The sequence below is a fragment of the Veillonella atypica KON genome, assembly GCF_002959915.1.
GTDB classification, from domain to species: domain Bacteria; phylum Bacillota; class Negativicutes; order Veillonellales; family Veillonellaceae; genus Veillonella; species Veillonella atypica.
Genome location: NZ_PPDE01000001.1, coordinates 1 through 57,671, shown reverse-complemented (window position 1 = coordinate 57,671; position 57,671 = coordinate 1). Strand labels below are relative to the sequence as shown.

55 protein-coding genes and 1 tRNA gene (1 of these 56 running past the window's edge) are annotated in these 57,671 nt (G+C 39.6%); 11 read left to right on the top strand and 45 right to left on the bottom strand.

Annotated elements, in window-relative coordinates; genetic code table 11:
• The 4 genes in view from yqeC to VAHSUH02_RS00270 are tightly spaced (at most 33 nt apart) and all read right to left on the bottom strand, a layout consistent with a single transcriptional unit that may run on beyond the window.
• Positions 1 to 587, bottom strand: the 5' portion of a protein-coding gene (gene yqeC, locus VAHSUH02_RS00285) for a selenium cofactor biosynthesis protein YqeC (protein WP_005382104.1). 172 nt of this gene lie to the left of the window's left edge; the window shows 587 of its 759 coding nt (coding positions 1-587); its start codon is at positions 585 to 587; the stop codon falls past the left edge of the window.
• A 33-nt stretch (positions 588 to 620) separates the two neighbouring features.
• Positions 621 to 2,912 carry a xanthine dehydrogenase family protein molybdopterin-binding subunit gene (locus tag VAHSUH02_RS00280; protein ID WP_005382103.1) on the bottom strand — a complete coding sequence of 764 codons (2,292 nt, stop codon included), beginning with the start codon at positions 2,910 to 2,912 and terminating at the stop codon, positions 621 to 623.
• A complete protein-coding gene (locus tag VAHSUH02_RS00275) occupies positions 2,912 to 3,364 on the bottom strand; it encodes a (2Fe-2S)-binding protein (RefSeq protein WP_005375431.1) in 453 nt (150 codons plus the stop codon). The genes VAHSUH02_RS00280 and VAHSUH02_RS00275 overlap by 1 nt, the downstream gene beginning before the upstream one ends.
• Entirely contained in the window at positions 3,364 to 4,146 is a 783-nt protein-coding gene (locus VAHSUH02_RS00270; RefSeq protein WP_005382101.1) for an FAD binding domain-containing protein, read from the bottom strand. Before VAHSUH02_RS00270 ends, VAHSUH02_RS00275 begins: the two co-directional genes overlap by 1 nt.
• Positions 4,147 to 4,274: 128 nt before the next feature.
• Between VAHSUH02_RS00270 and VAHSUH02_RS00265 the strand changes: the two genes are divergently transcribed.
• Complete coding sequence (locus VAHSUH02_RS00265) at positions 4,275 to 5,153, top strand: epoxyqueuosine reductase (protein WP_005382099.1); 879 nt, start codon at positions 4,275 to 4,277, stop codon at positions 5,151 to 5,153.
• A 9-nt stretch (positions 5,154 to 5,162) separates the two neighbouring features.
• On the opposite strand, the gene yfbR is transcribed toward VAHSUH02_RS00265, so the two are convergent.
• The 3 genes from yfbR to VAHSUH02_RS00250 all read right to left on the bottom strand — a co-directional run bounded on the left by yfbR (position 5,163) and on the right by VAHSUH02_RS00250 (position 7,638).
• On the bottom strand, positions 5,163 to 5,750 hold the full coding sequence (gene yfbR / locus VAHSUH02_RS00260) for a 5'-deoxynucleotidase (RefSeq protein WP_005375498.1): 588 nt from the start codon (positions 5,748 to 5,750) through the stop codon (positions 5,163 to 5,165).
• Between the two features lie 76 nt (positions 5,751 to 5,826).
• On the bottom strand, positions 5,827 to 6,681 hold the full coding sequence (locus tag VAHSUH02_RS00255; RefSeq protein ID WP_005382089.1) for a D-alanyl-D-alanine carboxypeptidase family protein: 855 nt from the start codon (positions 6,679 to 6,681) through the stop codon (positions 5,827 to 5,829).
• 45 nt (positions 6,682 to 6,726) lie between these two features.
• On the bottom strand, positions 6,727 to 7,638 hold the full coding sequence (locus VAHSUH02_RS00250; protein ID WP_005382083.1) for a mechanosensitive ion channel family protein: 912 nt from the start codon (positions 7,636 to 7,638) through the stop codon (positions 6,727 to 6,729).
• Positions 7,639 to 7,810: 172 nt separating this feature from the next.
• On the opposite strand from VAHSUH02_RS00250, the gene VAHSUH02_RS00245 reads away from it, so the two are divergent.
• Positions 7,811 to 8,587, top strand: a complete 777-nt coding sequence (locus tag VAHSUH02_RS00245; RefSeq protein WP_005382082.1) for an adenosylcobinamide amidohydrolase — start codon at positions 7,811 to 7,813, stop codon at positions 8,585 to 8,587.
• An 84-nt stretch (positions 8,588 to 8,671) separates the two neighbouring features.
• Here the strand turns inward: VAHSUH02_RS00245 and VAHSUH02_RS00240 are convergent, their stop codons facing one another.
• The 3 genes from VAHSUH02_RS00240 to VAHSUH02_RS00230 are packed head-to-tail and all read right to left on the bottom strand — an operon-like array spanning position 8,672 to position 11,898.
• Entirely contained in the window at positions 8,672 to 9,649 is a 978-nt protein-coding gene (locus VAHSUH02_RS00240) for an asparaginase (RefSeq protein ID WP_005382081.1), read from the bottom strand.
• Between the two features lie 18 nt (positions 9,650 to 9,667).
• Positions 9,668 to 10,438: an NAD(+) synthase gene (nadE, locus tag VAHSUH02_RS00235; RefSeq protein WP_005382080.1), complete on the bottom strand. Its 771-nt coding sequence runs from the start codon at positions 10,436 to 10,438 to the stop codon at positions 9,668 to 9,670.
• 8 nt (positions 10,439 to 10,446) lie between these two features.
• On the bottom strand, positions 10,447 to 11,898 hold the full coding sequence (locus VAHSUH02_RS00230) for a nicotinate phosphoribosyltransferase (RefSeq protein ID WP_005382079.1): 1,452 nt from the start codon (positions 11,896 to 11,898) through the stop codon (positions 10,447 to 10,449).
• 231 nt (positions 11,899 to 12,129) lie between these two features.
• Between VAHSUH02_RS00230 and VAHSUH02_RS00225 the strand changes: the two genes are divergently transcribed.
• From VAHSUH02_RS00225 to VAHSUH02_RS00210, 4 genes are all read left to right on the top strand, one after another.
• Positions 12,130 to 13,578, top strand: a complete 1,449-nt coding sequence (locus VAHSUH02_RS00225; protein WP_005382074.1) for an aminoacyl-histidine dipeptidase — start codon at positions 12,130 to 12,132, stop codon at positions 13,576 to 13,578.
• A 265-nt stretch (positions 13,579 to 13,843) separates the two neighbouring features.
• Positions 13,844 to 14,809 carry a CobW family GTP-binding protein gene (locus tag VAHSUH02_RS00220; RefSeq protein ID WP_005382066.1) on the top strand — a complete coding sequence of 322 codons (966 nt, stop codon included), beginning with the start codon at positions 13,844 to 13,846 and terminating at the stop codon, positions 14,807 to 14,809.
• Positions 14,806 to 16,332 carry a permease gene (locus VAHSUH02_RS00215; protein ID WP_005382063.1) on the top strand — a complete coding sequence of 509 codons (1,527 nt, stop codon included), beginning with the start codon at positions 14,806 to 14,808 and terminating at the stop codon, positions 16,330 to 16,332. The genes VAHSUH02_RS00220 and VAHSUH02_RS00215 overlap by 4 nt, the downstream gene beginning before the upstream one ends.
• 12 nt (positions 16,333 to 16,344) lie before the next feature.
• Positions 16,345 to 17,118, top strand: coding sequence for a TIGR03943 family putative permease subunit (locus tag VAHSUH02_RS00210; RefSeq protein ID WP_005382061.1), 774 nt, complete (start codon positions 16,345 to 16,347; stop codon positions 17,116 to 17,118).
• 55 nt (positions 17,119 to 17,173) lie between these two features.
• Here the strand turns inward: VAHSUH02_RS00210 and VAHSUH02_RS00205 are convergent, their stop codons facing one another.
• Positions 17,174 to 17,731, bottom strand: a complete 558-nt coding sequence (locus VAHSUH02_RS00205) for a biotin transporter BioY (RefSeq protein ID WP_005375383.1) — start codon at positions 17,729 to 17,731, stop codon at positions 17,174 to 17,176.
• Between the two features lie 319 nt (positions 17,732 to 18,050).
• On the opposite strand from VAHSUH02_RS00205, the gene VAHSUH02_RS00200 reads away from it, so the two are divergent.
• A complete protein-coding gene (locus tag VAHSUH02_RS00200; protein WP_038148409.1) occupies positions 18,051 to 18,644 on the top strand; it encodes a PepSY domain-containing protein in 594 nt (197 codons plus the stop codon).
• 309 nt (positions 18,645 to 18,953) lie between these two features.
• On the opposite strand, the gene VAHSUH02_RS00195 is transcribed toward VAHSUH02_RS00200, so the two are convergent.
• The 4 genes from VAHSUH02_RS00195 to VAHSUH02_RS00180 form a co-directional block, all read right to left on the bottom strand.
• Entirely contained in the window at positions 18,954 to 20,225 is a 1,272-nt protein-coding gene (locus VAHSUH02_RS00195; protein ID WP_038148408.1) for an O-acetylhomoserine aminocarboxypropyltransferase/cysteine synthase family protein, read from the bottom strand.
• A gap of 352 nt (positions 20,226 to 20,577) precedes the next feature.
• Positions 20,578 to 21,537: a homoserine O-acetyltransferase MetA gene (gene metA, locus VAHSUH02_RS00190; RefSeq protein WP_005381637.1), complete on the bottom strand. Its 960-nt coding sequence runs from the start codon at positions 21,535 to 21,537 to the stop codon at positions 20,578 to 20,580.
• Positions 21,538 to 21,548: 11 nt separating this feature from the next.
• Entirely contained in the window at positions 21,549 to 22,733 is a 1,185-nt protein-coding gene (locus VAHSUH02_RS00185; protein WP_005382052.1) for a MalY/PatB family protein, read from the bottom strand.
• Between the two features lie 12 nt (positions 22,734 to 22,745).
• Positions 22,746 to 23,879 (bottom strand): trans-sulfuration enzyme family protein, encoded by a 1,134-nt coding sequence (locus VAHSUH02_RS00180; protein WP_005382050.1) that lies wholly within the window; start codon positions 23,877 to 23,879, stop codon positions 22,746 to 22,748.
• A gap of 433 nt (positions 23,880 to 24,312) precedes the next feature.
• Here VAHSUH02_RS00180 and VAHSUH02_RS00170 point away from each other — a divergent pair, with 433 nt between their 5' ends.
• The 3 genes from VAHSUH02_RS00170 (at position 24,313) to VAHSUH02_RS00160 (ending at position 27,232) form a co-directional block, all read left to right on the top strand.
• The gene (locus tag VAHSUH02_RS00170) at positions 24,313 to 25,326 is read left to right on the top strand and encodes a FecCD family ABC transporter permease (protein ID WP_005382046.1); all 1,014 of its coding nucleotides are present in this window, start codon (positions 24,313 to 24,315) and stop codon (positions 25,324 to 25,326) included.
• A 48-nt stretch (positions 25,327 to 25,374) separates the two neighbouring features.
• Positions 25,375 to 26,121 (top strand): ABC transporter ATP-binding protein, encoded by a 747-nt coding sequence (locus tag VAHSUH02_RS00165; RefSeq protein ID WP_005381608.1) that lies wholly within the window; start codon positions 25,375 to 25,377, stop codon positions 26,119 to 26,121.
• A gap of 109 nt (positions 26,122 to 26,230) precedes the next feature.
• Positions 26,231 to 27,232, top strand: a complete 1,002-nt coding sequence (locus VAHSUH02_RS00160) for an ABC transporter substrate-binding protein (protein WP_005382027.1) — start codon at positions 26,231 to 26,233, stop codon at positions 27,230 to 27,232.
• A gap of 84 nt (positions 27,233 to 27,316) precedes the next feature.
• Here VAHSUH02_RS00160 and VAHSUH02_RS00155 read toward each other — a convergent pair whose 3' ends face one another.
• The 11 genes from VAHSUH02_RS00155 to relB form a co-directional block, all read right to left on the bottom strand.
• Complete coding sequence (locus VAHSUH02_RS00155) at positions 27,317 to 27,943, bottom strand: DUF805 domain-containing protein (protein ID WP_038148407.1); 627 nt, start codon at positions 27,941 to 27,943, stop codon at positions 27,317 to 27,319.
• Between the two features lie 179 nt (positions 27,944 to 28,122).
• Positions 28,123 to 28,698 carry a DUF805 domain-containing protein gene (locus tag VAHSUH02_RS00150; protein WP_005382023.1) on the bottom strand — a complete coding sequence of 192 codons (576 nt, stop codon included), beginning with the start codon at positions 28,696 to 28,698 and terminating at the stop codon, positions 28,123 to 28,125.
• 9 nt (positions 28,699 to 28,707) lie between these two features.
• Positions 28,708 to 29,691, bottom strand: a complete 984-nt coding sequence (locus tag VAHSUH02_RS00145) for a DUF805 domain-containing protein (protein WP_005382021.1) — start codon at positions 29,689 to 29,691, stop codon at positions 28,708 to 28,710.
• A gap of 36 nt (positions 29,692 to 29,727) precedes the next feature.
• Positions 29,728 to 30,519 carry a tryptophan synthase subunit alpha gene (gene trpA / locus VAHSUH02_RS00140; protein WP_005382019.1) on the bottom strand — a complete coding sequence of 264 codons (792 nt, stop codon included), beginning with the start codon at positions 30,517 to 30,519 and terminating at the stop codon, positions 29,728 to 29,730.
• Positions 30,512 to 31,705: a tryptophan synthase subunit beta gene (gene trpB, locus VAHSUH02_RS00135; protein ID WP_005382017.1), complete on the bottom strand. Its 1,194-nt coding sequence runs from the start codon at positions 31,703 to 31,705 to the stop codon at positions 30,512 to 30,514. The genes trpA and trpB overlap by 8 nt, the downstream gene beginning before the upstream one ends.
• A 5-nt stretch (positions 31,706 to 31,710) precedes the next feature.
• Complete coding sequence (trpCF, locus tag VAHSUH02_RS00130; RefSeq protein ID WP_005382016.1) at positions 31,711 to 33,141, bottom strand: bifunctional indole-3-glycerol-phosphate synthase TrpC/phosphoribosylanthranilate isomerase TrpF; 1,431 nt, start codon at positions 33,139 to 33,141, stop codon at positions 31,711 to 31,713.
• A 3-nt stretch (positions 33,142 to 33,144) separates the two neighbouring features.
• Positions 33,145 to 34,155, bottom strand: a complete 1,011-nt coding sequence (gene trpD / locus VAHSUH02_RS00125) for an anthranilate phosphoribosyltransferase (RefSeq protein ID WP_005381999.1) — start codon at positions 34,153 to 34,155, stop codon at positions 33,145 to 33,147.
• 507 nt (positions 34,156 to 34,662) lie between these two features.
• Complete coding sequence (locus VAHSUH02_RS00120) at positions 34,663 to 35,229, bottom strand: anthranilate synthase component II (RefSeq protein ID WP_005381624.1); 567 nt, start codon at positions 35,227 to 35,229, stop codon at positions 34,663 to 34,665.
• Positions 35,229 to 36,698 (bottom strand): anthranilate synthase component I family protein, encoded by a 1,470-nt coding sequence (locus tag VAHSUH02_RS00115; RefSeq protein ID WP_038148406.1) that lies wholly within the window; start codon positions 36,696 to 36,698, stop codon positions 35,229 to 35,231. The genes VAHSUH02_RS00120 and VAHSUH02_RS00115 overlap by 1 nt, the downstream gene beginning before the upstream one ends.
• Positions 36,699 to 37,122: 424 nt before the next feature.
• Positions 37,123 to 37,386 (bottom strand): type II toxin-antitoxin system RelE family toxin, encoded by a 264-nt coding sequence (locus VAHSUH02_RS00110; protein WP_005381996.1) that lies wholly within the window; start codon positions 37,384 to 37,386, stop codon positions 37,123 to 37,125.
• 3 nt (positions 37,387 to 37,389) lie between these two features.
• A complete protein-coding gene (relB, locus tag VAHSUH02_RS00105) occupies positions 37,390 to 37,614 on the bottom strand; it encodes a type II toxin-antitoxin system RelB family antitoxin (RefSeq protein ID WP_005375493.1) in 225 nt (74 codons plus the stop codon).
• Between the two features lie 182 nt (positions 37,615 to 37,796).
• Here relB and VAHSUH02_RS00100 point away from each other — a divergent pair, with 182 nt between their 5' ends.
• Positions 37,797 to 38,975, top strand: coding sequence for an MFS transporter (locus tag VAHSUH02_RS00100; protein ID WP_005381995.1), 1,179 nt, complete (start codon positions 37,797 to 37,799; stop codon positions 38,973 to 38,975).
• 139 nt (positions 38,976 to 39,114) lie between these two features.
• Here the strand turns inward: VAHSUH02_RS00100 and dcuC are convergent, their stop codons facing one another.
• From dcuC to VAHSUH02_RS00005, 19 genes are all read right to left on the bottom strand, one after another.
• A complete protein-coding gene (gene dcuC, locus VAHSUH02_RS00095) occupies positions 39,115 to 40,368 on the bottom strand; it encodes a C4-dicarboxylate transporter DcuC (protein WP_005381994.1) in 1,254 nt (417 codons plus the stop codon).
• Between the two features lie 96 nt (positions 40,369 to 40,464).
• On the bottom strand, positions 40,465 to 41,709 hold the full coding sequence (locus VAHSUH02_RS00090) for a M20 family metallo-hydrolase (protein ID WP_005381993.1): 1,245 nt from the start codon (positions 41,707 to 41,709) through the stop codon (positions 40,465 to 40,467).
• A 128-nt stretch (positions 41,710 to 41,837) separates the two neighbouring features.
• Positions 41,838 to 43,133, bottom strand: coding sequence for an amidohydrolase (locus VAHSUH02_RS00085; protein WP_005381992.1), 1,296 nt, complete (start codon positions 43,131 to 43,133; stop codon positions 41,838 to 41,840).
• 206 nt (positions 43,134 to 43,339) lie between these two features.
• Positions 43,340 to 44,281 carry a DMT family transporter gene (locus VAHSUH02_RS00080; RefSeq protein WP_005381991.1) on the bottom strand — a complete coding sequence of 314 codons (942 nt, stop codon included), beginning with the start codon at positions 44,279 to 44,281 and terminating at the stop codon, positions 43,340 to 43,342.
• Positions 44,282 to 44,326: 45 nt separating this feature from the next.
• On the bottom strand, positions 44,327 to 45,232 hold the full coding sequence (locus VAHSUH02_RS00075; protein WP_005381990.1) for a DMT family transporter: 906 nt from the start codon (positions 45,230 to 45,232) through the stop codon (positions 44,327 to 44,329).
• 1 nt (position 45,233) lies between these two features.
• Positions 45,234 to 45,710, bottom strand: a complete 477-nt coding sequence (locus tag VAHSUH02_RS00070; protein WP_005381989.1) for a NanQ anomerase/TabA/YiaL family protein — start codon at positions 45,708 to 45,710, stop codon at positions 45,234 to 45,236.
• Between the two features lie 291 nt (positions 45,711 to 46,001).
• Positions 46,002 to 48,068, bottom strand: coding sequence for an elongation factor G (fusA, locus tag VAHSUH02_RS00065; protein WP_005375430.1), 2,067 nt, complete (start codon positions 48,066 to 48,068; stop codon positions 46,002 to 46,004).
• Positions 48,069 to 48,191: 123 nt separating this feature from the next.
• The gene (locus tag VAHSUH02_RS00060) at positions 48,192 to 48,857 is read right to left on the bottom strand and encodes a hypothetical protein (protein ID WP_005381988.1); all 666 of its coding nucleotides are present in this window, start codon (positions 48,855 to 48,857) and stop codon (positions 48,192 to 48,194) included.
• A gap of 121 nt (positions 48,858 to 48,978) precedes the next feature.
• Complete coding sequence (gene hydE / locus VAHSUH02_RS00055) at positions 48,979 to 50,115, bottom strand: [FeFe] hydrogenase H-cluster radical SAM maturase HydE (protein WP_005381981.1); 1,137 nt, start codon at positions 50,113 to 50,115, stop codon at positions 48,979 to 48,981.
• A complete protein-coding gene (locus VAHSUH02_RS00050) occupies positions 50,102 to 50,827 on the bottom strand; it encodes a YaaA family protein (protein ID WP_005381979.1) in 726 nt (241 codons plus the stop codon). Before VAHSUH02_RS00050 ends, hydE begins: the two co-directional genes overlap by 14 nt.
• Positions 50,805 to 51,416 carry a hypothetical protein gene (locus VAHSUH02_RS00045; RefSeq protein WP_005375495.1) on the bottom strand — a complete coding sequence of 204 codons (612 nt, stop codon included), beginning with the start codon at positions 51,414 to 51,416 and terminating at the stop codon, positions 50,805 to 50,807. Before VAHSUH02_RS00045 ends, VAHSUH02_RS00050 begins: the two co-directional genes overlap by 23 nt.
• A gap of 187 nt (positions 51,417 to 51,603) precedes the next feature.
• A complete protein-coding gene (locus tag VAHSUH02_RS00040; RefSeq protein WP_005381975.1) occupies positions 51,604 to 52,863 on the bottom strand; it encodes an Nramp family divalent metal transporter in 1,260 nt (419 codons plus the stop codon).
• Positions 52,864 to 52,881: 18 nt separating this feature from the next.
• Entirely contained in the window at positions 52,882 to 53,616 is a 735-nt protein-coding gene (locus tag VAHSUH02_RS00035; RefSeq protein ID WP_038148405.1) for a hypothetical protein, read from the bottom strand.
• Positions 53,617 to 53,750: 134 nt separating this feature from the next.
• Positions 53,751 to 53,841: transfer RNA gene (locus VAHSUH02_RS00030), tRNA-Ser, on the bottom strand.
• A 50-nt stretch (positions 53,842 to 53,891) separates the two neighbouring features.
• On the bottom strand, positions 53,892 to 54,326 hold the full coding sequence (locus VAHSUH02_RS00025) for a Dps family protein (RefSeq protein ID WP_005381971.1): 435 nt from the start codon (positions 54,324 to 54,326) through the stop codon (positions 53,892 to 53,894).
• Between the two features lie 250 nt (positions 54,327 to 54,576).
• On the bottom strand, positions 54,577 to 55,188 hold the full coding sequence (epsC, locus tag VAHSUH02_RS00020; protein WP_005381969.1) for a serine O-acetyltransferase EpsC: 612 nt from the start codon (positions 55,186 to 55,188) through the stop codon (positions 54,577 to 54,579).
• Positions 55,189 to 55,416: 228 nt separating this feature from the next.
• The gene (locus VAHSUH02_RS00015; protein ID WP_005381967.1) at positions 55,417 to 56,220 is read right to left on the bottom strand and encodes a hypothetical protein; all 804 of its coding nucleotides are present in this window, start codon (positions 56,218 to 56,220) and stop codon (positions 55,417 to 55,419) included.
• Position 56,221: 1 nt separating this feature from the next.
• Positions 56,222 to 56,719: a preQ(1) synthase gene (gene queF, locus VAHSUH02_RS00010; RefSeq protein ID WP_005381965.1), complete on the bottom strand. Its 498-nt coding sequence runs from the start codon at positions 56,717 to 56,719 to the stop codon at positions 56,222 to 56,224.
• Positions 56,720 to 56,857: 138 nt separating this feature from the next.
• Positions 56,858 to 57,259, bottom strand: a complete 402-nt coding sequence (locus tag VAHSUH02_RS00005) for a hypothetical protein (RefSeq protein ID WP_005381963.1) — start codon at positions 57,257 to 57,259, stop codon at positions 56,858 to 56,860.
• Between the last annotated feature and the right edge of the window lie 412 nt (positions 57,260 to 57,671).

Sequence of the window (57,671 nt, the reverse complement as noted above, 5' to 3'; positions counted from 1 at the left end):
AATAGCCCTTGTTTATGAAGCACGATTTGAGCAAGCATATGAGGTGTTACAATGGCACCTTCTTCGCGATGTACAATGGATTGCACTAATTCTAAATTATGTACATGATCTTCATCAAGGGATGCGCCCAACATTTGAAGGTTCACCACCCCTATAGTCGTCTTTGTTTGACTTGGGATAACAGGTTCCGTATGTTTTGGTGCCTTAAGCCATTTCTCTTTGGCTCCATCCGCTTCAACAACGATTTGCCAGTTTGGATGTAACGCACTAAGGCCATCTATGCTTTCACAATCTACAGCATCAACCTTAGTTCGTGTAATACCATTAAACCAGGCACCACAATAACCTTGTTGAATACGTTTTGTACAATATTCATCAACATCGTTGATATCCTTTGTATAAATAGGTTCATATTGAGCCACTTGTGATTCATACAACTGTGTTGTAGTCGTCACTACGATAGGTTGTCCTTGCAACCGACCATACTCGACTAGCTTAGATAAGACCGTTGTTTTGCCGCCAGCCCCAACCAATGCGACAATGCCAGGTTGGATAAGACGATTCCAGTACTGCGTTTGTGATGTCATAGCACGAGGCCCCCTTTAGGAATGTAGAAATGGTTATACTTTATATTTCTCGTCCATCCCCATAAATACCTTCTCTGGTGTCATAGGTAATGTACGAATATCCGCACCAACTGCATTTTTTACAGCATGTTGTATTGCGGGACAAGCTGTATTAATAACAATTTCACCGATGGATTTAACACCATATGCACCACTTTCCTCATATGATTCAACAAAGGCTGTATGTAATTCACCAATATCTTGACGTGTAGGAATTTTATAGGTCATAAAATTATTAGTTTCTAAACGACCATTACTAGAGTATCTAACGTCTTCATACAAAGCCATACCAATAGCTTGTACTGCGCCTCCTTCAACCTGTACACGCGCTAGTTTAGGATTCACAACGGTACCACAGTCTACACAATTATACATATGTAACGGTATAATTTGTCCCGTTTGTTTATCTACCTTAACTTCAGCAATAGACGCCATGAATGGTGGTGGAGAGGTGTGACTACCCCATGTTGCGAACCCCGTTAATTGTTCGGATGTAGTTCCGACTAATAGCTTAGGCGCTAATTCTTGAACGGACATTTTCTTTGTACCGTCCTTAGTCGTACCTACTAAGCCATCAAAATCAATATCTTCTGGTTTAACATCCATAAATTGCGCTAATTTATGGATTATCTTTTCTCTCAGTTCTTCAGCCGCCATTTTCGCCGCAGTACCCGTTACATAGGTCGTGCTCGATGCGTATGAACCCGGATCAAATGGTACGATATCCGTATCAGATTCGACAACCGTCATAGATTCCATAGGGCAACCAAGGGCTTCACAAGCCATTTGTGTAAGAATTGTATTAGCCCCCATCCCCATATCGGAAGAGCCCGTATACAATGTGTAGTTACCATCATCGCCAAGACGAATTTCTACGGATGCTACATCGATATTAGCAACACCGGACCCTTGTAAAGCAAGAGCCATCCCCAAACCGCCGCGATAGCGCTCATCAATGTCCCAACTATGAGGACGCTCATCCCAACGAGCCATTTCCTTAACCTTATTTACGGTTTCTTGGAATAGTCCAGAATCCATAATTTCATCAGGATCATATACTAAGCTGCGTTCACCGGCAGCAATTAGATTCTTTTGACGAAGTTCTGCTGGGTCGATTCCCATTTCATCAGCTAATCGGTTAACAGCACACTCCAACGGCCACAAAGCTTCTGTAGCGCCATAACCACGGAAGGCTCCGCCCGGCGTATGGTTCATGTAAACCCCTTCGGTGCCATAGTGTACTGCTTTTGCCTTGTTATACAATGGCACGGATTTATGTTCCCCCGCTGTGGTTGTCGTAAAGCAGTGGGTTGCATGAGCACCTGCATCGGTAATGGAGTCCATGTCAATAACTTGGATAATACCATCCTTTGTAGCACCTACGCGAATATACCATTCACGAGCATGACGTGTAGTAGAACAAGTTTGTGCTTCAGTTCTATCATATAGCAAATAACATGGCTTTTGTAATTTCCATGTTACAAATGCTGTCATCAATTCGGTACAAGCCGTTTGTTTCGATCCAAAACCACCGCCAATGCGAGGTTTAATAACGCGGATTTTAGATGCAGGAATTCCTAGTGCTCGCGCAATATGACGGCGCACATGGAACACGATTTGCGTAGAGCTAACGATGACAATACGTCCTAAATGATCAATATAGCCAAAACTTTGGAATGGTTCCATTGCAGATTGACGCGTAGCTTGGTCGAAATATGTGCCTTCTACGACATAATCGCATTTAGCGAGTTCCCCTTCAATATCACCAACACGCTTATGGTAGGATACACAAATATTGCGTTTATAGTCTTGTCCTACTGGAATGTGATTGAGAATATCATCTTCTGGATGAACTACTGTTTCATGGTCCATAGCCGTGCATAAATCAAGCACCGGTTTTTGCACCTCGTATTCAACCTTAATGAGAGGCATCGCCTTCAATGCAGTAGCTTCATCTTTAGCCACGACGAGGGCCACTTCATCACCTACATAGCGAACTACAGAATCGAGAATCAACGCATCATAGGCAGATGGCTCTGGATAGGTTTGACCTGCTAAAGTAAACCGCGTGTTCGGTACATCTTCATAGGTAAAAATAGCCTCTACACCAGGGATTAATTTAGCTTTAGATGTGTCAATAGATTTAATTTTCGCCTGTGCATGTGGACTACGCAATACCTTAATAATGAGGGCATCTTTTGGCACAAAATCCCCTGTATAAGAAGGTTTACCACTGAGTATACCCTTGGCATCGACTTTATCATAAGACTTACCAATGTGCTTCATTATAAACCTCCTTGTAGATACTTACGAACACCGCGGAGCTGCGACTCATAGCCGGTGCAACGACAGAGATTACCAATCAAGTATTCTCGGATTTCATCATCACTAGCATTAGGATTTCTACGCTTCAATGCGATAGCGCTCATCATCATACCGGTAGTACAGAAACCACATTGGTCAGCCCCTTCAGAAGCAAGACAATCTGCTAATAATGAGGCTTCTGCTTCAAGACCTTCAAGGGTCGTAATCGTATGACCGGGCGCACGAAATGTAGGATATGCACAGGATAGCGTGATTTCATCGTCGACCCAAACAGTACATAAACCACAGTTTGTCGTATCACAGCCACAGCGTACGCTATAATAGCCTAAGTTACGCAGCGTAGTTAATAGCATTTCATCCGTTGGCACATTAACGATTACATTCTTATTATTAATATTCAATACTAATTCCATTATTGTGCCACCTCCTTAACTAACCGACGAACCATGGCTTTAGCCATCTCAATACGATATTCCTTGGATGCATGAGAATTTTTTTGATACACTAATTCCTCTGATGCAATCTGTGCTGCCTCATCTAATGCATCTAATCCTTTTTCTGAAAGCAAGGCACTAGCTTTCTCAGCCAATTGTGGCGCACCTGGACGAGTCCCGATATAAACTTCATAGGCTGTATCATCACGGCGAATAGAACCGGTTAAATACGGAAAGTCACCACGAGAAATGCGCAACGCCTCAACCGCAACAGGCACTTCGCGTTTAGGGATGCGAATTTCAACTAAAATATCGCGTTCCCGATAATTCATATAATCCTTCATGGACATACGACCACCTTTATAGGTTACGATATCTGCATGAACAGCTAACAAGGCGGGAATAATATCAGAGAACCCAAATTTACTAGCCACGGAACCACCCATGGTAGCCATATTTCTAAATTGAACGCCTAAAATTTCCTTAATTCCACGCACTACGGCGCCACCACAAAATTGTTGTAACGGTTCAAACCGTTCTACATCACCTTGTGTCGCCATGGCACCAATAACAAATTCGTTATCTTCTTCACGAACATATCGTAAATCTAGTCCTGCCATATCGATTACTGCAGGCCATGTACGGCGACCTAAGCGCAGCCAACACCCACCAGCAAGCATCGGTGCCGTCTTATTTTTTACGGCCATTTCATAGGCCTCTTCCACCGTCTTCGGTTGTAATACTTTCAAAAAGGCTAACATAATCTATCCTCACAATGGTATACTAAAAACAATCATTATCTTAAGCCATTTCCTATTAGCAATGTTGCCATAAAACCTTTTATTTTTGCTTATATATATAATTGTAACAACTATTACATCGTAAATCTATGACAAACAATATAAAATTACAAGAAGTTTGCAAACAATTACATATACCCGTAGTGGGCACCACGTCATGGCCACTCCCTATAGAGGCCCGTGAAATTTTGCAGGAATCCAATCCCTGTCCATTCACAGCAGCCGACATAGACGAACGACTGATAGGCACAACAGACTTTATGCCACACAGCGCCATCGTCTGTCTATTTCCCTATCATATGCCACATGAAGGTCCTACGAATCTATCCCGTTACACGTGGGCCACTGATTACCATCTAGTGGTGACAGACTATTTACAACGCCTCGTAGATGAACTTAAAACGACTGCCCCAGATGCATCATTCTCTATCCATTGCGATACGAGTCCCTTGGCTGATCGATATATGGCGTATTTAGCAGGCCTTGGGTTCTATGGAAAAAATAAATGCTTTATCAATCCAACTTGGGGTTCTTATATCGTCATCGGTACTGTGCTCACCACATTAGAATTCGAGTCCAATACGCCTATGACCGATACGTGTATGGGCTGTAATCGGTGTATTACATCCTGCTTAGGTCAATGTCTAGATGGCAATGCATTTAATTACGCCACCTGTAAAAGCTATTTAACGCAAAAAAAAGGCGATCTCACCGATGACGAACAAGCCATCATCAGGAAATCACCCTTGTTATTCGGTTGTGATGTATGCCAAGAAGTATGCCCCCATAATAAGGACTTACCTACAACACCCATTATTGAATTTCAATCTATCGAACCTTATGTGGATATTGATGAATTAGAGTCTATGACCAATAAGGAGTTTAAGGCAAAACATGGCCATCGAGCTTTCTCATGGCGCGGTAAAAAGATATTGATACGCAATCAGGAATATATTACAAAACCTTAATACTACCTACTATATTTTATAGTAATTAAGTTTATCCAAGGACTCACTCAAGGCCGGTACATATTCTTCGATGAACATGTCCACCTCTGGCATATTTAGAGCTTTCAACTTGGCCAAAATCGTATCGTGCGCCTCCTTGAATTCATCATTGCCCGCATGTAATTCATTAACGCATTTCATATAGGCGGACAAGGTATCGGCAGCTTTCACAATCGACCATTCAGGCAATGTTTCAGCATCTACAATATACGGTTTATAAACGGATTGCAATCTTTTCGGCAATGTGCTTAACATTTTTTCTTGCGCTAAGGTTTCCACCTCGCCATACAAAGAACGAAGCTTAGGATCAAAGTATTTAATAGGCGTCGGCATATCCCCTGTAAAGATTTCACTCACCTCATGGTACATGGCAATGACGGCCACCTTGTTAATATCTAAATTTCCACCGAAATATTCATTTTTAAGAGCCGCCAAATTATGGGCTACCATGGCTACCTCAAGGCTGTGTTCTTGAATATTTTCTGTTTCCGTATTGCGCATCAAGCTCCAACGGTTAATAAAGCGCATCCGTTTTAAAAAAGCAAAAAATGAACTCATACATATCCCCCTTACAATGAAGGTCCCACCAGAAGGTAGGACCTTTTATAGTATGTATAACTAAATAGTTATGATATTAAATGACACCGCGTAATTTAAAGCCATAGTCTAGGAACTGAACAGCCTCATTCCAACGGTTGTCATCATTGAGCATCACCACAATCATAGTGTGCCCATTTCGCGTAGCCGATGCGATTAAACATTCACCAGCCGCATTTGTAAATCCGGTCTTTAAGCCATTAGCACCAGGATATTTATTACGGATAAAATGGTTTGTAGTGCGAATCGTTTCAGGTGCACGGTTTTGATAAGGCACCTTATAGTAATCATTGGCCACCTTATCGCGGAACATTTGATATTTCATCCCATAAGCTGCAATCAAAGCCAAATCTCGTGCCGTCGAATGATGACCCATTTGGGTCAATCCATGAGGGTTGAGGAATACACTGTTTTTAGCCCCCGTCTTAGCAGCTATGCGATTCATATCCTTCGCAAAATTTTCTACAGACCCACTTACGTTCTCTGCCACCACTACGGCCGCATCATTACCAGATGCTACCATCATACCTTCAAGAACACCTTCCAATGTAATTTGGTCACCCACATGTACACCGAGATTTGATTCTTCCATGCTAGTTGCATAAGGACTAATCGTTGCTAACTCATCTAATTGTGTTCCTTTTAACTCAAGTGCTGTTAATAAGGTTACCATTTTCGTAGTACTTGCCGGATGCATCCATTTATCGGGATTCTTAGCGAATAAAATCTCCTTATTATCTGCATCAATGAGTACCACGGCTTCACCAATGGTAGATGGTGGCGTAGGTGCAGCACCATGAGCAACAGTACCTAAGAGCATGGCACCTATGAAAGCTAACGCCAATATAAAACGTTGCCATACTAAGTGCCTATGCATTATTAAATCTCTCATATCAATCTCTTTCTACATATTATTAACTTGTAAATTCATGATTTATCAGATTTCTTGATTCGTGGTAGTTACTTTTTTCTTAGTTTCTTTACTTTCATCTGTAGAAGTATCTGCGTGTTGTATATATACAACACGTTGTGGATATGGAATATCTATACCATGCTTATCAAAAGCATCTTTTACATCGGACATAATACTATATCGAACCTCAAGAAACTGACTAGTTCTAACTTCTGCAAACGCAGAAATACGCACAGAGTTATCACCAAATTCAGAAATACCAATCTCCATATATTTAGCATTTAGAATACGTTTATCCTTGGCAAAAACGTCCTTTAAAATTCTAATCGCTTCATGATGATCATTGTTATAGCCAATATCAAAAACAAACGGAATCATTCGTTCAGTCATATAGGAATAATTCGTTACTGATTGAGATGTAAGAATCGAATTTGGTATGTACACCCGTTTCTGATCCTTTGTAGTGATAATGGTATTCATAAACTGTATGGATGTAACGCTACCTGTAATGTCCCCAACCTCAATATAGTGTCCAGCGCGAAATGGTTTAAATATTAAAATCAATAATCCAGATGCCAAGTTTGACATATTATTTTGTAATGCCAAGCCGATACCTAAACCAAAGGCACCAAAGGCAGCCACAAAGGATGTAGTAGGAACACCAATTTGATTAAGACAGATTAATAATAAACCTACAAGCAATACATAATTAATAATTTGAGATACAAAGCCCATTGCGGCAGTATCATAGTTGGCCCGTGTCATAACACGAACAGCAAGAGTTTTAATCCACCGAATAATATAGCGGCCTACCAAAAATATAATAAGAGCAAGCAAAATATTGCCGGCTTGGCTAAAAAACCATTCTCTTAATTTTAACAATACATTGGCATCTTTAAATAACAGCTCTGATGCGGTTGCTAAGAATTCGTACATGTATACCCCCACAATGCTTAAGGTGACTTACTCAAATCTATGGTAAACATATGATATAATTTCACATGTAAATATTATGTATTATAAACAACTTATATGAAGATAATAAAATATTATCTTTTATTATAGCTTTATATTCTATATCTAACAATGATAAACTAGGGAGTCCTATATGTCTAATAATCCATATACAGCGCCAGATGAATTAATAACGGGCGGTCATGTCACTAAAGAATTCAACTCTGTAACCGTACTCTTTGACGACATTCACTATTCCTTAAGCAGCGGTCAACTAAATGGAGGCTTTCACCATACATTAGGTGTACGTAATCAACAATTAACCTACCATATTGAAACAGAAAAAGATCTACCAGGTGGCTCTGTAGCAAACTATTTAGCTCAAGAATTTGAACATATCGATGTGCCTGTACATTTCAGCACTGCACTGTTAACCTCTGCTACTCCATCCCTTCATGCGTACACAATGGTACAAGAAAGTGATACCATCGTTGAAACCATTGTCACTGGTGGTTATAAGAAAACGGCCCATCGTGCAGGTACAGGTTATTGTTATGAAGAAAAAGATGGTGAATTCCACACTCCTGGCACAATTAATATCCTCGTATTCACCAACAAGGCCTTAACAGATAGTGCGATGGTGAAAGCCATCATGACGATTACTGAGGCTAAAACAGCAGCATTACAAGATTGGAAGGTAGAAAGTACCAAGGACCTCCCCAAATACAATACACATATAGTTCACAGTTTAGCAAAAGAAACGAATACCTCCGCTACTGGAACTGCTACAGATGGCATCATCTTAACTATCAATACAAATGGCGATGTATTAACTGATGCAGGATCCTATTCCCTATTCGGCGACACCTTAGCCAAAGCTGTATACCTAGGTGTACAACGAGCATTAGAAAATGCCATCGGTACCGAATGATTTATACAAGCAAAAGGCCCTTTGTGAATAATCACAAAGGGTCTTTTTATATCTGTCTCATCCGCATACAATCGCTTGTAAGGGTTAGTATTCTTTAAAGATTCGTTCCAAATCCTTGCAGGTACGTTCCTTTTGTAAGGCCAACATCAACAAGATACGAGCCTTTTGAGGTGACAAGCTATCACATACAAAATAGCCTGCCTCCACATCTTGGGGAACCTTAGATACTATACCACTCCCCGTTCTGGATGCGCGTACAACAGGTATTGGTAAATTGGATGTTACCTTGCGGATAGGTTCTGGTATCGTACCATGGCCTAAGCCAGCTAAGATCAAACCCGATGGGTTCGTTGCCACTATGGCAAGCCCCATAATTTCTTCGATACCTGCATAACAGGTTAAGATTTCAACACGTGGTAAGTCATCGTCCTCTGGCAAGCCAAACTCAGATTCCATCGTATGCTTACGCAACGGACACATATAGTATTGGGCTATACCATCTTGTACAATACCAAGATGACCTGCATTAGGACTACCAAAGGTTGCCACGTTAGTTGTATTCATTTTCGTTACATCACGAGCACCATCAATATAGCCATTCATAACTACCAGTACGCCCTTATTATATGATTCTGGTGTTCGAGCCACTTGTATAGCTTGCAACAAATTAATAGGGCCATCGGCACTGATAGCTCCTGCTGGACGCATCGAACCAGTTATAACGATAGGCTTATCAGTATGGACAGTAAGATGCAAAAAGTACGCAGTTTCCTCCATACTATCCGTGCCATGTGTAATAACAACACCCGCAATATCATCATTATCTACACATTTTTGTACTAATTTTGATAAACGGACCCATTGAAATAGCGTTATATCTGAACTTTCAATATTACAAAATTGATTGCACACAAAAGGTCCATAATCTCTAACGCCAGGTACAGAGGATATAATTTCTTCTAAGGGCAATACACCTGCTGTATATCCCGTCAAATCAGTATCCGAAGCACCTTGTCCCGCAATGGTACCACCAGTACCAATGATTGCAATTTTCTTAGTCATCTTATCCTCCTATAGGTATCATAATGTAGAAGGTTTAAAGGAAGGCATTAATTCAAGTTTATGCCGATTAATTCGTTGTAGATAATCAATGCGCTCCTTCGTTTGTATATCTTCAATTTCTCCGGTTCGAATATATCGATCAAGAACGGCATAGGTAAATCCTAGTTTATCCTCATCAGATTGACCACTGAGCCCATCACTAGGCGTTTTGTCTACTAAATGACGCGGAATATCCAAAAGGCGTCCAATTTGACGCACCTCTTCAACCACGAGATTCGCCAATGGACTAAAGTCACCTGCTGCATCGCCAAACTTGGTAGAGTAGCCCACATAGTCTTCAGAGCCATTACAGGTATTAGCAACACGTGCACCATGTGGTAGATTTTGACCTACCGCATATAATGTGGCCATCCGCAAACGAGGTGGGGTATTAATTTCTGCATCTCTCGCTAAATCTGTACGGCCCGTTACATTGAAAAAGCCCTCTCCTTGTACAATGGCCTCCGTTAATGCACGATAGGCATTACCAATATTCACAATCATATAGGGGATACCAAGATGCGCTACCACCTCTTTTGCATCATCTATATCGGATTGTACATCATTTGGCATAAGGACGCCTACAACGCGTTCTGCACCAAGCGCCTCCTTACAAAGAGCGGCTACTACGCTAGAATCCTTACCGCCCGAAATGCCGACTACAGCGGAACATGCAGGTCCATTTTGTTCAAAATAGTCCCGAATCCACGCCACTAATTCCTCTTTTGTTCGTTCTGGATGTGTAAGCATAGGCCCTCCTATTTTTTACGACCAATACGATTCAATAAGTCCATCTTCATATGGTAATAGTCAGGGCTCATATCTAAATAGTGACGATGTGGATTTTCAAAGCGTTGTTCTTCCGGCCAAATCTCATGAGTTAATTGTTCTTGTACATAGGCGCGTATCGATTCCAATGTTGGGGATGGTACGATTTGCTTGCCCCCTTTAATCATGAATTCCTGCATATTTTTAAATGTACAGTTTTCATAATACAATTCTCTCCACGGCTTTTCTGGATCGATATAACGATATGGTTTGTCTGTGGATGGCACTTCGCCAGGTAATGTCAATAATTCAGCAATAGCGCGACCATCTTCATTATAAACGCGATATACCTGTTTCAATCCAGGATTGGTAATCTTTTCCACAGACTCAGAAATCTTAATGCGCGGTTCCCATACGCCACCTTTTTCAACGCCTGCAATCTTGTATACAGCACCGAATACAGGATCCGTTTTCGACGTAATCAATCGTTCCCCTACACCAAAGATATCAATAGGGCCACCTTGATTTAATAAGGATGAAATCGTATATTCATCAAGGCTATTAGATGCCATGATCTTGCAATCGTTCATCCCCGCATCATCGAGCATACGACGCGCTTGCTTAGCTAAATATGCTAAGTCACCAGAATCGAGGCGGATGCCTTTTAATCGATGACCATTCGGTTCCAAAATATCCTTGGCAACCTTAATGGCATTTGGTACACCCGATTCTAATACATTATAGGTATCCACCAAGAACACAGCGCTGTCCGGATACACTTCAGCATAGGACTTGAATGCTTCATATTCAGAATCGTGGTACATAACCCAACTATGTGCCATGGTACCATTTACAGGAATCCCAAATTGTTGTCCCGCCAGAACTGTGGCAGTCCCATTGACACCGCCTATGAAAGCCGCCCGCGCACCATATACAGCAGCATCTACATTGTGAGCGCGACGAGCCCCAAAATCGGATACAATGCGCCCATCGGCGGCGCGCACGATGCGGTTCGCCTTTGTAGCAATAAGCGATTGATGATTAATCATGGTAAGCACTGCTGTTTCCACAATTTGTGCGTCGATAAGAGGTGCTACGATGGTCATAATCGGCTCATTAGGATATATGATGGTACCTTCTTTGAAGGCATATACATCACCGGTAAATTTGAAGTTGCGCAAATACTCTAAAAATTCATCACTAAATAAATGCAATGATTTAAAATACGCCATATCCTCCTCATCGAAATGAAGATTCAAAATGTATTCTAAAACTTGTTCCAATCCGCCAAAGATAGCAAATCCACCTTTGTCCGGATTGCGACGGTAAAATACGTCGAAGGCAACGCGGTCTGTATTGTCTTGTTTCGTAAAGTACCCATGAGCCATGGTCATCTCATAGAGATCCATAAGCATACTAATGTTGCGACGTTCATGTTGCATACTTTCACCATCCTATATAAATAAAAGGTATATAATACAGCGCGTTCGTTATACATTACGCATGATACTATTATAAACTATATACATCGTCTTTTCTATTCATAGTACATGTGATATAACTATATTATAGATAATAATTACTTATTAACTAATGAATAAACATGAATAATCTCATAGCAACTAAGATAATTAGAATTATATGGGATATATTTTCAGAATGAGAGGTGCCAAATGGACGCAATCGTTCAAGCAAAACGCGTATTAGAAATATTTAAGGAAATGAGCCAAATCCCACGTGGATCTGGCAATGAAAAGGGCATTAGCGATTACATTGTCAATTTTGCTCACAATTTAGGTCTCGAAGCTACACAAGATAGCGAATGGAATGTAGTCATCAAAAAACCAGCTACACCAGGCTATGAAAATCGTCCAGCCGTCATCCTTCAAGGTCATATCGATATGGTATGCGTAAAAGGTCATGATTCCAGCCATGATTTTACAAAAGATCCAATCGCCAACATCATCGAAGGTGAATGGATGCACGCCGATGACACTACATTGGGTGCAGATAATGGCATGGGCGGCGCTATGATTTTAGCAGTCCTAGAAGATAAGAACCAACAACATGGTCCACTACAAGTATTGTTCACAACTAACGAAGAAACAGGTATGGATGGTGCTGCAGCGGTAAAAGAAGGTCAAGTAACAGGTGACTATCTAATCAACTTAGACACTGAAGTGGAACATGAGTTCTGCGTGAGCTGCGCTGGCGGCTGCCACGTTAATGTATCCATCCCACTATTGCGCGAAAATAATCTACCTGGTTATGATGCAGGGCTTTCATTAACAGTAAAAGGTTTAAAGGGTGGTCATTCCGGTATCGAAATCATCGAACAACGAGCTAATGCAAACCAAGTACTTGCTCGCGTTCTTTATGATTTAGAAAAACAATATTCCTTTAATCTAGCTTCTTTTGTAGGTGGTGTTAAACATAATGCGATTCCATCTAAAGCGGTTGCAACCATGTCTGTACGCAACGAGGATATAGAAGCGATTAAGACCCTTATCAAATTCTACGAAAAAGAATACAAACATGAATTTGCGATCAAAGATCCTGATTTAACATTCGTAGTGGAAGAAATTCCTACACCGGCAACAGTGTATGCTGATGATACGGCAGAAGCCTTAATTTCCTACCTCTATCTTGCAGAAGATGGAGTTCACTCTATGAGCCAAACCATCGAAGGGCTTGTAGAAACATCAGATAATCTCGCTATTGTTTCTGAAGGCACACATACGATAGACATCCTCGTATCAGTTCGTAGTTCTAATAAAAACAGCTTAGAATACTTAACTAAAAAATTATTACTCCTTGCTGATACATTAGGCGTTTCTGCTACCCGCAGCGGTGGTTATCCTGCATGGGAATACGATAAAGGCTCTAAACTAGAAGAACAAGTTATCGCACTTTACAATACCATGTCCGACACCGCTGCCCGCGTGAATGCAGTCCATGCAGGCCTAGAATGTGGCTTATTAAAGAATGTTTTACCAAATACTGAAATGATCAGCTTTGGTCCAACAATCATTAGCCCACATACAAATATGGAACGCGTACATCTACCTTCTGTAGAACATGTATATGTATTCCTTAAAGCATTACTAGAAAAATTACAATAATTTTTCAAAATTTTACAAAATAATATTTATTCAAATAAGCGTATGTACTCATATATATCCTATGAGGCATACGCTTTTTTTGTAAAATCAACGGCATAAATATATAAACATGTTCACATATACTCATATTAGTATAATATTATCAATTTTTCTTATAAATCGCTTATTACTTAACTTTGTAAACTATTGTTCATACCCTTATGGGTATTTTTATATGTTATGTAAGAGTAGTATACTATGTTTACATTTACAAGGGAGGCGTATTATGATACCAATTACGATCATATCCGGATTCTTAGGAGCCGGAAAAACAACGTATCTACAACATATATTAAACGGTCGTAACACCAATGAACGTATATTAATTATAGAAAATGATTTTGGTGAAACCAGTCTCGATGCAAAGCAATTATCCACATCGGGCGCAACTGTACGTGAAGTAACATCCGGTTGTATTTGCTGCAGTCTCCAAGGCAACTTTAAAAATGCCTTAATCGATATTCTATCTACGCAAGATATCGATCAAATCTATATAGAGCCATCTGGGGTGAGCAAATTAAGTGAAATTTTATATACTTGTGACGATGACGATATCACCAGTAAAGCCTATATCAGCATGATTATTACAATCGTAGATGCTATGCAGGCACCTATGGCAATTAAGAACTTTGGTCCCTTCTTTAAAGACCAAATAAAACACTGTTATGCTATTCTACTTACTCACATAGAGGATGAAAAACAGGTTGAAAAAGCAAAACAACTCATCGTTGAATTAGCACCACATACACCAATTTATACCGATGTAGATGCACTTCAACAGGATATACACCAACTAAAATCTAATACTCATAAGGCACATGAACATGATTCCGAAACCTGCAGTTGCCATACATGTAACGACAGTGAGGATTACAACGGTGCTCACCACAACAATCACAGTCATCATGGCCATGACGGCCACCATCATGAGCACCAACCTTTTGTGAGCTATACATTCCATAATCTACAAACCCTCACTCATACGCAATGGATTGATTTTTGTAATAAATTACCGTCTACAGTACTACGTGTTAAAGGTATCGTTCCTACCACTTCAGGACCTATGGAATTACAATACACCCTCCAATCCTGTTCTCTTACAGATACGCACTTAAAGGACTACCACCTAGTTGTTATTGGCACCGATATAGACATTTCATCCATACAGGAGAAAGTGTGTAGTGCATCATGATTCCTGTATATATCGTAATGGGCTTATTAGGCTCTGGTAAAACCTCCCTAATCAATGTAGAGCTACGAGAACGAAAGAAACTTGGCTCTACAGAAATTATCAGCTTTGAAACAGGTAATACAGAGTTTATAAAAAAGCCTTTATCGATTGAGCCAGATGATATAGAAGAAAATCTACATCATGTAGTACAACAGATACAGGATTATCTTTCTACGACAACGCCGAAAGAAATATGGGTTGAATGGAATGGCATGTTTTCATTTCAACAGTTAGAACTCATCTTCTTCAATTCAATTCTAAAAGAATTCTGTCATCTAGAACGCGTCATCTACACAGCAAACAGCAACAGTATAACATCTATGATACAGGCACTGGGGGATAGAGTTGTATCGCAACTATACAGCGCCGATTATATTATGTTATATGCGAATGATACGACACAAACCAAAGCAGTAAAGAAACTCTTACAATCCTACAATCCGGAATGTTCCATATTAGTCAATCCCACTACAAAAGACATCCACAATAAACTAACTAAACCGATATGGCCATGGTCGTTGTACGGTATTGTGGCTATATTGACATTATATATATTACTGGTCACTGTATTCCGTCATAGCATTTCCTATTCCATCCATCAAGTTTTGGCCATTGCATCAGGCATCATTTTTGAAGGGATACCGTTTTTATTGTTAGGAACCATCATTTCTTCTGCTATCACACTATTGGTACCGGATCGTTGGCTAATGCGTTATCTGAAAGCAGACTCTATTAAAAGCTATGGCATCGCCATTGGTAGCGGTCTTGTATTACCTATCTGCGATTGTGCTACTATTCCTATGTTTAATGCATTATTAAAGCGTGGTATCCCTCAACATATAGGATTATTGTTTATGCTCGCAAGTCCTATTATGAACCCCATCGCATTATTAGCAACCTATTATGCATTTCCAGATACGCCACAAATAATACTAGCTCGCATAATTGGTGGTATATTAATCGCATGTATGGTGGCCCTCACATTTAAATGGAAACCACACAAATTATCTACCATCACTAACAATTTACCTCAGCCAAAAGATTATCAGTATGATTCACCAAATCAAGAAGACAATAAAAAGAAAATCTTTCTATTGCACGTAGAGCGTGAATTCAGTCAATTACTTATTTACTTCTCTGCAGCAGCTTTCACATTAGCCCTATTCCAAGTATGGATAAAACCTACCTTCTTCTCTGGTTCACTCGATGTAGCCACACCTATTGCTAATGCATTATTACTAGCTTTAGCTTTCCTCTTCTCCCTATGTTCTACATCAGATGCCATTATAGGCCGTTCGTTAAGCAATTTATTTCCTATATCAGCAGTTCTTGGTTTCCTATGGTTAGGTCCTATGATTGACATCAAAAACGTATATATGTTACGTCAGTATATCTCAACATCATTTATACTTCGCTTAGTTATTACTATAAGTATTATTACGTATATCATGACATTGCTATTTCAATTTTTATTTAATGTATAAGGAGAACAGACTATGTTATCAGAACTACGAAACAAAGATATACTCAGTGTCATCAAGGGTCTGCTATATACGGCATTAGGTATTAGTTTTTTATATCTACTCATTACGGGCCAATATAAATTATATGTGGCTCCTCGATATGAATTATTTTTACTCTTAGCAGGTATAGCACTGTTATTGGGAGGCATTATTTCAATCCTTTGGTCCCCAAATAAACAATATAAACATAATTGGCGCTCTATTACACCAATCATACTTCCTCTTGTGTTATTTGTGGTTCCACCAATTTTATCGCCTAATTCTGTACAAGTAACTGGAAATACAGCCGCCACAGAAGATACTAATGATTTTAATTTTTCTCAAGACGATATTGGCGAAGTTATTACAATCAATAATGAGGCCAAAGATCCTGGCATTTCAAAATCTAAAAAGGAAATCGTATTAAACTCGGATAACTATTATCGCACCATCGTTGCACTCGGTTCTAAACCAGAGGAATATGTAGGGTACAAAATCTATATGACAGGTTATGTTAACCGAGAAGACAATACATTAAAATCCAATGAGTTTACACTTTCACGTATGGCCATGGCTTGCTGTATTGCAGACGTCTCCCCTATTGGTCTAACAATGCATAAGAATGATGGAGATTCTTATAGCAATAAACAATGGGTAACCATAGAAGGCACTGTATCAACACGAGACTTTCACGGGCGCAAGCAACCATACATAGAAATCAACAAAACAAAAGATGCACAAGAAATTTTAGGATATGTATATCCATAGCATAGTAAAAGGGCTACCACAAATGTGATAGCCCTCTATTACTATTTTGTATATATTATCGCAAATGGCCTATAATACGTTTCCCCATCACAGCAGCTACAGCACATAAAAATACGTCAGGCCCAACAGGAATCAAGAAACAAGACCAGATAACAGCCCACCAACCAATAGGTGTCCCTAAATATACATTCATTATCATATATAAATAGATCATGCCAAAACCATATACAATAAGCAGATTGATAATAGCACCAATGAGCAATGTTTTAACAGAATGTGTTGGTGAAAGCTCGCTAAAGCGACCCACTACATAAGCGCCAACCATAAATCCAATCAAATAGCCGAATGTAGGTTGCAATACATAGCCTGGCCCGCCGCCAGATGTAAACACAGGTACACCGATAAGTCCCAATATAATATAGATCCCTACACTAATGGCACCGAGGCGGCTGCCTAATATAATACCAGCCAGTGTAGTAAATAAAATCTGCAGTGTAAATGGACAGTTTGGAAGTGGCACACGAATAAATGCACCAGCTGTAATTAATGTTACAAATAAGGCTGTCATTGTCAACTCTCTTGTGCTGAGACGTCGATTGGAAATGGAACTCATGGTATACCTCCATTAATAGAATAAAAGAAACCTATCTAAACAAACTACATATCTATTCAAGGTTATTAAACCATTCCATTTTATTTATGTCAACCATATATACTTATATTAAGTTTACATTATGCAAAATATGCAAATAAAAAAAGAGGATATACATAATGTATGTCGAATATATTATGTATATACCTAAAAATAAGTATATAGTTTTAGTTTTTCATTTTATATTCATTTTATGATATTAAATTATGTATAAGTAGATTGAGTAAAATCTACTTGCACAATTGCTTTTGAGCAAAATCCTTTTATGGAGGTAATTAACATGAAAAAAGTAAATAATTTGTCTAAAGTATTATGTGCTCTTGGCGTAAGTACTGTATTGATTGCAGGCGTAGCATCTGCAGCTCCTGCTTACCCAGCTCCTAGTTCCTGGAATGGTGTTGGTAGCGTAGCATCTCCAATGCAAAGTAGCGAAATCGACTACGTAGGCGCTGTTACTACATTACATCGCTACTATCCAGATGCAATGGTAACTTCTATCTCCTATGATGCAAAACATCATCCAACTTACGAAGTAGAAGCATATACTAAGACACAAAAAGTGGAAATGAAAATCGATGAAGCAACAGGTCAAGTTGTTTCCAATCAAGCAAAATCCATTAGTGCATGGAACAAATTAAAGAAATCTCACAGCTTTAATCCACAAAACTCCATCACACCAGAATCTGCTGAAACAAGAGCTATCGAACGCGTAGGCAGCGATTTCCAAACAATGGAATGGGAATTGGAAATGGACGGCAACAAACTTGTCTACAAACTAGACATGACTAACGGCGGCGACAAAAAAGCAGACGTTAAGATCGATGCTATTTCCGGTAAAGTTCTCAGTGCTAAAGTAAAAAATACAAAATACTAAGCATAACCCATATATTATATAGATACACCTAACCACTATATAATATATCTCTCCAATTTCTTAACACACTCATAAAACTAAACACTCATAAAAACTATACACACATAAAACAAACCCTTTTAAACACACATATACACATATTAAAAGACCTTGAATCGTTGAATTCAAGGTCTTTTTCTTTGGGTTATAGGACAAAAAGGCTGTACCAAATTATGTCACGACATCTTGGTACAGCCTCTTATTACAAGGTTTTCTTTTTATGTTCTATAGGTTTTTGGAGTTATGCTTTAAGGAGTTTAGAAGTTAAGATTAAGCTTTATCCAATGCTTGAGAAAGATCATCGATAATATCATCAATATTTTCAAGACCAACAGACAAGCGGATCATATCTGGTGTTACGCCAGCAGATTTTTGTTGTTCTTCATTAAGTTGTGCATGTGTTGTGGATGCAGGGTGAATAACAAGAGATTTAGCATCCGCCACATTAGCAAGGTTAGAGAAGATTTGCAATGCATCAACCAATTTAATGCCTGCTTCTTTGCCGCCTTTTACGCCGAATGTGAATACTGCACCAACCCCTTTAGGGAAGTATTTATCAGCTAATGGTTTATATTTACTATCTGCAAGTTCTGGATAGTTAACCCAAGCAACTTTAGGATGTTTGCTCAAGAAATCAACTACTTTACGAGCATTTTCTACGTGACGTTCTACACGCAAGGACAATGTTTCGATACCTTGCAAGATTTGCCATGCTGCTAAAGGCGTAATGCATGCGCCTGTATCGCGAAGCAATTGAGCACGAATTTTTACTGTGAAAGGAATTGGTAAGTCACCATATACTAGACCGTTGTAGTGTTCGTCCCCTTCAGCAAAGCTAGGATATTTACCAGATGCTTTATAGTCAAATTTACCAGATTCTACAACTACACCAGCCAATGTTGTACCATGACCACCAAGATATTTAGTAGCAGAGTGAACGACTACGTCTGCACCATGTTCTAATGGACGGAACAAGTATGGGGATGCGAATGTATTATCTACGATTAAGATAATATTATGTTTATGTGCAATATCAGCTACTGCTTGAACATCGATAAGGTTAATGCCAGGGTTACCGATAGTTTCGATATATACAGCTTTTGTGTTGTCATCAATAGCTGCTTCAAACTCTTCCAAATTGTCAGGATTAACGAATTTAGTTTCGATACCAAAACGAGGCAATGTAGCAGTGAATAAGTTATATGTACCACCATACAATGTAGATGCAGCAACGATATTATCACCTGCGCTTGCTACATTCAAAATGGAGTATGTAATCGCTGCAGAACCAGATGCTACAGCAATACCACCAGCACCACCTTCAAGTTGAGCTACACGAGCATCCAATACGTCAGTGGTAGGATTGTTAAGACGAGTATAAATACCACCAGGATTAGTCAAAGCAAAACGGCCAGCTGCTTCCTCTGCATCTTTAAATACGTAAGATGTCGTTTGGTAAATAGGTACTGCACGGGAACCTGTTGGATCCACGGTATGACCTGCATGTAATTGTAATGTTTCAAATTTATATTGTTTGCTCATTAAATTCAACTCCCATTCATCTAAAGGAATAAACTTCATTTCTTATGCCTATTATATTACTATGTATTAAAAAATATGTCTACCACTTTTTATAATACATTCTCCATAACTATAAGCTATGGCCAAAATTTTGGCGCCCTTTGAATATAATATTGATATAAAGAACCTGTGGGACATCAAAACGACTTCGGGCTCTACTAAAATTTGGGTGCACCTTAAAATTATAGCTGATATGGAAAGAACCGAATGCGTTCCCAAAGACGACTTTGGCCCTGCGTAGGCCGTAGGCCGGAGTCAGACCCGGCCGGTGGAGTCTTTGGGAACACATTCGGTTCACTTACATACTCTGCATTTAAATATAAGCACCAAAATTTTTATCTCGTTCAAACTTCATTTTCTGAATTTGTTCAATAATATATGGTGTTTCTTGATATACGTAATAGTTCAACCAATTCGTAAATAGCAATGTGCTTACGGAACGCCATCTTACGATTGGTTTTTGTTTTGGATCATCATCAGGGAAATAGTTTTCTGGTACCGCAATGTCTTCACCTTTAGCAAGATCTCGTACATATTCGCGATTGAGTGTATCCCAATCGTACTCGGAGTGACCAAAAACAAAGATGTGTTTGTTATCTAAGCTTCGTACGATGGCAGCCCCAGTTGGTTCAGAACCAGCTAACAATTCTAATTCCCTATGTGCTTTAATTTGCTCTAATGAAACTGTAGTATGGCGGGAGTGCGGCATCCAGAACTTTTCATCAAAACCTCGTAAGAGAACCGGTTGGTCGTTATAGATATCATGTTCATAAACGCCGAACAATTTAGTATCCATAATTTGTTTATTAATGCCGAAATGATGGTACAGGCCAGCCTGTGCGCCCCAACAAATATAGAACGTGGAGCATACGTGTTCTTCACTCCAATCCATAATTTCTACAAGCTCATCCCAATAGTCAACCTCTTCAAAAGGCATCAGTTCTACAGGAGCACCGGTAATAATCAAGCCATCAAAACACTCATCTTTAACTTCGTCAAAGGTACGGTAAAAAGTCTCTAAATATTCTTCATCTACATTCTTAGATTTTCGAGATGCTGTATGCAATAAAGTTAAGTTTACTTGCAATGGGCTATTACTAAGAGCGCGAAGGATTTGTGTTTCCGTAACCTCTTTTGTAGGCATCAAATTGATAAGCAAAATATGAAGCGGACGAATTTGTTGTGTTTCCGCTCGTTCCGTATCCATTACAAAGATATTCTCTTGTGCTAACTTTGTTATAGCCGGTAAATTCTTAATAACTTTAATCGGCATTGTGAAACCTCCTAAAACCCTTTAGCGACATAAGCGCGACGCAATGCCTCTAAACCTTCTGTCAATGTTGCACGAGGGCAGGCAACATTGATGCGTTCAAACTTTTCACCATCTTTACCAAACATGGAACCACTATCCAGCCATAGCTTTGCATCATTAAGTAGCCACCGTTCACGTTCTTCTGGTGTCAATGGCAGTTCAGAGCAATCAAACCACATGAGATACGTACCCTCAGGTCGATACATGTGAAGCTTTGGCAAATATTCCTTAAAATAATCAAGGGTATATTGAATATTCCCTTGAATGTATCCCTTTAATTCATCAAGCCATGGTCCACCCACTTCATAAGCGCCTTGGCAACCTACAAGTCCCATCGTGTTCAATTGACTATAGCCTGCACGGTCGATTTCTTTGACGAATCTACGACGCAAGGAATCATTAGGGATGAAAATATTAGATACTTGTAAGCCTGCAATATTAAAGGACTTACTAGGGGCTGTACAAACGATGCAATGCTCTGCATAGCTTTCACCAAGATCAGCAAAAACAGTATGCTTGTGACCATCCCATACGAAATCCGCGTGAATTTCATCGCTAATAATAATAACATTATGTTTAATACAAATATCACCAAGACGTTTTAACTCATCTTCGGTCCACACGCGGCCCACAGGGTTATGCGGATTACAAAGCAAGAATAATGTTATATTATGCTCAACAATAGCGCGTTCTACGCCTTCAAAATCGATTATATATGTATCTGCCCCTTGAATCAAAGGAACGTTAATCAAATTACGATCATTATCATCGATGACCATGCTGAATGGATAATATACAGGTTGATTAATGAGTACGCCTTCCCCTTCCTTTGTGAAAGCACGCACTGCCATAGCAAGCGCAAATACAACGCCCGGAGTTTTTACAAGCCATTTTTTATCTATATTCCAATTAAAACGGCTAGCGAACCATTCTTTTAGTACATTGAAATATGCATCATCAGATTCCGTATATCCAAAAATACCATGATTAACGCGATCTAACAAGACTTGCTTTAATTCACTAGGAATTTCAAAGTCCATATCCGCTACCCAAAATGGTAATACATCAGCAGGTTTACCACGTTGTACAGCAAAATCATATTTTAGAGACTTTGTATGTTTGCGATCTACGATTTTGTCAAAATTATATCGGCCCATAATAGCCTCCTTTTATTTATTGAAAGCTTGTGCTAAATCAGCAATCAAATCATCTGTGTCTTCAATGCCAACAGACAAGCGCAACAAGCGACGTGTAATCCCTTTGCGTTCCGCATCTTCAGGTTTTAAATCTGGATGTGTTTGTGTAACAGGATATGTCAACAAGGATTCGGTGCCGCCTAAACTTTCAGCAAATTGAATCAATTGAATACCTTCTAACACTTGTTTAGCGGTCTCTTCACTATCTACTTCAAAGGACAACATTCCGCCAAAGCCAGTAGTTTGAGATTTGTTCACTTCATAGCCTGGATGTTCTGGAAGTCCAGGGAATAATACCTTTGTTACCTTCGGTTCTTGTTTCAACCATTCTGCGAGAGCAATGGCATTCTTTTGATGCTGTTCCATACGGAGCGCCAAAGTTTTGATGCCACGAATGACAAGCCAGCTATCAAAGGCAGATAAACACGCGCCTACTGTCTTATAAATAAGGCGCAATTGAGCTGCCAATTCATCATCTTTTACAATGGTAAATCCAGAAATTACATCATGATGACCACCGATAAATTTAGTCCCACTATGGACAACAATATCTGCACCAAGATGTAATGGTTTTTGGAAATAAGGGCTTAAAAATGTATTATCTACAATAACAAGTGCATTACGGTCATGTGCCATTTTACTCAACGCACGTACATCGGTAATTTCCATCATCGGATTTGTAGGTGTTTCAATGTACACAGCTTTAGTGTTTGGTTTAAAAGCTGCTTGTACAGCATCAAGATCAGATGTACCTACATAGGTAAATTCGACACCATTCTTTTCGTAGATATTAGTAAATAATCGAATGGATCCACCATACAAATCATCCCCTAAAATAACATGGTCTCCAGGGGAAAACAAATGGAATACTGCATCAACAGCAGCCATCCCCGAAGAAAAAGCGATTGCATCAGTACCTTCTTCAAGTCCTGCAATTAATGTTTCAAGGCGATCACGAGTTGGGTTAGACTCACGTGTATATTGAAATCCTGTTGTTTCACCCAAACCAGGATGTGTAAATGTACTGGACATATAAATGGCTGGAGAGATTGCCCCTGTACTATCTGGTTTGCCACTACCGTGAACACATTTTGTATTAAACTTCATCGTAACATCTCCTTGTATATGGTAAGATATATCATTTTATAGAACATACTATAAAGCCACTCTAATTTCCTACTATTAGCTAGGAATTAATATACCCACTATCAAACTATAGTATAGTAATATAACTATTATAAAAAGGTCTCTATACTTAGTCAATTAAAAGAGCTTCTCACAAAGCGTAATAAGGCCTTTTAAGTCATATGTATTTTGAATGAGTAGCCATAACTTTTAGTTTCATTTATAAAATATACTACTACCAGAATTTTTATGAGTTTACAGGAAATATTAAAAGTTGTCTCTATACCTATACCTATACCTATACCTATACCTATACCTATACCTATACCAGTACTTCTATTGTAATTACATCGAGCATTATCTATACTAATATTAGTATAAGTTAATGTAATTATAAGTATCATTTTGAGGCATCATGCAAAACACTATTAAGGCTTTAATTTTAGGAGCAATACTCATTGTATCCCTCGTCACATCTCTTCAATTTGGATCCACCTTTATCCCATTGACAGATGTGCTTAACAGCTTATCATCACATCTAGGAGGACAAACACTAGTTATTCCCCACATGACCGATACTATCTTATGGGATATTCGGTTGCCACGGCTCATGTATTCCATTTTGACTGGTATAGGCCTATCCGCAGTAGGTCTTTTAATGCAAACGGTAACACGCAATGCACTAGCAGATCCTTACGTATTAGGTGTATCATCAGGAGCTAGTACAGGCGCAGTATTCGCCATCATTTGTGGAGGTCTACCGTTACTAGGAGCATACAATACGCCTTTCTTTGCCTCCTTTGGTGCCATGTTATCCATCATATTAGTTTTATTATGTGTTGGTAAAAGTAACAGTCCCGTAAAACTTATCCTCATCGGCATGGGTATGACAGGCATTTTCTCAGCGTTAACAATGATGATTATTTATGGTGCCAAACATGAAGCACAAGTACGAAGTGCCATGTTTTGGTTATTAGGTAGTTTCGCGGGCATCCAATGGCAAGATTTACCATTATCAGCCATCATTGTCGCTCTATTTTGTTTATTCATCTACATTTATAAGCAAGATTTAGATGTCTTACTCCTCGGAAACCAAGAGGCTGCCAACATGGGACTTTCAGTTAAAACATTACAATTATCCATCGTTATAACATCATCCATAGTGATTGCAACCTTAGTATCTAAGGTAGGTGTCGTTGGTTTTATCGGTCTTATTATCCCCCACCTCGCCCGTATTACAGGTGGTCCTAAACATAAAAATACTTTGATATTTAGCATGCTCATAGGCAGCATCGTCATGATTTGGTCTGATGTACTATCTAGAGCACTATATAGCCCAGAAGAAATCCCTATCGGTGTTCTTACCTCTTTATTAGGGGCCCCATTATTTATCTGGATTATTATGAAACGATATAAAAATATCGGCTAAGTACAATACAAGGATTAGTTAATCCTATTTCTAGGACAAAGGAAATTTATGTATACAGTTAATCACTTAAGCTTTGACTATCCTACTCGATCCGTATTACATGATATATCGGTAGAGTTTCCCACTAATAAAATCACAGCCATCATTGGCCCTAATGGGTGCGGGAAATCAACATTGTTAAAGCACTTATCAAAATCAATCTATTCTAAGGGGACCATCACACTTAATGATGAACCGTTAGAGTCAATCGATTCGTCACGATTTGCAAAATTTGTATCCATCTTATCTCAAATGCATAATGCTATGATTGACGATTTTCTTGTGAAAGATATAGTTCTCATGGGGCGCTATCCTCATAAGACACGCTTTGGGAACTATACAAGGCGAGATGTAGCCATTGCCGAATCCTATATGGAGCATATAGGTATTTCACATCTTGCAAACGAAGAAGTGCAACACCTTTCAGGTGGTGAATTACAACGTGCATTTATTGCAAAAGCCCTAACACAGGAACCTACCATATTATTGCTAGATGAGCCTACAAACCATCTAGACCTAAAATATAAGTTGGCTTTAATGAAAGAATTGCAAACATTCAAAGGAACGGTTATTGTCGTTCTTCACGACATTCAATTGGCAGCCACCTATTGTGATAATATCGTATTAATGAATAAGGGACGCATTGTAAAAACAGGTTCTCCACAAGAGGTGTTAACACCAGAGCTATTGGAACCTGTATTTGAAATTCCCTTTACCACAAAGACAGAAGACGGTATTTATCGTATTCAATATTAGATTTTATAGCGTTTAACGCTAAAAAATATATAGCTATATGCAGGTATATAGTTAATCTACTTATGTTGAGGACTTCCTCACGTACTGTTTTTACAGAAAGGACATTATAATGTTAAACAAAGTAAAACGCTTTACCCTTCTAGGACTATTGGTGGCAGGCACAACACTAGCTTTCACTGGCTGTGGCACTACGTCCCAACAAAACACACAAACAGCACAAGCAATCGCTAGCTGGAGCGAAACATTTGATGGTGCTACTACAAACTTCTCCGTAAGTGCACCTCCTACACATGCTGTATCCATGTCCCAAGCAACCACAGAAATGATGCTTCAACTTGGTCTTTCTGACAAAATGGCCGGTACCGCCTTCAAAGAGGAAGAAATTTATGGACCTTTACAAGGTGAGTACGACAAAGTGAAAGTTTTGTCTGATAAATGGCCTTCCTACGAAGTATTCATGAGTGTTAAACCTGATTTCGCTACAGGTTGGCCTGACTCGTTCAGTAAACGCGCAATTCCTGCAGACAAAATGATTGCAAATAATGTTAATATTTGGATCCCAGAATCTATGCTTTCCACTAAAGCCGATTTAGAAACTAATTTTAAAGACATGATTATGCTAGGAAAAATCTTTGGTGTAGAATCAAAAGCTAATGAATGGGTTACTTCTCAACGTGACACACTTTCAAAGGTACAAGCACAATTGAAAGATGTCCCAAGAAAACGCGTATTTATCTATGATTCTGAGGATGGTCAACCGTTCACAGCATTTGAAGGTTATACTACAAATATCCTTCGTTTAATCGGTGCTGATAATGTTATGAGCGGTCTCGGTGTGGATAAAACTTGGGCTAAAGGCTCTTGGGAAACAGTAATCGCACAAAACCCAGACTATATTATTATTGCTGATTATAGTAACTCTATCCGTAATGATGACGATTTCCAACAAAAAATCGCTAAATTAAAATCTAATCCTCAATTGCAAGATATTACAGCAATTAAGGAAAATCATTTCATTCGTGTAAAATTATCTGAAATCACACCTGGCGTTCGTACTGTAGATGCTTTAAAACGCTTAGCGCAAGAAATTCACGGTATTACAATTCAATAATTATTAAATAAAAAAGGTCCGTAAAATGCGATTTTTCACATTTTACAGACCTTTTATTTTAATCAAAATGCTCTATACATATATTCAATTTGCTAACATCCAATCCACTAGTAACCATAATACAACTAACACCACTATAAGTATTATAGTCAATGGTGTAGATGGCGTCGCATCAATAAATCCATATTTATGTGCCATTTGCTTTGTAATGACTTCTACCCCTGTTGGATTTCCAAACCGGTTAGCCGCGGTCTTTCCAGGCAAGGCCATTAATATTAATACTGCCGGAATCCCGACAAAAGGAATGAGTCCCAATAGAACAGGCCACCCAGACCAACCAAGATCATGTAAACGTCGAACAGCAACGGCTACACCTGGTATGATAAATCCAATCGACAAAATAAAAAGAACTACTAGCCCTAAGGCAACCCCCGTTGTTCCCGATACAGGTGTTACACAACTAATAGCAGCGCATATAAACAATATAATGGCTATAATTAATTGATACACAAGCATAAAATGCCAGTATTCACTGCGACTAGCACGCCCCTCAAAATTCGCGTATTTATGAACTACACAGTGTTTAAAATTTTCTATAAAACCCAATTCATAGGCATCAAGTGGTAATGGAATATTTTTCATATGCCCACAATACGGGCAATAACGCTCTGAACTAGGTATTCTTTGTCCACATTTTGGACAAGCACGCATGCCGAACCTCTTTCTACAATATGATTTACATACATTATTATCTAATTCGAATTATTTAGTTTCATCTATTATTCATTTTACAATATTTTTCAATATAGTCAATAAATCCACATTTAAACTTTCATAAAATTTTCATATAAAAAGAACCTCGTCTTACCAAATGGTAAAACGAGGTTTGACTAGAATATGCCTCTAGCATTAAAGGATACCCATGCGCTTTCAACAAACTGCTGGGTAAAAATCCAAACGTATAAAATAATAGCTACCGCACCCATCAAAATATCTTCTCTTACAGTAGGCGTATGCTCTAGGCCTAACTGTTGCTCCATAACAGGTGTAACACAGGTATACCCTGTTTTTCCCCCATACACATTCATGGATACGTCACCTTTTTTCACAAGATTAGATAAGAGCACAAAGATACCAACAATAGGAATAAATACTAAAAGAAATGTTAATCCGCTCTTTCCAACATCATGCAATCGACGACAGGTAATAGCAAGACTGGGTAGAAAAAATACGAGCTGTAATATGACGAGCAGCACCATTGCATAATCACTAGCAGCCGATGTATTGCCGAGCACCATATCTACGATAAGACCGAAACCAGCTAGCCCATCTAAAATAATTTCTCGGCACACCATAAAACGCCAAAACTCACTGCGGCTAGCACGACCAGAAAAGGTAACATATTGCTTGAATCCACGTTTAAGGGCATCCATATAACTTACATCATATATCATATTCTGATTCATAGGCCCTCCTTATCGCTCTTCATATTTTTGATCGTACGGCACAATCGACTCAATACGCCACGTATCATGCTCATATATCATCTTGACGAACATTTGATTAGGATAGGCTTTATCTGTGAAAGTCAGCTCAAAGGAAATATGATCTACATCGTCATCATCTCTCAACACAGCTTGTAAACGGAGCGAAGACATTTGACGATTATGAGTAGCTTTAACAGATTTAACCCATTGATCATAGGTGCCATATTTTTCACGTTCTCGATGAGCCAATAAACGATATGCCTCTTGATATTGTTCCTTATTAAGATATGTATAATAATTTATTACAACCTGTTTAGCAGATTCAACAGCTGTACTACTACCTAAGGTCTTCTGTGCCATAATCATAAACGCACCAGGTTGCATCTGTAAATACGCATCGATTTCCTTATCTGCAGCAGAGGAAAAACTATATATCCCAATCCCCCAGCTAACAATAGTAAGAAAAACAGCAGCAATAATACTTGTTTTCCCATATGATGTATGAGATGCATTGCTTAATATACCTAGGTTTTGCGGATTATCCACCGCGTTATCGCTAAATAAATCTATTTCTTCAAAGGATTCAACTGAGCTTTCAATAATAGGATGTTTCTTTGTGCCTCGCAGCAATAATACGATAACGATTAGAATGCCTATATAGGGAATAAAGCCTAACAGCAAAAGCCATTCGCTATTATTTGTATCATGTAAGCGACGTACCATAGCACCCAAATTAGGCAATGTAAGGGCCATAATCGAAATAAACCACAGCGCAAAAACTATGCCTATTGTATATATAAATAGGGCACTATACAGGGACAGTAAACCTAGCACGGCTAAGCAAACACCAACAATCAAATGTTCAACGAGCATAAATCGCCAAAATGCGCCCCGAGAAATGGTGCCAGAAAAATCACAATACCGATCTATAATATTATCTTTTATTGTATCAATTACTAATTGTCGTATCATTAAACATCCTTTTTCTCAAACGACAGGGCAACTATATTATGCACCAGCCTTTAAAACGGCTTGTTTCATAGATTGTACGTAATCAAACAATGCTTGATCTGCATTTTCCCCATGTTCAGCAATGATTTTAACAATAGCGGAACCTACGATAGCACCATCGGATACACGCGCCATAGCTTCTGCTTGTTCAGGTTTGGAAATACCGAAGCCAACGGCTACAGGAATATCTGTGTATTTACGAATGGTTTCAACGATGGATTTAATATCCGTCTTGATTTCGCTACGCATACCGGTAACGCCCAAGGACGATACACAATACACGAAACCTTCCGCTTCTTTTGCGATCATTTCGATGCGATTTTCAGATGTTGGGGCAATCAAGGATACTACTTCAACACCATGCTTATGAGCAATTGTTCCAAGTTCACCTTTTTCTTCAAACGGCATATCTGGCACAATAACGCCAGAAATGCCAACCTCTTCACAGAGGGTAAAGAATTTTTCACGACCGAATACATAGATAGGATTCAAATAGGTCATGAATACGAGTGGCACTGTCACCGCATCATCACCAGTACGCAAACGGCGTACCATATCGAAGATATCGTGAATTTTTACACCTGTAGACAATGCACGCGTGCTTGCCTCTTGGATAACTGGGCCTTCCGCTGTCGGGTCTGAGAACGGAATACCAATTTCCACCATATCAGCGCCAGCTTTCACCATGATGCGAATATACCGTTCCGTATTCTCAATACCATGGTCACCAGCACTAATAAATGGGATGAATGCCTTGCCCTTTGTGAAAGCGTCTTTAATTTTACTCATGAAGATCCACCCCTCTGTATTTCGCCATAGCCGCAACGTCCTTATCGCCACGACCAGATAAACAAATAATAATGATATCGTCCTTACTCATTGTAGGCGCAATTTTACGTGCATGTGCCACCGCATGAGCACTTTCAATAGCAGGAATAATCCCTTCTAAGCGAGATAAGTATTCAAACGCATCTACTGCTTCATCATCTGTAACAGGTACGTATTCAGCACGACCACTGTCGCGTAAGTACGCATGTTCAGGTCCAATACCAGGATAATCAAGGCCTGCAGAGATGGAATATACCGGTGCAATTTGACCATCTTCATCTTGGCAGAAGTAGGATTTCATGCCGTGGAAGATACCTACTGTACCATTTGCCATCGTAGCAGCATTCATATCTGTATCTACGCCATGGCCAGCTGCTTCACAACCAATGAGGCGTACACCTTCATCAGGAATGAAGTTATAGAACATCCCCATCGCATTGGAGCCGCCACCAACACAGGCCATAACAGCTGTTGGCAACTTACCTTCCGCTTCGAGAATTTGTTCACGCGCTTCACGGCTGATGATGGATTGGAAATCACGAACGATCATCGGAAATGGATGAGCCCCCATAACGGAGCCCAACACATAGTGTGTATCGGACATACGATTTGTCCATTCGCGCATCGCTTCGGATACAGCATCTTTCAATGTGCTAGTACCTGTTGTTACAGGATGTACCTTTGCGCCCAATAATTCCATGCGATATACGTTGAGTGCTTGTCGTTCACAGTCCTCAGCACCCATGAATACTTCACATTCCATGCCCATCAATGCGGCTACCGTAGCTGTTGCTACACCGTGTTGACCAGCCCCAGTTTCAGCGATTACGCGTGTTTTACCCATCCGTTTTGCCAATAGCATTTGGCCAATTACGTTATTCAATTTGTGAGAACCAGTATGGTTTAAATCTTCCCGTTTCAGATAAATTTTGGCACCACCAAGATCCTTTGTCATGCGGTCTGCATAATACAAAAGGGATGGACGACCTGTATATTTTTTATGTAAATCCTCAAGTTCGCGCACGAACTCTGGATCATCTTTGTACTTATTGTACGCTTCTTCCAATTCGATGACTGCATTCATCAATGTTTCTGGCATAAATTGACCACCGAAGGCGCCAAAATAGCCATGTCTTTGTTCACTCATATAACTTACCTTCCTATACTCTTCACAATCTTGGTGAAAGCTGTAATCTTCTCATCGTCCTTCACACCATTTGTTTCAATGCCACTGCTAATATCAATACCATATGGGCGAACGGTGCGAATCGCACGCGCCACATTTGTACTGTCGATACCTCCAGCTAGCATGAATGGACGTTCAAACGTATCTAAAGAGGACCAGTCGAATACTTCTCCTGTACCGCCCCTCTCATCTTTATGATATGCATCAAAGAGAAGCATATCTGCACTGCTATCGATCCACTTCTCTACATCTGCCGCACTTCGGATTTGAATCGCTTTCCAAACCTCTACATTAGTACGTTCTTTTAAGGATTGGATGAAAGCTTCATCTTCATCGCCATGCAATTGCACAGCATCAAGATTCGCTGTATCGGCAATACGAACAAGATTATCTAATGTTTCATTAACAAAAACGCCTACTGTTTTAACTACCTTTGTGTCATAGTGATTTATACATTGCTTATGTAGTTCTTCAACCAATATTTCAGCTTGCTCCACTGTGACTTGTCGTTTGCTCGGTGCAAATACCAATCCCATATAGTCTGGTTTTGCTTCTACTACAGCAGGGATTGTTTCAACCTTGGAGATGCCACACATCTTAACCTTTGGTGTGTAATAGGTTGGGCCATACAGATATGCCAATTTTTCCACCTTGTTACGAGAACGCATAAAGGTTTCACCCATCAAGGCGACACCGATATTGTTATCCCGCAACACTTGGATATCCTCTGGCGTTTCTAGACCGCTTTCAGATACAAAGATCACATCGTCTTGAACGAGATTACGCAAGCGCACACTGTTTTGTACATCTACGGTGAAGTCTTTCAAATTGCGGTTATTAACGCCAATAATGCGAGCACCGCAATCGATAGCCATTTGTACTTCGTTTTCATCGTGAGCCTCAACCAAGGAGGACAAACCAAGAGAGTCAGCTAACTCACGGAACTTGGTCAATGTTGGCACATCTAAACATGCACAGATTAATAGGATTGCACTAGCGCCCCATACCTTTGCTTGGTAGATTTGGTACTCATCGATGATGAAGTCCTTACGAAGTACAGGAATTTTGACAGTGCTTGCAATTTCTTGCAAATATTTTTTATCACCTTTAAAGAAGTCTGGCTCCGTCAAAACGGAGATAGCCGCAGCACCAGCCACTTCATATTCTTTGGCAATGTCTAAATAGGGAAAGTGCTCTGCTATGATGCCTTTTGATGGAGATGCCTTCTTTACTTCGCAAATGAAGTTAAAGTCTTGCTGACGAAGGGCTGCTTCAAAAGGAAATCCTGTATCAGATGGTAACGCCAACGCCGCTGCTTTTACAGCCTCAGGTGATTCCACCTGTTTTTCTTGGGCTACCCGAATTTTGGTAGCCTCTACAATTGTATCTAAAATCAATGGTTATACCTCTTGTGTTGCTTTCACAAATTGTTCCATTGTAGCAAGAGCCTCGCCAGAATCGATCATATGTTTTGCCTCTTCAATGCCCTCTGCTAAAGTAATACCCTCTTTTGCAAGATAAATGGCCATTCCTGCGTTAAGAAGAACTGCGGTGCGTTTCCCGCCTTGCTCACCACCGAGAACGCGGCGAGTAATCTCAGCATTTACTGTTGCGTCGCCACCTTCAAGCTCAGTTTTATCAGTGTATTCGAAGCCATAGTCCTTAGGATCGAATTCGTAGCTTGTGAAAGTACCATTATTAATTTCGCATACGTACGTTTTGTTGGTAGCCGTAATTTCATCAAGGCCATCGAAGCCGTGTACCACAGCACCGCGTTTCACACCGAGGTTAGCCAATACATGAGCCAATGGCTCTACCAAGGATTTATCGTAAACGCCCATCAACTCAACCGTAGCGCCTGCTGGGTTCGCCAACGGCCCAAGGATGTTGAACACAGTACGAACGCCCAACGCTTTACGTACAGGGCCTGCATATTTCATAGCTTGGTGATATACAGGAGCAAACATGAAGCACATATTGGCTTTATTGAGAACTGCCTCGTTTTGTTCACCATTAAGCTCTAATTTAGCGCCTAATGCTTCGATCAAATCAGCAGCACCACATTTACTGGATACACTACGGTTACCATGTTTTGCTACAGGAATACCTGCAGCGGAAATAATGAAACCAGATGTAGTAGAAATATTGAATGTATTCGCTTCGTCCCCGCCAGTACCTACAATTTCCACAACAGTACCTTCATGAAGTACAGAACCTGCTTTCTCGCGCATAACCTCAGCGAACGCCGTAACCTCATATACAGTAGGGCCTTTTGCTGCTAGAGCACATAAGAAACCAGCCATAGGGACTTCGGCTACATCTCCGCTCATAATCTTGTTCATTGTATCCTTTGCAAGGTCATAAGATAAATCTTGACCATGGGTTACTTTATATAATGCTTCTTGGATCATTTATAACTCCTTACTTGTTGTTCATTTTGCTTCTGTTCAACGGTAATAGGGCATAGACTCTCATTCATATCGCTTGTGGATTCACAGGGACCTATTCCCTCCACCGGCCAGGTCTAACTTCGGCCTGCGGCCTTCGCAGGGCCAAAGTTGGGACTAGAACCCTGTGAATCCACAATAACACTACGACATTTAGTTCTCTATATGCCCTACTACCTGCTAGAACCGCTATCAAAATGAACAACAATTAAATATTTAAAAATGTTTCTGCGGCGCTGGGAAGGAAAACGGCGATGCCGTTTTCTTCCTTTTACGTTTAGGGAAACAAATGATTCGCAATTTTTATTAAAAGTGGTCATAGGACCGGATTTGGATTTAAATAAAGATGAAGTCGAGATGGTGGTCCTAAAACGACTTTGGCCCTGTCCCGCAGGGACAGATCTGGCCGGTGGAGGCTTTAGGGCCTCCATCTCGACTACAAATGTATATAAGACAATACCGGTCCTGGTACTACTTAGATAAGAAATTGCGAATCATTTGTTCCCCATTTGGTGTCATGATGGATTCCGGATGGAATTGCACGCCGTAGATTGGGTAGTCTTTGTGTTCTACGCTCATTACTTCGCCGTCGTCTGTAACGGATGTAACGATGAGTTCGCTTGGCATGGTTTCGTCAATGATCGCCAAGGAGTGGTAGCGTGCCACTTCAAATTGTTCAGGTATACCTTTAAGGATTTTGGATGGGTGTACTTGTTTAGCTACGCTTTGTTTGCCGTGCATAACTTGTTTTGCATAGGAAACGGTGCCACCGAATACTTCGCCGATGGCTTGGTGACCAAGGCATACGCCGAGGATTGGGAACTCACCTTTGCATTCGCGCAATAGGTCTTCATATACACCCGCATCAGCTGGTCTGCCAGGTCCTGGTGAAAGTATTACGTAATCTGGTTTCAACGCACGGATTTCTTCAACTGTTAATTCATCGCTGCGGATGACTTTAATGTCTGGATCGATAGAGCCTACTAATTGATATAAATTGAAGGAGAAACTATCGTAATTATCTATAAGGAGTACCATTATTCTACCTCCTGTGCATCTGTAATTGCGGAAATCATGGATTGGCCTTTGATCAAGGTTTCGTTATATTCACTAGCAGGAACACTATCGCGAACGATACCTGCGCCGGCGCGAACATAGACCTTACCGCCTTTATTCATAGCCATGCGGATACCGATACATACGTCCATGTTACCGGAGAAATCGATATAACCTACAGCGCCGCCATATACACCGCGTGGGCTTTTTTCTAGTTCGTGTAAGATTTCGATAGCACGAATTTTAGGAGCCCCGGACAATGTACCAGCTGGCAATGTAGCACCGATGGCATCGAGAGCATCTTTACCATCTTGAATGTCGCCGCTTACAGTAGATGTAATGTGAATTACATGGGAGAAACGTTGCAACATATGTAACGCCTCTACTTGTACGGAACCAAATTTAGCAATTTTACCTAAGTCGTTACGGCCAAGATCAACGAGCATATTATGTTCAGCTAACTCTTTCTCGTCGTTAATGAGTTTTTCTTCAATAGCGAGGTCTTCTGCTTCGGTTTTACCGCGGCGCATAGTACCTGCAATTGGGAAGGTGTACATTTTACCATCCGTCAATTTTACCAATGTTTCTGGAGAGGCACCTGTAAGCTCTACATCGCCACCAGATAGGTAGAACATGTATGGAGATGGGTTCAACGTACGCAATACGCGGTACGCATTTAACAAGCTGCCATCGAACTCAGCTTCACGGCGATTAGATACAACACATTGGAAGATATCCCCTTCCTTGATGTAATGCTGTGTCTTTTTAACAACTGCTTTAAACTCATCCTTTGTAAATTCAGAGGTAAACTCTGTTTTAAGAATACCTTTTGGAACATCTGCCTCTTTACCGTTTACTACGAGATCAGCTAATGCTTTAAGTTCAAGCTCAGCCTTGTTGTAGTTACGTTCCAAATCGTTTGTACTGATATTAGCGATTAAGTAAATTTTATTTTTATAATGGTCGAATGCAATAACCTTATCAAAGAGCATAAGGTCTACATCGTTGACCATGGCGGAGTCATCGTCTGGTGTTGGGAAATCGAGAGTTGGCTCGATGTAGCGAATGTATTCACAAGCGAAGTACCCTACAAAGCCACCTGTAAAGGTTGGTAGCTCTTCTAAGCGAGGGCTTTTATATTGGCTCAAAATATTGCGAATCTCTGCAGCTGGGTCAGAGCATTCAAAAGTACGTGTTGTACCGTCTTTGATAGTCATTGTATGGTTTTTGCAGAACAGCTCAATCTTAGGGTCGTAGCCCAAGAAGGAGTAACGGCCCCAATGATTACTATTATCCGCACTTTCAAGCAAGTACGTATGACTGCTCACTTGTTTTAATGCTTTCAACACGCTAATCGGTGTGCGTACGTCGGATAAAATTTCCATATATACAGGCACGATATCGTAGCCCGGTGCGATAGCTTTCACACGGTCAAGACTAGGGAAAATCATGAGAACCTCCATCTGGCATTTGCCAATAAAAAAACTCGCCCATGACAATATAACGTCAAGGACGAGTCTATAGTTCTATTATTACAATTTGATTGTATGTGCTATAAATCGCGGTACCACCTTGTTTGAATGCAGCGCATTCCCCTTTCGCAGGATACTAACATATCCCTCACGACTAACGCTCGTGTGACGTCGCACCATACTAGGAATGAAAGTTCATTCTGTTCCATGCGCCCTCGGTGGTCCATTTAATAAGCTGCGTACTACGGGTTCTCAGCTAATCCCGCTCTCTGTGAGTGCATTTCCTATTTTTATCTCCACCTCATCGGTTTCTTTCAGGCGAGTATAAAATTATAATCTGATTATAATGTTTCTATAGAATGAAAGTCAAGAAAAATCTCAACTAACATTATAATTTCTAAACTTATTTGTAGATTTCTTTCCTATGTGCTACTTCAAATAAAAAGATAACAAGTTTATCATCTTGAATATCTGCAAAGAGCCGATAATCCCCTACACGATAGCGCCAAACACCTTTAAGATTGCCTTTTAATGGTTTTCCATGCATTCTCAGATCAACACAATCAACAAGGTTCTTAACAACCCAGTTTTTTATAACTCGTACTACCGGTTTATCTAACTTCTTCAATTCTTTTAATGCCGAATCAGTAAATATAACCTCGTACATTTTCTATACCCCCAGTTCTTTCCAAACTTCCTCATGGGAGTAGTGTTTTTCTTTATTAATCCGATTACGAGCCCGCAAAATACGCTTTTCATCTAGTGCTAAGTCATCTTCAATTTTATCAAATACGACTTGTCTAATGAACGATGAAATATTTAAGTTATGTGCAGCTAAATAGGTTTGTAATAGTTTTTCTTCATCTGAACTAATACGTAATGAAATCGTTGCCATATGCTCACCTCCAAAATCATAGTATTAAATTAATTCTATCCACTCTCTTTAATCCGTATTACTTGTATTACAATTATATCTGATTATATATTATTTTTCTAATATTTATAATGCATAACAATCTATATCACGTTATACTATAAATTATATACTCGTATTCATTTATCGATTTAGGAGTTTTTATGGAAACGTGGAAACGAACGGTGTACATCAGTTTAGTCTGTGTATTCTGTATCGCCTTTGGGGTGAGCCAATTAGCGCCAATTTTACCTTTATACTTTCACGATTTAGGCGTGCAAACACCGGAGGCCATGTCACTATGGTCTGGCTTGGCTACAGGGGCCACATATATAATCGTATGTATAGCAGCACCCTTTTGGGGACGCATTGCCGATAAAAGAGGCCGTAAAATCACATTAATACGATCTAGCTTTGGCATGGCATTATGTAATATTTTAATCGCCTTTCAAACAACACCAGAAGGAGTTGTTCTAATTCGCTTAATTCAAGGTCTTGTTAGCGGTTTCTACTCAGCATCTATCACGCTAATTGCTTCGGAATCGCCTATTGAACGTACAGGATGGGCCTTAGGACTATTAGCCTCTGCAAATTTAGCAGGTTCATTAATAGGACCTTTATTGGGCGGCTATATTGCTGATACCGTAGGTATTCGCAATGATTTTATCATCGTAGGTATTATCATGAGTTTAGCGGGCCTATTAGCCGCTGTATTTATCCATGAAGATTATAAGCCAAAAGCTAATGTAGAAAAACTGTCAATCAGTAAACTGAAAGAACAAATCCCAGAGTTTAATAGCGTTATAGCTTTATGCGTAGCATCCTTTATCTATGCTATTTGCATCATGTCCTTGCAACCTGTTATCTCTGTATATATTAAAGGAATCGTTCCTAGTGATACAGAAAATCTAGCATTTATTGCAGGCGCTGTATTCTCCGCTATGGGTATTGCCCAACTTATGAGTAGTTCTCCATTAGGTAAATTAGTCGACAAAATTGGGCCACGCAAAGTATTAGTAATATCGCTTATTTATGTAGGGATTCTAAATATCCCTCAAGCCTATGTTTCTGATGTATATCAACTTGCAATAATCAGGTTCCTACAAGGTTTTGGTTTAGGTGGCATGTTACCTGCCTTAAACACTTACCTATCTTCAAAAACACCTCGAGAATTTACAGGCCAAGTATTTTCCTATAATCAGTCTTGTTTGTTTTTTGGTTATTTCTTAGGATCTGTTGGTGGTGCTAGCCTTATGGCATGGCTAGGCTTTACTGCCCTATTCTGGGTTAGCGGTGGATTATTTATTATTTCCGCGCTCTGGATTGGCCTTAAACTAAAATAATATACGTACAATACAACAAGAACCCCACAAAGACCGTTTTGATCTAATGGGGTTCTTTTATTATGTATTCTAAGATTTAACGTCTTTAATACACCTGTGATTTATGAATTTATAGTTTTACAGCTACATTTTAATCTAATCATAGTAACAATAGCATAATCACAACCGTAGCAATGATACATGGCACAGCATTGCGTTTTGCCATTTCCATAGGGTTAATACCTGCAAGGCCAGCAATGATGATACCTGCACCTGCTACTGGACTCATACTACGACCAATACCTGCGCCCAATTGAGCCATGGAGCCCAATTGCATAATGCCATAGCCAAAGTCTGCAGCATGAGGTGTTACAGCACCATTAAAGGCAAGGGCTGCTGCATTACCAGAACCAGAGATAACAGCCAATAAGAATGGACCAAAGGCTGCACCGATTTGGGCGATTTGTTGAGAGTTCTTCATGCCATCAATGAGTGCACTTGTAAGGCCGATATATTGCATACCCGCAGTAAAGCATGCAGCAGCAGCCATAAGACCGACTACATCACACATGCCATCACCAGTACCGCGGAAGAATTTCTTAACTGCTTCCGTTACATTAGGACGTACAGCAATAATACCAATAGCTGTACCAATGAGCATAGATACAGGAACAGAAATTTCAGGAATCACTGCTACTTGTTTACTACCGAGTACGAGTAATACAAGCGGAATGATTGGGATGATAGCATATAAATAATTTACTTTAAATTCTTTGCCTTCTTCTTCGTTAGCATCTTTCAATACATATCCTGTATGCTCTTTCTTAACGATAGCTACGATATTGAGCAAGATAGCTGCTACGACAATGCCAATAATGGCTTGCATAGAGAAGCTAGCAATAACGGTCATTACGTCTTCACCAGCGAGTTGTGCTACTTGAGGGTTAAACATAAGACCAGGACTCAATGCACTACCCCAAGTCCCTAAGAAAATAGCGGAACCTGCCATCGCTGGATGCACACCGGAGCGAATAAGTGCAGGAATTAATAGAGCACCTACTGCAGCTGCACAGCCTGCCGCTGTAGGCAACGCAATATTGATCAAGAACGTAATAATAACGGCACCAGGGATGATGACCTTAGTCATCTTCTTGAGGCCTGCAGAGATGAAATACACCATATGCTCTGTACATTTTGTATATTCCATAACATAACTAAAACCAAGCACAGTACAAATGGTTGGTACAAGACCTGGGTTTGTAAGCTCTTTCACAAATGCCGTCGTACCAGCACCAAGCTGTCCACCAATAAAACACATTAATAAGCCCGATAATAATAACACAAGCCGCGTTTCAAACTGTTTAATAATGGCAATGAACGTCGCCACTACAATAACAATACCAGCTATAACCATATTCTCTCCAATCCGTGTAATTTCAGTTCAGAATAGTTACAACCGCTCTATTCAATCGTATATCTGAAATACACCATTACACATATTGATATCAACTTACACAAGTTTTGTTGTTTCTAAACTAAGTTTTCTAAGTACTGTATCTAGTACCTTAGCACCCGTTATGATGTCAGCCAGGTCCGTAAATTCAGATGGATTATGGCTAATACCTTCACGGCATGGAATAAAAATCATTCCGGTAGGAACTACATCAGCCCAATGCATGGCATCATGACCAGCACCGCTTGGCATAGTCATATAGTCTACACCTACAGACTTAACAGCCTCTTCAATTTCGCGAATCATTGCTGGATGCATTGCCACCGGATGATCTTGTGCAATAGGTTCAATCGTATAGGATAAGCCTCGTTTCTCTGCAGTAACATCAATAAACTCTTTAATAAGAGTGCCCACAGAATCGCGAGCTACTTTAGATATGCTACGAATATCTACACCGAGTTTTACTGCCCCAGGAATAACGTTCATCGCTCCTGGCACAACCTCTACTACTCCGACTGTACCCACTACTGGAGGCTCTTCTTGCATGGATGCAATCTCCTCAATACCGAGAATGATTTTAGAAGCCCCACAGAGTGCATCATGACGCAAGTTCATCGGTGTGGCCCCACTATGATCAGCATTACCACGAATGGTTACATAGAACCGTTCTGGTGCGGCAATCCCGGTTACAATGCCGATAGGTTTAGCTTCGTGCTCTAACACTTTACCTTGTTCAATATGAATTTCTGTGAAAGACTTTACAGGTCTCTTATATTCCATATGCTCAATAGCATCTGGATTTAAATTACGCTCTTTCAATGCATCATACAAGGAAATGCCTTGTTTATCTACTAAGCGATGTAAATCTTGCAATGTCAATTCATCGCGCATAGCTTTACTACCCAATGTGGCTGCTCCAAAGCGGCTAGACTCTTCACACATAAAGTCTACTACTGCAATGGTATGGTCATGTTCAAAACCATCATCAGTCATACTGCGAACCGCTTCGATAGCAGATAATACACCCACAACACCATCATAATTGCCCCCATTAGGCACGCTGTCCGTATGAGAACCAACCATGACAACCGGTAAATCAGGATTCTTACCTACCTTATAGCCAATGACATTCCCAAAACCGTCTGTTTCTACAGTTAAGCCTGCGTCAACCATGCGTTTTATAATATATTGGCGGCCTGCCCAGTCTGCATCGGTGAAAGCAATCCGATTAATGCCTTCACCAGGTGCAGTTAACTGTGCCATAGCCTCAAAATCACTAGCTAATCGCTCTCGTTGAATCATATAACACCTCACAATCTAATACCTATATTACAACACATAATATATAGGTCCACTATACATATTCTTGATGCATACATCTATATAGTTATACATCTATAATGTAATGTATACATCATAATCAATATAGTCTATTTTAAATAGTGAGTAGCAATTGTCCCTAATGCAATAATACCATTTAGCATGTCTTCTTCATCAATATCGAATAATGGATTATGATGAGGTGCTTTAATAGCAGAGCCTAATACCATATATGTTGCTCGTCCACCACGATCAATAACACGGTTTAGGAAATAGGCACAGTCTTCACTGCCACCGCCACTATAATCAAATGGTACTTTTTTGAAAATGCCTAGTGGTTCAACGATAGATTGTACTTCACGTGCTAAATCATCACTAATACGACCTGCCGGTGTTTCACCTTGTTTTGTAATCTCAAAGGTACAATCATGCATTTCTGCAGCACCTTTAATAATCGTTTTAGTGCGTTCAATCATATAATCATTGATGTCTGTAGTAGCACCGCGAGTCTCTAGTTTAAGAACAGCTATATCAGGTGTAACATTACGACCTGTACCACTTTCAAAAACACCTACATTCATACGGGAAGCCCCTTGGCTATGGCGAGCAATGGCTTGTAAGTTAAGAACCGCTGTACAGCCTGCTAGCATTGCATTTTGTGCTTTCTCCGGAGAGCCACCTGCATGAGCTGAATAGCCATGGAATACAGCATCAAGTTTTGTAGTCGCTAAAAAGCCATGATCGCTACAAGCAAAGCAATTAGATAACTGTTCATTAAATCCGATATGCATGCCGAACATCAAGTCTACATCATCTACTACGCCAGCCTCTACCATCGCTTTAGCACCACGTACGCCTTCCTCTGCTGGTTGGAAGATCAGTTTAATAGTACCCTTCAAGCCATCCTTATGTGTAGCAATATATTCAGCAAGACCAAGCCCCATTGTCATATGTGTATCATGACCACACGCATGCATAGCCTTCTCATGGCGGGAACGGAAACCATTCTTAGCAGGAATATGGTTAGATGCTTTAGATTCGATTACATCATTGGAATCCATATCTGCACGGAACGCTACTACAGGACCAACATCACTAAACTTCATAGTTGCCTCAATAGCTGTTTTACCATAGCCCATCTTTTCTACTAGTTCAGGATCAGCACCTTCATCGATGGCACGATCCATAGCGGCTTTCATCACTTCATCACTAGGTAATCCCATACGAGAGTTTAAATCGAGCACTTCTGAGCCCAATGCCACATCATAACCCAATGAAATGAGTTTATCTGCAACCTTGGCTGCAGAGCGGTACTCGAGCCACGCTGGCTCTGGATACATATGAAAATCGCGGCGCATAGCTATAAACGCATCACGACGCTGTTGTACAAATTCCTTAATGTCCATAATTATCTCCTTAATAAAGCTAAATCTATCTACTTCTACTATATGAATAGATGTAGGAATAGTCAACAAACGGAACTATGTATACAGTATAAATCGAATACCACCTTACATAAAATAACAAAAACCTATATTACTATGACAAAATATGATAATCATAGCTATATAGGTTTTAAAAGTAATCTATTTATGTTTAAGATTCATTGAATCTACGCAATTTCTTCTTTATTAAGTTTTTCCAATACGTCTCGTTTAAGTTGTCGTTGGCGATCCCAGGCAATAATAAATACGGTTGCGATGATGCAGAACATCCCGAATATACCAACTAATGTAAATTCATTACCTAACAAAGCCCAGCCAAACAAGGCGGCTGAAATCGGCTCTAAAGAAGACAAGATTGAACCTTGAATAGCACCAATACGACGCACACCTTCAATATAGGCATTAAAGGATACTACAGTCCCTAGGATAATAATCGTAAACAAACCAACCCAAGTCATACCATCCCAAATAGCTTCTGATGCCACTTGACGGAATACGATACACGCCAAAATGCCAGATATAAACATCCCAAAGCCAACGATGGATGATGTACTGTATTTTTTTAATAGTTCAACAGGTTCCAATGTGTAAACACAAATACTCGCCGCAGAAATGAGGCCCCAAAACAAAGCATCCCCATTAAATGCAGATAGATTTAGCCCCTTTTGCATGATAATACACACCGTACCAATCATAGCGAGGGCCACACAGTATAATTCTGGTAAGGATGGCTTTTTAAAATATCGTAAGAATAAATAAATAATGAGCAACGTCGGTGCTACATATTGTAATACAGTAGCCACGCCTACACCTGAAATAGCGATAGCTTTAAAGTACGAGTACTGTGCTAACGCAATGCCCAATAAACCGAATATGAGGAGTTTACCAAAGTCTTTTGGATTTTTAAATATATCAAAAATTCGTATCCCATCCTGTATATAGGAGAGTAGAATTGTTAATAAACCTGCTAAAAGTAAGCGCACTTCTAACAGCCACTCTACATTTAAATGCTTTGCATTTTCGAGGAATTGCACCGATGTACCTGAAAGCCCCCAAAATAGTGCCCCCATAATGGCAAGGCCCATGCCTATCCACTGTTTTTCTTCCATACAACCTCCGCATAAGGATTGATTACTATTACAAAAAGTTTATCATTAAGATGATTGACCTCGTTTTTCTAAGGCAATGATGATAACTGTAGCAATAATCATGGCCATCCCTAAGATACCAACCCAGTTAAATTGATTACCTAACAAAGCCCATCCAAAGAAGGCTGCTGAAATCGGCTCAATCGATGACAAAATCGATCCTGGAACCGCACCAATGCGTTTAACCCCTTCAAGGTACGCATTAAAGGACACGATGGTGCCAAGAAAAACTACATTAAAACAGCCTACCACAGTCCATACATCCCACGTCGCATACGAATGAGGTTGCTGGAAAAGCGCCGCTGCCACAAGACCACTGAGGAGCATACCAAAGCCTACAATAGGAATTGTCCCATAGGTAGCTAATAATCGTACTGGGGAAACACTATATACGGCTACGCCCACGGCAGATAATAAGCCCCAGAATAATACATCACTGCGGAAGCTTTCAAAAGAAAAACCATTATTGCCCATCAAGCAAATAGTACCTACTAAAGCAAGGATAACTGAAATGATTTCTCCTGTAGAAGGCCGTTTGCCATAACGCATCAGCAAATAAATGATAATCATAGACGGCGCCAAATATTGCAGCACCGTCGCAATGCCAGCACCGGCGATGACGATGGAACGGAAATAGGTATATTGGCACAGGGCCATACCAAATACGCCGAATATGACGAGTCCTAATGTATCTCGCCAATTACGGAATACATTAAAAATAGCATTGCCTTGACGAATCCATCCATATAGAACGGTTAACAGTCCTGCCGTAATAAGACGCATCGTCAAGAGCCATTCCAGATTCATATTACGAAAATTGCCTACGAATTGGACAGATGTGCCTGACACGCCCCATAAGGTGGCGCCTAATAATGTTAATATAATACCGATAACTTCATATCGTTTCATCATGTTACTCACCTAATAGAGACACATGCACCTTTACAACAACCTTACGAATTTTTATAGGCTTATCGTCAACCGCTAAAAGAGGACGATGAATATCCGATGGGAAAAACACCGTATAATACCCTTCTGGACAGTGGATGTGCCCTTCATCGACAGATTCATTAGGATAAAAATAGCAGTCTCGTTCAGGATAGGATTCGATAGGCTTTACTCGGCCATGGTCCACAAAAAAGCCCATATTCTCTTCACCCTTCACCATAAACTGTATATCTATATAATTTTTATGAGATTCTGGTTTTGTAGTTTCAAATAATTTTGTTTCTACATCATCTACATTGGCATACATCATATCACCTTCGATAGCATGACGACCTCCTGGCAATGCTTGTAAATCAGTGTTTTTTAAGAAATCAAGAGCTCGAACAATGGCTGCGGGATAGCCCATTTTTGTATAATCTGCATGTATACTGGAGAAAAACATAACTATATCCTTTCTGTAAGAACCATACTATATAGACATACTATATTCAAATACAATATCAATATGATCTTTATACCCTTATCGTAGCACATAAAAAGCTTAGCTTCCACATAGGATTACATAAATATAAACCCTCCATACGCTACATATATGGAGGGTTTGTAAAATACTATTCAGTTTTATGACTCACGTCAAGACTGTTATACATATGAAGTTGTCTATGAAATTGTATATGCAGTTGTTACTTACATGTTAATTCATATTAGAATTAACTACGTGGACAATTTTATATTACTCTTTTTCCTTAAAAGCAGCGATAATCTCATCGGCTTGCTTATGAGGAACCTCTTCATAACTATAGAACTGACGATTAAATACGCCTTGTCCTTGTGTCATAGAGCGCAAAACAGTAACATAATCTGACATTTCTGCCAACGGTACTTGCGCTTTAACAACAGATATACCAGTTCTTTCACTTTGTTCCATGCCTAATACACGACCTCGACGACTATTTAAATCGCCCATGATGTCACCCATGAAAGCATCTGGTGCAAACACGTTAACTTCATAGATTGGTTCTAATAGGACTGGTTTCGCCTTTGGAATTACATCCTTGATAGCCTGTGACGTAGCTACTTTAAATGCTAACTCTGAGGAGTCTACACTATGGTAAGATCCATCCAAGAGTGTCACTTGCACGCCAATCATAGGATATCCCGCAATTAAGCCTTTTTCTAGGGTTTCTCTGGCACCTTTTTCCACTGCTGGTATATATTGTCTTGGTACAGCACCACCAAAAATCTTGTCTACAAAGGCAAATTCTTGACCATCATATAATGGATCAACTTGAATTTTAACATGTCCATATTGACCATGACCGCCACTTTGTTTTTTATATTTCGATTCTGTTTCTGCAGATCCTTTAATTGTTTCACGGTATGGAATATATGGTGTTACAAGTTTCGCTTGTACGCCGTATTTACGGTCCATCTTGTTAAGGATATGTTCTAAGTGCACTTCGCCCATGCAGTCAATTTGCAATTGGCGAGCTTCCGGATTTTTCACAACTACACAAGTCGGATCTTCTTCGGCTACTTTTAACACAGCACTAGCTAATTTTTCCTCTTCACCTTTTTTCACAGCTTCCATAGCTACAGTATATAAAGGTTGAGGGAAACGAATCGCATCGTACTTCACCTTAAAATCAGGAGCTGTTAAGGTATCGCCTGTTTTTGCATTAGCTAATTTCGGTATCACTACGATATCGCCAGCTTTTGCGGCAGTCACTGGAATTTGTTGCTTCCCGATAAGGGTAACCATCTTATTCCATTTTTCCTCAGTTCCTTGATTAACGTTGAACAGCTTATCACCTTCTTTGAGTTCACCAGAGAAGATGCGTACAAAGCTTTGTTTGCCTGCGAATGGGTCAAGCAAGGTTTTAAACACGAATGCGGTTAGGGGTTTATCCACATGCACCACAACTGGTTCACCAGTGTCTGCTGATTCAGCAGTCATCACTTTTTTTGCTGCATCTGGCATATACCGAATCATTCTGTCTAATACTTGATCTAAGCCAATACGGGATGTGGCGCTGCCACACATGATTGGACACACACGGCCTGTAATCATCCCTTCGCGTAGACCTTGACGAATTTCTTCTAATGAAAGTTCTTCGCCTTCTAAATATTTTTCCAACAATTCATCGCTACCTTCAGCCGCGGCCTCTACGGTCATTTCCCGTATTTCTTGGGCCTTTTCGATAAGATGAGCCGGTACAGCAATCTCTGTTGGTTGGCCGTCTTTGTAAGTAAACGCAGTCATTTTGGCTACGTCTATAACGCCTTCAAAATTGGCACCTTCGCCAATTGGAATTTGGAGTGGCATAATTGCCTTGCCAAATAGTTCACGCATACGTTCAATAGTACCGAAAAAATCAGCACCATCAACGTCCATTTTATTGATAAATGCCATACGTGGCATTTGTAATTCAACAGCATAATCCCAAGCGCGCACCGTATCTGTTTCAACGCCAGTCGTTGCAGATAATACCATTAGCATGCCATCACAAGCACGCAATGCGGCACGAACTTCGCCATGGAATTCATTGTAACCCGGTGTATCAATAAAGTTAACCTTATGGTCATGCCATTCACAAGGGGCCATACCCAATTGAATCGTTACATTCCGTTTAATCTCTTCTGGCTCAAAGTCCATAATATGTTTGTTATCTTGACCACGGCCAACAAAATCAACAGCACCAGAGGTTAATAACAAGGATTCTACTAAAGCCGTTTTCCCTGCCCCATCGTGGGACACCACAGCTACATTACGAATCTGATCACTACTATATTCTTTCATCGGAATCGCCTCCTTATGTGAAACTTTGAGTTCTTGATATATGATTTCGACGTAATACTATAAAAATCCTCTTTTTCCGAAAAAATATTTATCGAAAAAAGAGGATTTTTTATAATAATGAAATTATCGGCCTACCAAGGCTGCACAGCCACCAAAAAGAGCCATGAAAATAAGCGAAATAATGACGAAGATAACAAATGTTACGATACCGGCAATGAATACTTGCATCTTAGTCAACGTAGTTTGTCTTGCCATTAATTCAAGGCCTACCCACACGGATAAAACAAAAATTACTAAAGAGCCTAAATTAGAAATAAGCTTGGATAATGTAGAGCTACCAAATAGGCCACCGAAGATAGCCATGAGAATAAAAACAATTGTATACACACAAGTACATAATAATACTTCATAACCTTGTAGATACCATTGGACCTTCATAACAGACTGTACATCATCAGTACCGCCCATTTTTACAGCCACCCAGTTAAATACATAGGACCCAACAGCCACCATGACAAAGGACCAAATGATACTAGCAATATAGGCTAAAATAAAGAAGAAGCCTACGCCAGCCCCAAGGAGCATGCCCATGGCAGAAAATTCGCTTCTAGGAAGTAATGGGAACAACAAGGCCCCAAATAAGCCTAGTAAGATATAAGGAATCGCCCATAAAAGCGCAGTTCCTAAGAAGCCCTTTTTCAATGTACCATACTGTACGACTTGATCGATACCACCCTTGAATGGTTGAGTCAATAGATTCCAAAAGTCAGAATACCATTTTGTTTCCATAAAATCACCTCATATAATAAAACAAAATAAACTATGTTCTTATTATATCTGGGTTTTATTTATATTTCTACATAAATATAACAATTATAAACAATTTAATCAATAATCTATATCAATGTGTTTAAAATGACCCGGTTCTCTTACCGTAATGCTTGGAATCCCCATTTTTCTTCCATCCAACAGTATCACCAATGGACATAACGCGACGCGTCAAGCAATCTTTACATTTATCTGCATTATCATCCACGCATGGTTTATTATCATATAACAAATATTTGGCACGATGTTCTGGGGTTGTAATGATAGGCATCAAAATATTGGCACCTGCAGCGAGCCCCTTTTCACGACCTAGTGGATCTAATGCTTGTAACGCTGTAGTAGCTGCAATATTTACGTCTTTCAAGAATAGACGCGTTAAGGCAATCATCTTGAGCCCTAGTTGAATACGGCGCAATTTACCAGCCTCATCATCAATGCCCATTGCTAATGCCTCTTGGCCTAATGGCGTATCATGATGCACCACATAGGGACCCATGCCAATCATATCGATATCCATATCACGGTAGAACAAGATATCGTTCACAAGGTCTTCCTCTGTTTGCCCAGGCAGACCAATCATAACGCCTGTACCCACTTGAAATCCTACACGACGCAAACGGCGTAGACATTCAACTCGAGTTTCAAAGGAATGTAGTTCATCGCGAGGATGAATTTTGTGATATAGCTCTTTATTCGTCGTTTCAATGCGCAATAAATAGCGGCTAGCACCCGCCTCACGCATGCGGCGGTACGCCTCTTCACTTTGCTCCCCTACGCACATCGTAATACCAAGGGAACCATCGCCGATGGCTTTGATGTCGCGGATAAGATCGACTACATAATCGACAAATACATCATCACAACGTTCTCCAGATTGAAGCGTAATAGAACCATATTCATGGTCATACGCCCACTGCGCCATCTTGATGATATCTTCACGATTCATATCAAAGCGTTCCGTCTTATCATTTTCGCGGCGAATACCGCAGTAATTACAGTTTTTAATGCATCGGTTCGAGAATTCGATGAGGCCACGATAATACGCTACAGGCTGTACATATTTTGCCTTCACTTCGTACGCCTTTTTATATATTAGCTGCAACTGTTCTTCATCAGTTACAGACATGAGAAATCTTAGCTCATCCTCTGTCAGCCATTCATCGCCGACGAGGTCTTTTGTGAGAATATCTTGCACTTGCAAATCATCACTTCCTTTCATAACGAATCGTCATCGATTCGCTTGGTATGGTAATAGATTCAATATCAGTAACGCAGATAAATCCATTAATTTCGCGTGGTAAATCTCGCACATGCTTCACTTGGTTCGTTAAACATGCATGCGCCATCATACCACGACTCATTTTGGAGGACGTACTCATCTGTTTATATGTATCGCCTCGTAATTCCCAAAATTCAACGGTTACCACCTTTGGATGGTTCACCATTTTTGCATATTCTTTAGACGCTAAGTTTAGGATCCAATCCTCCTTGTGAAAGTATGCATCCACCGCTTCACGCCAGATTTCATATAAATTAAGCCCTACCTTATCGACCATATCTAATCGATAGTCTCTGACGCCCATCGTAGGCTCTACAACGCCATATAATGCAGACATAATAGCAAGATGAGTTTCACCAAAAGCCTTAGCCTCATCAGATAGTCCTGTCCAATCTAAATATTTAAAGGCAATGCCATCGTAGCTTTCACAAGCAAAACCTACAGGATGGACCTCAAACTCTTCATAAAAATCGAAAACAGATTGTGCCTTATCACCTTTTAGTTTTAGGGCCTTACCAAGTGCTGCTACATCGAGAGATTGTACATGTTTTACAATCTTTTGCGTAATAAGGGGCTGAAATTGACCATCACGGATTACTGCTGCAGTATGGGAAATTGTTTTTGTCTTACTAGGAGAGAGGACGATTTTCATGGGACAATTCCGCCTTAATACTTTCCTCTGTCAAATTGTCAATAAGATCTGGATTCCACAACATGAGAGGCACGGCCACAACGTGACTAGCTTTCATTTCTTTACACAATTTAATGCATTCTGCCAAATAAGGAGATTCATTATCGTGGATATCACAAATAATAACTACATGTCGTCCCTTAAGATTAACCCCTTCGTAATCGATGCTTTCACCAGACACGGTAAGCAAACCGGTTTCTAAACGACCTTCGCTCATATCATTTACGCGAGACATTAAAATATGCTCAAGCATAGTGGATACAGGTGTTACAACAGGGCCTGTACCAACGAGAGCCTCTGGTTGAGCATGAACGATAACGGTTTTCTTGCGTTTGTCCGTTCTAAACTCCATAAGTGCATGTTCTAATGCGGAGAAGAACACAAATAATTGCCAAGGATCTAAGGAGCCTGTTTGGAACATATCGATAATAGCGCCATCCTCTTCAATGTTAAGACGCGCTAATAATTCTTCTGCAATGTCGCGAACAACCTCTTTATAATCAGATTGTAATGGTGCATTTAATTCATTCATATCTTTTTCTGTTGCCATGAAATCCTCCCAAAAACATATATAAACTGCTATAGTAGCAAATTAAATTCTATTCTTTATTGTACCATATTTCACAGGCTTATACGTTACTACAACTACATTTCATAAATCTATTTGGTTCTGGTTCTAAACAAAATAAAATACCGCCTATTTCTGTGAAAGCTTTCACAAAAACAAGCGGTATATATTAGCCTATAACTAATAAGTAAATATTCATCAATGTTACGATAATACCAATGCCCCAAAGAATAATCCCCGTAAATCGGCGGTTCGTATAAGAGCCCATAACACGACGACTACTCGTCATATATAGTTGTAAGAATATGGTAATCGGCAACTGTAAACTCAAGAACATTTGTGAAACGAGCAAGGCTTGAAAGGAATCCGTAATAAACAGGATCAATAATAGTGCAGGAATATATGTTAACCCCAATCCTAAACGACTATGAAAGTCCTTCATATCATAGGACTCGCCAAACATGCCGGCAAATATGCTCGCCCCAGCCATACCGGCTGTCGCCGATGATGCAAGGCCGGCAAACAGCAAGGCCAATGCAAAGATAGTACCTGCAGCAGGTCCAATTAAAGGTCTCAATAACTCCTCAGCTTGTTCTAATTCAGTAACAGCAATGCCATGACTAAAAAATACGGCCGCTGCCAATAGAATCATTGCGGAGTTAATCATCCAACCAATGCCCATAGATAATAATGTATCTACGAATTCATATCGCAACTGGCGATGCATTATCTCCTTATCTTGTCGATTAAACTGACGACTTTGGATGACCTCGGAGTGCAAAAACAAATTATGAGGCATAACAACAGCCCCTAAAATGCTCAAGATAACGAGCATCGATTCATTAGGTATGCTCGGATTGACCCAGCCAATACCCGCTACAGCCCAATTAACATCGACCATATTGACCTCCACAAGGTAGGCCAATGCGATAAGGGATACAAATCCCGCTATGATACGTTCTAATTTGCTATAGGAGTTTGTAATGAGCATAATTGTACATACGATAGCCGTCAACACGCTACCGATAACGAGAGGGATACCAAAGAGCATCTTTAATGCAATAGCAGCACCAATAAACTCCGCCAGCGCCGTTGCTACGGCCGCAATCCCTGCCGTACTAAGCACCGTACGAGATAACCATTTCGGTAAGAATTCATAAGCACATTCTGCTAGGCATTGCCCCCGCACAATCCCCAAATGGGCCACATTATGCTGCAATAAGATGAGCATAAGCGTAGATAATGTTACAACCCACAGTAATTCATAACCATAGCTAGCACCTGCTGCTAAGTTGGCAGCCCAGTTGCCAGGGTCGATAAATCCGACGGTTACAATAATACCGGGTCCGATATACTTAAATACTTCACTAACATGTTGTTTGCCATTCTGATGGACGGTAAACAACTTATTTTTAAGAAAATTAATCATGTTGTTCCCTTACAGGGATTATAGAGTGAACGTCATTTCTGTTTGTACACGCGCATCTGCTTTAGATTTTCCATTCTTGGAACCTGTATAGCGAATACGAACATCACCGTTAGTCTTTACACGAGAGTCATCAATTTTGAATTTCTTCATTTTTTCCTTAATTTGTTCATCTGTTAAGGCCCGTTCTTTAGGGTTTGCTACTTCATCAGTGGCCGCATCAAGAGATTCCTGTTGTTTTTCGGATACCTTTACATCTTTACCAGATTTCTCAACTCGTTTTTTATCTAATTTTTGACGGCGTCCTTCGGTGATTTTCTTGTCTCGTTCAATGCGATAATCCATGACATCACGCATGTTTTCTTGGTAGATACGCAACGCAAATTGACGATCATTGTCGTTCATTTGTTCCCGTTTTTCCACAACTTCATCAAGTAACGGCATCAACTCATCCTTTGTATAGCTAGTGCTATCATCGAATGTAAATCCGTGTGTATCTGTAATGGCCCCATGTTTTACCAGTGTCTTTAACGCTTTGTATGTCCAATCATTTGGTGTAATAAGATTAGCATTGCCAGGATGTGCAGCAGATACGACTTTAACATCATCAGTACTCGTACCATCTACCACAGGACGGGCACTAGGAATTGCAAAGTCTTCCGCATGAGCCACACCGAAGGATGCCACTAAACAAAGGGTCCCAATACTAAGGGCGCGACGAATCATCGACAAATGACGTGTATATTGTGTATTCATAAAAGTCTCCTTAAATTAAATTTTATACAATTCATTATAAGCAATCAGATATGAATACGTCAACTCTATCCCCATTCCTTACACTGTATGGTTAATAAAAAAGACCTCACATCGGACGATGTGAGGTCTCAGCATGGCGGAGGATTAGGGATTCGAACCCTAGCGACGGTAACCCGCCCTAACGATTTAGCAAACCGTCCTCTTCAGCCTCTTGAGTAATCCTCCATGCTTTACTGGGTAATCATATCATACCCAGTAAGGCGTTGTCAATTGAATTATTTCAACATAGATTCAATGAACCAAATTTGTTTTACATAATATTCAATATGGTCTTCCATCATGTTAGAAAGCAAGAAATTATCTTCTTCACCAGCTACTTCACGAATAGCAGAAGCTTGATCTTTCATATATTTGAAGTCATGAAGTAAAATTTCAATAACTTTATGTTGAGGAACATCTTCTTGACCTAGCTCACCGATTTTTGCTAATTTAGCATATTCAACAGAATTTACTAATGGAAATTCACCTTGCATTTTTACATGTTCAGCTACTGCATCAAAATATTCAAAGGCTTCATCATAAATGGATTCTAAGTATTCATGGATGGATTTGAATTGTGGACCAGTTACATTGAAATGAAGGTTGTGTAATTTTACATTCCATACGGAAAGATCTGCTAAATATTGATTTACTTGTTGTACGTTTTTCATAATAATTACTCCTTTTTCATTTAATTCTCAATTACAATTTGTCCTAACATCAGGACCAATCCAGTCGGCTTTTATGCCTGTTATTTATTTCTGCAATTTATAATCAGTATTGATTACATAATCATATTAACTATAATGATTTTCATTGTCAATAACTTTATCGATTTTTTTCAATGAAATTTTTATGAAACAAAAAGACCTCTTACCATCAGATATGCATCTAACAGCAAGAGGTCTAAACCAATCTATATTATATATAGTATTCTATGTAGTTTTCAGGATATGGGCTATCATTAGATGCGCCATTTTTATTCTTTCGTCTAGGCTTCCGAACATACATATTTTCTGGATCTGTTTCAAAGATAACCATATCTTTCGGAATATCGTGTTTTATAACTAGATTACAACCGATTTTAGTACGAGCTCCAATCGTAATATCCCCTAAAATTTTTGTACCTGTACCAATGAGTACATCATCTTCAATGGTGGGATGGCGTTTTGTTTTCTTAGAGGACATACCGCCCAATGTTACTTGGTGGAACAATGTCACATTATCTCCGACGACGGCGGTTTCACCGATAACAACACCCATACCATGGTCAATAAATAAGCCTCGACCAATGGTAGCTCCCGGATGAATTTCAATGCCTGTTACATGACGAGAATGAAGTGCTATACGGCGTGCCAATGTAGGCCATCCCGCTTTATAGAGACGATGTGCAAAGAAATGCCAGAACAAAGCTGTAATATGAGGATACGTCCATATAACCATCCACACATTAGTAGCCGCCGGATCAGAATCCATGACGCGTTTAATATTATATTGAATTTTGCCCCATAACTCGCGCAAACCTTGCATCATAAGTACTCCATATCTACGTTCATTACACGAACAGTGTGTTTATCAAAAATATAACGCCCTTGGATACTCCCAAGGGCGTAAGTCACGGTTTTAATAATTACCAAACTATACACTGGGTATAATCATTTGTACACTCTATAAATATATTCCTACTCTAACACCTAGGAATATATCTGTCAAGAATTTTGAGAGTCTTTAAAGTCCGCAGTTTATAGGAAATAACTGAGTTTATCGTATTTTGCCAAGCGTGCTAATCACCGAATCCCACGTAATAGGTACCGTCATAATGGCAACGGCAATTCCTATCCATAAAAGACTACCTACGATAACTACAAGTCTAGACAGCACGAACTGAAAAGCCCTACTATTGCCATATAAGATGATGTTTTTTCGTTCATGCAGTACAATATGGCCCCATAAGAAACCAGCCAAGGTATACGTTAAAATATGTGGATCTACTATCAAATAAGAAACCACATCTGGCATATGCTCTTTTCTAGATATAATTGGTGACAGCAAGCCATTTACTTCAACGGCCCATAGCTTATACCAGAATAGCACCAATATAGAAGGCCACATAGAACGCCATGTCATCCATAAAACATAGCCATAATTTACCAACGCTCCTGCCACTTGACCATGATGCTGTTGTAAATATCGTTCTATACGAGATGCTGAACCATACCCTTGCTCAATTTGCCAATAGTGAAACTGTACATTTCGTTCCCCATGTGTAACATCTACAAAGCCTAGTGTTTGTAATAGGACTAGAGCAAATATAGCAATGGTGACAAGCTGAAACCATTCACTAAACATCAAGCTAGACGGTACCATACAGTCTGTAACAGCCATGTCGATACGCAATACTAATAGTATCAATGCTATGTAAGCGCTCCACCGTGTCCATCGGCTATATGTATGTAGTGAACTATGACTACCAACGACGATTGCTGCTGGATGCAATGACAATAATAGGCCAAATACAAAGCAAAATATGATTGCCGAGATGACAGCTATAAATTCGTAATTCATCTTAACGGTACGCTACGCGTTCAGGCTGCATATCGTGGAAATGAAGACGCTCTTTTGCCGTCTTTTCCCAGTCTGTACCAGGCTTGCCGTAGTTAGCATATGGATCGATAGACAAACCACCGCGCGGCGTAAACTTGCCCCATACTTCGATGTACTTAGGATCCATCAACTTGATAAGGTCTTTCATGATGATATTGATACAGTCTTCGTGAAAGTCCCCATGATTACGGAAGCTAAATAAGTACAATTTCAAAGACTTGGACTCAACCATTTTCTTATCTGGTATATAAGAAATGTAGATGGTAGCAAAGTCTGGTTGACCTGTCATAGGACATAAGCTTGTGAATTCAGGACAGTTAAACTTAACAAAATAATCATTATCAGGGTGCTTGTTATCAAACGCCTCTAACACCTGTGGTGCATAATCAGTAGGATAATCGGTCTTGTGACCTAACATCGTTACCCCTTGTAACTCTTTTTCAGATCTGCCGGATGCCATAAGGAACCTCTTTCTATAAAATAATATAATATATGGAGCAATTCATGCGATACTTAATTATATCATAGGAGGTTCAACCTCATTATATTTACGCTTCTATATACGTAATTAATTGTTTAAGATGTTCTAAAATAATGATTATATTGATCTCCAAAGATTAATACCTCCAATAGTAAACGCGATTAGTTTTATCAATATACCACTTTCAACTTGTATGCCCCAACCAATAAAACAAATACCTATAATTATATTTGATATACGGGCAAAATAACTTGTTTTACTATATTTCAATAAACGTATAACCTTTTTTATACCTTCCACAAACCGTCCTTCCTTTATATATCTATAAATGACTTTTATTTCCCCAAAATTTAGATATATAAATACCGCATTAATAGCTCCAAAACAGACTATAGCATCTATCTTACGATACGACCCATTTCCTGACTGAACTAGTGAGTATACAAGAGCCACATCCAATAAAAAAAGAACAACAAACATATATATAGCTTTAAAAAAATTTTTATTGTTAGCAGACATTCCTACTTCTCCCTTGATTCTAATTTTGGGTCTTTATTTTCTTTATCATTTTGATTATTATCTTTTAGATAATCTGTTTCTTTTATCCTTTTCTTTTAGCAATTTTACCTTTTAATATTCCAGAAATAAAGATTCCAGCTCATTAGATTCTATAGGATGTGCATTATAATAGAGTGATTACACACTATTAATATGGAGTTAATAATCTTATTGAAAAATACTTTAGAATATCTCTTCTGTGTACACTTGATTGTAAATGATACTCTAAGAATGTACAAAAATGATGATATAAGAATGTACAATTTTAATTGTATCACCGATACTATAGTTGAGGTGATAACAACATGCAATACGTATACGCTATTAACAGTTCATTTACTGTAACATCATTATTAGACTTACCATTATTAAG

What these genes read in the sequence shown, in the direction of transcription:
- VAHSUH02_RS00280 (WP_005382103.1), bottom strand. Translation starts at nt 2,912, where the DNA reads ATGAAGCACATTGGTAAGTCTTATGATAAAGTCGATGCCAAGGGTATA.
- VAHSUH02_RS00275 (WP_005375431.1), bottom strand. Translation starts at nt 3,364, where the DNA reads ATGGAATTAGTATTGAATATTAATAATAAGAATGTAATCGTTAATGTG.
- VAHSUH02_RS00270 (WP_005382101.1), bottom strand. Translation starts at nt 4,146, where the DNA reads ATGTTAGCCTTTTTGAAAGTATTACAACCGAAGACGGTGGAAGAGGCC.
- VAHSUH02_RS00265 (WP_005382099.1), top strand. Translation starts at nt 4,275, where the DNA reads ATGACAAACAATATAAAATTACAAGAAGTTTGCAAACAATTACATATA.
- yfbR (WP_005375498.1), bottom strand. Translation starts at nt 5,750, where the DNA reads ATGAGTTCATTTTTTGCTTTTTTAAAACGGATGCGCTTTATTAACCGT.
- VAHSUH02_RS00255 (WP_005382089.1), bottom strand. Translation starts at nt 6,681, where the DNA reads ATGAGAGATTTAATAATGCATAGGCACTTAGTATGGCAACGTTTTATA.
- VAHSUH02_RS00250 (WP_005382083.1), bottom strand. Translation starts at nt 7,638, where the DNA reads ATGTACGAATTCTTAGCAACCGCATCAGAGCTGTTATTTAAAGATGCC.
- VAHSUH02_RS00245 (WP_005382082.1), top strand. Translation starts at nt 7,811, where the DNA reads ATGTCTAATAATCCATATACAGCGCCAGATGAATTAATAACGGGCGGT.
- VAHSUH02_RS00240 (WP_005382081.1), bottom strand. Translation starts at nt 9,649, where the DNA reads ATGACTAAGAAAATTGCAATCATTGGTACTGGTGGTACCATTGCGGGA.
- nadE (WP_005382080.1), bottom strand. Translation starts at nt 10,438, where the DNA reads ATGCTTACACATCCAGAACGAACAAAAGAGGAATTAGTGGCGTGGATT.
- VAHSUH02_RS00230 (WP_005382079.1), bottom strand. Translation starts at nt 11,898, where the DNA reads ATGCAACATGAACGTCGCAACATTAGTATGCTTATGGATCTCTATGAG.
- VAHSUH02_RS00225 (WP_005382074.1), top strand. Translation starts at nt 12,130, where the DNA reads ATGGACGCAATCGTTCAAGCAAAACGCGTATTAGAAATATTTAAGGAA.
- VAHSUH02_RS00220 (WP_005382066.1), top strand. Translation starts at nt 13,844, where the DNA reads ATGATACCAATTACGATCATATCCGGATTCTTAGGAGCCGGAAAAACA.
- VAHSUH02_RS00215 (WP_005382063.1), top strand. Translation starts at nt 14,806, where the DNA reads ATGATTCCTGTATATATCGTAATGGGCTTATTAGGCTCTGGTAAAACC.
- VAHSUH02_RS00210 (WP_005382061.1), top strand. Translation starts at nt 16,345, where the DNA reads ATGTTATCAGAACTACGAAACAAAGATATACTCAGTGTCATCAAGGGT.
- VAHSUH02_RS00205 (WP_005375383.1), bottom strand. Translation starts at nt 17,731, where the DNA reads ATGAGTTCCATTTCCAATCGACGTCTCAGCACAAGAGAGTTGACAATG.
- VAHSUH02_RS00200 (WP_038148409.1), top strand. Translation starts at nt 18,051, where the DNA reads ATGAAAAAAGTAAATAATTTGTCTAAAGTATTATGTGCTCTTGGCGTA.
- VAHSUH02_RS00195 (WP_038148408.1), bottom strand. Translation starts at nt 20,225, where the DNA reads ATGAGCAAACAATATAAATTTGAAACATTACAATTACATGCAGGTCAT.
- metA (WP_005381637.1), bottom strand. Translation starts at nt 21,537, where the DNA reads ATGCCGATTAAAGTTATTAAGAATTTACCGGCTATAACAAAGTTAGCA.
- VAHSUH02_RS00185 (WP_005382052.1), bottom strand. Translation starts at nt 22,733, where the DNA reads ATGGGCCGATATAATTTTGACAAAATCGTAGATCGCAAACATACAAAG.
- VAHSUH02_RS00180 (WP_005382050.1), bottom strand. Translation starts at nt 23,879, where the DNA reads ATGAAGTTTAATACAAAATGTGTTCACGGTAGTGGCAAACCAGATAGT.
- VAHSUH02_RS00170 (WP_005382046.1), top strand. Translation starts at nt 24,313, where the DNA reads ATGCAAAACACTATTAAGGCTTTAATTTTAGGAGCAATACTCATTGTA.
- VAHSUH02_RS00165 (WP_005381608.1), top strand. Translation starts at nt 25,375, where the DNA reads ATGTATACAGTTAATCACTTAAGCTTTGACTATCCTACTCGATCCGTA.
- VAHSUH02_RS00160 (WP_005382027.1), top strand. Translation starts at nt 26,231, where the DNA reads ATGTTAAACAAAGTAAAACGCTTTACCCTTCTAGGACTATTGGTGGCA.
- VAHSUH02_RS00155 (WP_038148407.1), bottom strand. Translation starts at nt 27,943, where the DNA reads ATGCGTGCTTGTCCAAAATGTGGACAAAGAATACCTAGTTCAGAGCGT.
- VAHSUH02_RS00150 (WP_005382023.1), bottom strand. Translation starts at nt 28,698, where the DNA reads ATGAATCAGAATATGATATATGATGTAAGTTATATGGATGCCCTTAAA.
- VAHSUH02_RS00145 (WP_005382021.1), bottom strand. Translation starts at nt 29,691, where the DNA reads ATGATACGACAATTAGTAATTGATACAATAAAAGATAATATTATAGAT.
- trpA (WP_005382019.1), bottom strand. Translation starts at nt 30,519, where the DNA reads ATGAGTAAAATTAAAGACGCTTTCACAAAGGGCAAGGCATTCATCCCA.
- trpB (WP_005382017.1), bottom strand. Translation starts at nt 31,705, where the DNA reads ATGAGTGAACAAAGACATGGCTATTTTGGCGCCTTCGGTGGTCAATTT.
- trpD (WP_005381999.1), bottom strand. Translation starts at nt 34,155, where the DNA reads ATGATCCAAGAAGCATTATATAAAGTAACCCATGGTCAAGATTTATCT.
- VAHSUH02_RS00120 (WP_005381624.1), bottom strand. Translation starts at nt 35,229, where the DNA reads ATGGTACTCCTTATAGATAATTACGATAGTTTCTCCTTCAATTTATAT.
- VAHSUH02_RS00115 (WP_038148406.1), bottom strand. Translation starts at nt 36,698, where the DNA reads ATGATTTTCCCTAGTCTTGACCGTGTGAAAGCTATCGCACCGGGCTAC.
- VAHSUH02_RS00110 (WP_005381996.1), bottom strand. Translation starts at nt 37,386, where the DNA reads ATGTACGAGGTTATATTTACTGATTCGGCATTAAAAGAATTGAAGAAG.
- relB (WP_005375493.1), bottom strand. Translation starts at nt 37,614, where the DNA reads ATGGCAACGATTTCATTACGTATTAGTTCAGATGAAGAAAAACTATTA.
- VAHSUH02_RS00100 (WP_005381995.1), top strand. Translation starts at nt 37,797, where the DNA reads ATGGAAACGTGGAAACGAACGGTGTACATCAGTTTAGTCTGTGTATTC.
- dcuC (WP_005381994.1), bottom strand. Translation starts at nt 40,368, where the DNA reads ATGGTTATAGCTGGTATTGTTATTGTAGTGGCGACGTTCATTGCCATT.
- VAHSUH02_RS00090 (WP_005381993.1), bottom strand. Translation starts at nt 41,709, where the DNA reads ATGATTCAACGAGAGCGATTAGCTAGTGATTTTGAGGCTATGGCACAG.
- VAHSUH02_RS00085 (WP_005381992.1), bottom strand. Translation starts at nt 43,133, where the DNA reads ATGGACATTAAGGAATTTGTACAACAGCGTCGTGATGCGTTTATAGCT.
- VAHSUH02_RS00080 (WP_005381991.1), bottom strand. Translation starts at nt 44,281, where the DNA reads ATGGAAGAAAAACAGTGGATAGGCATGGGCCTTGCCATTATGGGGGCA.
- VAHSUH02_RS00075 (WP_005381990.1), bottom strand. Translation starts at nt 45,232, where the DNA reads ATGATGAAACGATATGAAGTTATCGGTATTATATTAACATTATTAGGC.
- VAHSUH02_RS00070 (WP_005381989.1), bottom strand. Translation starts at nt 45,710, where the DNA reads ATGTTTTTCTCCAGTATACATGCAGATTATACAAAAATGGGCTATCCC.
- fusA (WP_005375430.1), bottom strand. Translation starts at nt 48,068, where the DNA reads ATGAAAGAATATAGTAGTGATCAGATTCGTAATGTAGCTGTGGTGTCC.
- VAHSUH02_RS00060 (WP_005381988.1), bottom strand. Translation starts at nt 48,857, where the DNA reads ATGGAAACAAAATGGTATTCTGACTTTTGGAATCTATTGACTCAACCA.
- hydE (WP_005381981.1), bottom strand. Translation starts at nt 50,115, where the DNA reads ATGAAAGGAAGTGATGATTTGCAAGTGCAAGATATTCTCACAAAAGAC.
- VAHSUH02_RS00050 (WP_005381979.1), bottom strand. Translation starts at nt 50,827, where the DNA reads ATGAAAATCGTCCTCTCTCCTAGTAAGACAAAAACAATTTCCCATACT.
- VAHSUH02_RS00045 (WP_005375495.1), bottom strand. Translation starts at nt 51,416, where the DNA reads ATGGCAACAGAAAAAGATATGAATGAATTAAATGCACCATTACAATCT.
- VAHSUH02_RS00040 (WP_005381975.1), bottom strand. Translation starts at nt 52,863, where the DNA reads ATGATTAATTTTCTTAAAAATAAGTTGTTTACCGTCCATCAGAATGGC.
- VAHSUH02_RS00035 (WP_038148405.1), bottom strand. Translation starts at nt 53,616, where the DNA reads ATGAATACACAATATACACGTCATTTGTCGATGATTCGTCGCGCCCTT.
- VAHSUH02_RS00025 (WP_005381971.1), bottom strand. Translation starts at nt 54,326, where the DNA reads ATGAAAAACGTACAACAAGTAAATCAATATTTAGCAGATCTTTCCGTA.
- epsC (WP_005381969.1), bottom strand. Translation starts at nt 55,188, where the DNA reads ATGATGCAAGGTTTGCGCGAGTTATGGGGCAAAATTCAATATAATATT.
- VAHSUH02_RS00015 (WP_005381967.1), bottom strand. Translation starts at nt 56,220, where the DNA reads ATGAATTACGAATTTATAGCTGTCATCTCGGCAATCATATTTTGCTTT.
- queF (WP_005381965.1), bottom strand. Translation starts at nt 56,719, where the DNA reads ATGGCATCCGGCAGATCTGAAAAAGAGTTACAAGGGGTAACGATGTTA.
- VAHSUH02_RS00005 (WP_005381963.1), bottom strand. Translation starts at nt 57,259, where the DNA reads ATGTCTGCTAACAATAAAAATTTTTTTAAAGCTATATATATGTTTGTT.